The organism is Delftia sp. WSY_16, assembly GCF_043104415.1.
In the GTDB taxonomy this organism is placed as follows: domain Bacteria; phylum Pseudomonadota; class Gammaproteobacteria; order Burkholderiales; family Burkholderiaceae_C; genus Comamonas; species Comamonas tsuruhatensis.
The window spans coordinates 57,028-112,358 of record NZ_JBICKS010000023.1 but is presented as its reverse complement, the minus strand read 5'-3'; the positions used below and the strand labels follow the sequence as shown (position 1 = coordinate 112,358).

The 55,331-nt window shown below is 65.8% G+C and carries 54 protein-coding genes (2 of these 54 only partly in view); 28 read left to right on the top strand and 26 right to left on the bottom strand.

Annotated elements, in window-relative coordinates:
• Positions 1-174, top strand: partial view of a lyase family protein gene (locus ACF8O7_RS14160; RefSeq protein ID WP_126311127.1) — the 3' end only. The gene continues 1,203 nt to the left of window position 1, outside the view; 174 of the gene's 1,377 nt are visible here — the last part of the coding sequence; its start codon lies beyond the left edge, outside the window; the stop codon is at positions 172-174.
• Positions 175-189: 15 nt separating this feature from the next.
• The gene (locus ACF8O7_RS14155) at positions 190-642 is read left to right on the top strand and encodes a carboxymuconolactone decarboxylase family protein (RefSeq protein WP_088165816.1); all 453 of its coding nucleotides are present in this window, start codon (positions 190-192) and stop codon (positions 640-642) included.
• Positions 643-668: 26 nt separating this feature from the next.
• Here the strand turns inward: ACF8O7_RS14155 and ACF8O7_RS14150 are convergent, their stop codons facing one another.
• The 3 genes from ACF8O7_RS14150 to ACF8O7_RS14140 form a co-directional block, all read right to left on the bottom strand.
• Complete coding sequence (locus ACF8O7_RS14150; RefSeq protein ID WP_012202840.1) at positions 669-1,715, bottom strand: pirin family protein; 1,047 nt, start codon at positions 1,713-1,715, stop codon at positions 669-671.
• Between the two features lie 132 nt (positions 1,716-1,847).
• Entirely contained in the window at positions 1,848-2,570 is a 723-nt protein-coding gene (locus ACF8O7_RS14145; protein WP_013804547.1) for a glutathione S-transferase C-terminal domain-containing protein, read from the bottom strand.
• A 236-nt stretch (positions 2,571-2,806) separates the two neighbouring features.
• Positions 2,807-3,256, bottom strand: a complete 450-nt coding sequence (locus ACF8O7_RS14140; RefSeq protein ID WP_223275342.1) for a DUF1439 domain-containing protein — start codon at positions 3,254-3,256, stop codon at positions 2,807-2,809.
• 497 nt (positions 3,257-3,753) lie between these two features.
• Here ACF8O7_RS14140 and yjjJ point away from each other — a divergent pair, with 497 nt between their 5' ends.
• Together yjjJ and ACF8O7_RS14130 are read left to right on the top strand one after the other, a co-directional pair.
• The gene (gene yjjJ / locus ACF8O7_RS14135) at positions 3,754-5,106 is read left to right on the top strand and encodes a type II toxin-antitoxin system HipA family toxin YjjJ (protein ID WP_126311126.1); all 1,353 of its coding nucleotides are present in this window, start codon (positions 3,754-3,756) and stop codon (positions 5,104-5,106) included.
• 200 nt (positions 5,107-5,306) lie between these two features.
• Positions 5,307-5,954, top strand: a complete 648-nt coding sequence (locus ACF8O7_RS14130; protein WP_392443571.1) for a DUF924 family protein — start codon at positions 5,307-5,309, stop codon at positions 5,952-5,954.
• 80 nt (positions 5,955-6,034) lie between these two features.
• On the opposite strand, the gene ACF8O7_RS14125 is transcribed toward ACF8O7_RS14130, so the two are convergent.
• The 3 genes from ACF8O7_RS14125 to ACF8O7_RS14115 all read right to left on the bottom strand — a co-directional run bounded on the left by ACF8O7_RS14125 (position 6,035) and on the right by ACF8O7_RS14115 (position 9,134).
• Positions 6,035-7,183 (bottom strand): acyltransferase, encoded by a 1,149-nt coding sequence (locus tag ACF8O7_RS14125; protein WP_016449864.1) that lies wholly within the window; start codon positions 7,181-7,183, stop codon positions 6,035-6,037.
• 485 nt (positions 7,184-7,668) lie between these two features.
• The gene (locus tag ACF8O7_RS14120) at positions 7,669-8,526 is read right to left on the bottom strand and encodes a tRNA-uridine aminocarboxypropyltransferase (RefSeq protein ID WP_126311125.1); all 858 of its coding nucleotides are present in this window, start codon (positions 8,524-8,526) and stop codon (positions 7,669-7,671) included.
• The gene (locus tag ACF8O7_RS14115) at positions 8,523-9,134 is read right to left on the bottom strand and encodes a class I SAM-dependent methyltransferase (protein ID WP_016449866.1); all 612 of its coding nucleotides are present in this window, start codon (positions 9,132-9,134) and stop codon (positions 8,523-8,525) included. Before ACF8O7_RS14115 ends, ACF8O7_RS14120 begins: the two co-directional genes overlap by 4 nt.
• A 368-nt stretch (positions 9,135-9,502) precedes the next feature.
• Here ACF8O7_RS14115 and ACF8O7_RS14110 point away from each other — a divergent pair, with 368 nt between their 5' ends.
• Both ACF8O7_RS14110 and ACF8O7_RS14105 read left to right on the top strand, forming a co-directional pair.
• A complete protein-coding gene (locus tag ACF8O7_RS14110; RefSeq protein WP_126311124.1) occupies positions 9,503-10,144 on the top strand; it encodes a peptidoglycan recognition family protein in 642 nt (213 codons plus the stop codon).
• Positions 10,145-10,176: 32 nt separating this feature from the next.
• The gene (locus ACF8O7_RS14105) at positions 10,177-10,578 is read left to right on the top strand and encodes a hypothetical protein (protein WP_016449868.1); all 402 of its coding nucleotides are present in this window, start codon (positions 10,177-10,179) and stop codon (positions 10,576-10,578) included.
• 139 nt (positions 10,579-10,717) lie between these two features.
• On the opposite strand, the gene ACF8O7_RS14100 is transcribed toward ACF8O7_RS14105, so the two are convergent.
• Positions 10,718-11,104, bottom strand: a complete 387-nt coding sequence (locus ACF8O7_RS14100) for a VOC family protein (RefSeq protein ID WP_012202828.1) — start codon at positions 11,102-11,104, stop codon at positions 10,718-10,720.
• A 139-nt stretch (positions 11,105-11,243) separates the two neighbouring features.
• Between ACF8O7_RS14100 and sbcD the strand changes: the two genes are divergently transcribed.
• From sbcD to ACF8O7_RS14085, 3 genes are all read left to right on the top strand, one after another.
• Positions 11,244-12,521, top strand: a complete 1,278-nt coding sequence (gene sbcD, locus ACF8O7_RS14095; RefSeq protein WP_126311123.1) for an exonuclease subunit SbcD — start codon at positions 11,244-11,246, stop codon at positions 12,519-12,521.
• Positions 12,518-16,015, top strand: a complete 3,498-nt coding sequence (locus tag ACF8O7_RS14090; RefSeq protein ID WP_392443566.1) for an AAA family ATPase — start codon at positions 12,518-12,520, stop codon at positions 16,013-16,015. The genes sbcD and ACF8O7_RS14090 overlap by 4 nt, the downstream gene beginning before the upstream one ends.
• Before the next feature lie 94 nt (positions 16,016-16,109).
• Complete coding sequence (locus ACF8O7_RS14085; protein WP_126311121.1) at positions 16,110-16,718, top strand: hypothetical protein; 609 nt, start codon at positions 16,110-16,112, stop codon at positions 16,716-16,718.
• 102 nt (positions 16,719-16,820) lie between these two features.
• On the opposite strand, the gene ACF8O7_RS14080 is transcribed toward ACF8O7_RS14085, so the two are convergent.
• The 3 genes from ACF8O7_RS14080 to ACF8O7_RS14070 all read right to left on the bottom strand — a co-directional run bounded on the left by ACF8O7_RS14080 (position 16,821) and on the right by ACF8O7_RS14070 (position 19,073).
• A complete protein-coding gene (locus ACF8O7_RS14080; protein WP_016452085.1) occupies positions 16,821-17,279 on the bottom strand; it encodes an RDD family protein in 459 nt (152 codons plus the stop codon).
• 113 nt (positions 17,280-17,392) lie between these two features.
• Entirely contained in the window at positions 17,393-18,457 is a 1,065-nt protein-coding gene (locus tag ACF8O7_RS14075) for an asparaginase (protein WP_016452086.1), read from the bottom strand.
• A 109-nt stretch (positions 18,458-18,566) separates the two neighbouring features.
• Positions 18,567-19,073, bottom strand: coding sequence for a glutathione peroxidase (locus ACF8O7_RS14070; RefSeq protein ID WP_013804566.1), 507 nt, complete (start codon positions 19,071-19,073; stop codon positions 18,567-18,569).
• A gap of 233 nt (positions 19,074-19,306) precedes the next feature.
• Between ACF8O7_RS14070 and ACF8O7_RS14065 the strand changes: the two genes are divergently transcribed.
• Both ACF8O7_RS14065 and ACF8O7_RS14060 read left to right on the top strand, forming a co-directional pair.
• Entirely contained in the window at positions 19,307-19,876 is a 570-nt protein-coding gene (locus tag ACF8O7_RS14065) for a bacterioferritin (RefSeq protein WP_016449875.1), read from the top strand.
• Positions 19,877-20,039: 163 nt separating this feature from the next.
• Entirely contained in the window at positions 20,040-22,565 is a 2,526-nt protein-coding gene (locus ACF8O7_RS14060) for a penicillin-binding protein 1A (protein WP_280047975.1), read from the top strand.
• 507 nt (positions 22,566-23,072) lie between these two features.
• Here the strand turns inward: ACF8O7_RS14060 and ACF8O7_RS14055 are convergent.
• Both ACF8O7_RS14055 and ACF8O7_RS14050 read right to left on the bottom strand, forming a co-directional pair.
• Entirely contained in the window at positions 23,073-23,852 is a 780-nt protein-coding gene (locus ACF8O7_RS14055) for a tyrosine-protein phosphatase (RefSeq protein ID WP_016449410.1), read from the bottom strand.
• A 218-nt stretch (positions 23,853-24,070) separates the two neighbouring features.
• Positions 24,071-26,986, bottom strand: coding sequence for a DNA topoisomerase III (locus ACF8O7_RS14050; protein WP_016449409.1), 2,916 nt, complete (start codon positions 26,984-26,986; stop codon positions 24,071-24,073).
• A 128-nt stretch (positions 26,987-27,114) separates the two neighbouring features.
• On the opposite strand from ACF8O7_RS14050, the gene ACF8O7_RS14045 reads away from it, so the two are divergent.
• The 3 genes from ACF8O7_RS14045 to ACF8O7_RS14035 are packed head-to-tail and all read left to right on the top strand — an operon-like array spanning position 27,115 to position 29,358.
• Complete coding sequence (locus ACF8O7_RS14045) at positions 27,115-27,765, top strand: SET domain-containing protein (protein WP_016449408.1); 651 nt, start codon at positions 27,115-27,117, stop codon at positions 27,763-27,765.
• Positions 27,762-28,592, top strand: coding sequence for a biotin--[acetyl-CoA-carboxylase] ligase (locus ACF8O7_RS14040; RefSeq protein ID WP_016449407.1), 831 nt, complete (start codon positions 27,762-27,764; stop codon positions 28,590-28,592). The genes ACF8O7_RS14045 and ACF8O7_RS14040 overlap by 4 nt, the downstream gene beginning before the upstream one ends.
• A 34-nt stretch (positions 28,593-28,626) precedes the next feature.
• Positions 28,627-29,358, top strand: coding sequence for a hypothetical protein (locus tag ACF8O7_RS14035; RefSeq protein WP_047218929.1), 732 nt, complete (start codon positions 28,627-28,629; stop codon positions 29,356-29,358).
• Between the two features lie 74 nt (positions 29,359-29,432).
• Here ACF8O7_RS14035 and ACF8O7_RS14030 read toward each other — a convergent pair whose 3' ends face one another.
• Positions 29,433-30,365: an N-formylglutamate amidohydrolase gene (locus tag ACF8O7_RS14030; RefSeq protein ID WP_047218928.1), complete on the bottom strand. Its 933-nt coding sequence runs from the start codon at positions 30,363-30,365 to the stop codon at positions 29,433-29,435.
• Between the two features lie 175 nt (positions 30,366-30,540).
• Positions 30,541-31,509: a tripartite tricarboxylate transporter substrate binding protein gene (locus tag ACF8O7_RS14025; RefSeq protein WP_026062916.1), complete on the bottom strand. Its 969-nt coding sequence runs from the start codon at positions 31,507-31,509 to the stop codon at positions 30,541-30,543.
• 109 nt (positions 31,510-31,618) lie between these two features.
• On the opposite strand from ACF8O7_RS14025, the gene ACF8O7_RS14020 reads away from it, so the two are divergent.
• Positions 31,619-32,599 (top strand): LysR substrate-binding domain-containing protein, encoded by a 981-nt coding sequence (locus tag ACF8O7_RS14020; RefSeq protein ID WP_277849279.1) that lies wholly within the window; start codon positions 31,619-31,621, stop codon positions 32,597-32,599.
• Here ACF8O7_RS14020 and ACF8O7_RS14015 read toward each other — a convergent pair.
• The 3 genes from ACF8O7_RS14015 to ACF8O7_RS14005 all read right to left on the bottom strand — a co-directional run bounded on the left by ACF8O7_RS14015 (position 32,583) and on the right by ACF8O7_RS14005 (position 35,453).
• Entirely contained in the window at positions 32,583-34,082 is a 1,500-nt protein-coding gene (locus tag ACF8O7_RS14015) for a sensor histidine kinase (protein WP_277849278.1), read from the bottom strand. The genes ACF8O7_RS14020 and ACF8O7_RS14015 overlap by 17 nt on opposite strands.
• A gap of 95 nt (positions 34,083-34,177) precedes the next feature.
• Positions 34,178-34,852, bottom strand: a complete 675-nt coding sequence (locus tag ACF8O7_RS14010; RefSeq protein WP_012202808.1) for a response regulator transcription factor — start codon at positions 34,850-34,852, stop codon at positions 34,178-34,180.
• Positions 34,853-34,952: 100 nt separating this feature from the next.
• Positions 34,953-35,453, bottom strand: a complete 501-nt coding sequence (locus tag ACF8O7_RS14005) for a MarR family winged helix-turn-helix transcriptional regulator (RefSeq protein WP_016449401.1) — start codon at positions 35,451-35,453, stop codon at positions 34,953-34,955.
• Between the two features lie 147 nt (positions 35,454-35,600).
• On the opposite strand from ACF8O7_RS14005, the gene recA reads away from it, so the two are divergent.
• Both recA and recX read left to right on the top strand, forming a co-directional pair.
• Entirely contained in the window at positions 35,601-36,704 is a 1,104-nt protein-coding gene (recA, locus tag ACF8O7_RS14000; RefSeq protein WP_016449400.1) for a recombinase RecA, read from the top strand.
• A 202-nt stretch (positions 36,705-36,906) separates the two neighbouring features.
• Positions 36,907-37,386 (top strand): recombination regulator RecX, encoded by a 480-nt coding sequence (recX, locus tag ACF8O7_RS13995; protein ID WP_016449399.1) that lies wholly within the window; start codon positions 36,907-36,909, stop codon positions 37,384-37,386.
• Here the strand turns inward: recX and yddG are convergent.
• The 3 genes from yddG to argC are packed head-to-tail and all read right to left on the bottom strand — an operon-like array spanning position 37,383 to position 41,138.
• Positions 37,383-38,303 carry an aromatic amino acid DMT transporter YddG gene (gene yddG / locus ACF8O7_RS13990; protein WP_392443561.1) on the bottom strand — a complete coding sequence of 307 codons (921 nt, stop codon included), beginning with the start codon at positions 38,301-38,303 and terminating at the stop codon, positions 37,383-37,385. The genes recX and yddG overlap by 4 nt on opposite strands.
• Positions 38,304-38,325: 22 nt before the next feature.
• The gene (locus tag ACF8O7_RS13985) at positions 38,326-40,209 is read right to left on the bottom strand and encodes a hypothetical protein (protein ID WP_392443558.1); all 1,884 of its coding nucleotides are present in this window, start codon (positions 40,207-40,209) and stop codon (positions 38,326-38,328) included.
• The gene (gene argC, locus ACF8O7_RS13980) at positions 40,206-41,138 is read right to left on the bottom strand and encodes an N-acetyl-gamma-glutamyl-phosphate reductase (RefSeq protein WP_016454237.1); all 933 of its coding nucleotides are present in this window, start codon (positions 41,136-41,138) and stop codon (positions 40,206-40,208) included. The genes ACF8O7_RS13985 and argC overlap by 4 nt, the downstream gene beginning before the upstream one ends.
• Positions 41,139-41,574: 436 nt before the next feature.
• Between argC and sucC the strand changes: the two genes are divergently transcribed.
• From sucC to tfpZ, 7 genes are all read left to right on the top strand, one after another.
• Positions 41,575-42,735: an ADP-forming succinate--CoA ligase subunit beta gene (gene sucC, locus ACF8O7_RS13975; protein ID WP_016449395.1), complete on the top strand. Its 1,161-nt coding sequence runs from the start codon at positions 41,575-41,577 to the stop codon at positions 42,733-42,735.
• A gap of 20 nt (positions 42,736-42,755) precedes the next feature.
• Positions 42,756-43,649, top strand: coding sequence for a succinate--CoA ligase subunit alpha (sucD, locus tag ACF8O7_RS13970; protein WP_016449394.1), 894 nt, complete (start codon positions 42,756-42,758; stop codon positions 43,647-43,649).
• 165 nt (positions 43,650-43,814) lie between these two features.
• The gene (locus ACF8O7_RS13965) at positions 43,815-44,507 is read left to right on the top strand and encodes a TerC family protein (protein ID WP_016449393.1); all 693 of its coding nucleotides are present in this window, start codon (positions 43,815-43,817) and stop codon (positions 44,505-44,507) included.
• Between the two features lie 294 nt (positions 44,508-44,801).
• On the top strand, positions 44,802-45,584 hold the full coding sequence (locus ACF8O7_RS13960) for a PP2C family serine/threonine-protein phosphatase (protein WP_047474588.1): 783 nt from the start codon (positions 44,802-44,804) through the stop codon (positions 45,582-45,584).
• Between the two features lie 248 nt (positions 45,585-45,832).
• Positions 45,833-46,543: an FHA domain-containing protein gene (locus ACF8O7_RS13955; protein ID WP_016449391.1), complete on the top strand. Its 711-nt coding sequence runs from the start codon at positions 45,833-45,835 to the stop codon at positions 46,541-46,543.
• Between the two features lie 224 nt (positions 46,544-46,767).
• Positions 46,768-47,373 (top strand): prepilin-type N-terminal cleavage/methylation domain-containing protein, encoded by a 606-nt coding sequence (locus ACF8O7_RS13950; RefSeq protein ID WP_193615939.1) that lies wholly within the window; start codon positions 46,768-46,770, stop codon positions 47,371-47,373.
• A 102-nt stretch (positions 47,374-47,475) separates the two neighbouring features.
• Positions 47,476-48,246: a TfpX/TfpZ family type IV pilin accessory protein gene (gene tfpZ, locus ACF8O7_RS13945; protein ID WP_126311114.1), complete on the top strand. Its 771-nt coding sequence runs from the start codon at positions 47,476-47,478 to the stop codon at positions 48,244-48,246.
• A gap of 27 nt (positions 48,247-48,273) precedes the next feature.
• Here the strand turns inward: tfpZ and moaC are convergent, their stop codons facing one another.
• Entirely contained in the window at positions 48,274-48,747 is a 474-nt protein-coding gene (gene moaC / locus ACF8O7_RS13940) for a cyclic pyranopterin monophosphate synthase MoaC (RefSeq protein WP_126311113.1), read from the bottom strand.
• A 152-nt stretch (positions 48,748-48,899) separates the two neighbouring features.
• On the opposite strand from moaC, the gene ACF8O7_RS13935 reads away from it, so the two are divergent.
• On the top strand, positions 48,900-50,525 hold the full coding sequence (locus tag ACF8O7_RS13935) for a M48 family metalloprotease (RefSeq protein WP_126311112.1): 1,626 nt from the start codon (positions 48,900-48,902) through the stop codon (positions 50,523-50,525).
• On the opposite strand, the gene ACF8O7_RS13930 is transcribed toward ACF8O7_RS13935, so the two are convergent.
• The 3 genes from ACF8O7_RS13930 to ACF8O7_RS13920 all read right to left on the bottom strand — a co-directional run bounded on the left by ACF8O7_RS13930 (position 50,499) and on the right by ACF8O7_RS13920 (position 52,332).
• Positions 50,499-50,846, bottom strand: coding sequence for a phage holin family protein (locus ACF8O7_RS13930; RefSeq protein ID WP_012202791.1), 348 nt, complete (start codon positions 50,844-50,846; stop codon positions 50,499-50,501). The two genes, ACF8O7_RS13935 and ACF8O7_RS13930, sit on opposite strands and share 27 nt — an antisense overlap.
• Before the next feature lie 152 nt (positions 50,847-50,998).
• A complete protein-coding gene (locus ACF8O7_RS13925) occupies positions 50,999-51,457 on the bottom strand; it encodes a hypothetical protein (protein ID WP_016449386.1) in 459 nt (152 codons plus the stop codon).
• Positions 51,458-51,591: 134 nt separating this feature from the next.
• Positions 51,592-52,332: a TerC family protein gene (locus ACF8O7_RS13920; RefSeq protein WP_016449385.1), complete on the bottom strand. Its 741-nt coding sequence runs from the start codon at positions 52,330-52,332 to the stop codon at positions 51,592-51,594.
• A gap of 508 nt (positions 52,333-52,840) precedes the next feature.
• Here ACF8O7_RS13920 and ACF8O7_RS13915 point away from each other — a divergent pair.
• The 3 genes from ACF8O7_RS13915 to ACF8O7_RS13905 all read left to right on the top strand — a co-directional run bounded on the left by ACF8O7_RS13915 (position 52,841) and on the right by ACF8O7_RS13905 (position 54,339).
• Positions 52,841-53,272, top strand: a complete 432-nt coding sequence (locus ACF8O7_RS13915) for a DUF3717 domain-containing protein (RefSeq protein ID WP_034348260.1) — start codon at positions 52,841-52,843, stop codon at positions 53,270-53,272.
• Positions 53,273-53,329: 57 nt separating this feature from the next.
• On the top strand, positions 53,330-53,509 hold the full coding sequence (locus ACF8O7_RS13910) for a hypothetical protein (RefSeq protein WP_016449383.1): 180 nt from the start codon (positions 53,330-53,332) through the stop codon (positions 53,507-53,509).
• A 140-nt stretch (positions 53,510-53,649) separates the two neighbouring features.
• Positions 53,650-54,339, top strand: coding sequence for an N-acetyltransferase (locus ACF8O7_RS13905; RefSeq protein ID WP_126311111.1), 690 nt, complete (start codon positions 53,650-53,652; stop codon positions 54,337-54,339).
• Positions 54,340-54,368: 29 nt separating this feature from the next.
• Here ACF8O7_RS13905 and ACF8O7_RS13900 read toward each other — a convergent pair whose 3' ends face one another.
• Positions 54,369-54,929 carry a YaeQ family protein gene (locus ACF8O7_RS13900; protein ID WP_017404069.1) on the bottom strand — a complete coding sequence of 187 codons (561 nt, stop codon included), beginning with the start codon at positions 54,927-54,929 and terminating at the stop codon, positions 54,369-54,371.
• 104 nt (positions 54,930-55,033) lie between these two features.
• Positions 55,034-55,331, bottom strand: partial view of an adenylosuccinate lyase gene (gene purB, locus ACF8O7_RS13895; protein ID WP_016449379.1) — the final stretch only. 1,082 nt of this gene lie beyond the right edge of the window; 298 of the gene's 1,380 nt are visible here — the last part of the coding sequence; its start codon lies beyond the right edge, outside the window; its stop codon occupies positions 55,034-55,036.

Here is a 55,331-nt window from a genome sequence, read left to right as displayed (position 1 = left end):
CTGGCCGAATGGGCTGCGCCCCGGCTGGACGCAGCGGCCCTGCAGGCGCTGCAAGATGCGCTGGCCCGTGCCTGCGACCCGGCCCGCGCCGTGCAGGCATCGCATGATGCATGCCTGGCGCTGCTGGCAGCGCCGCAGACCCACGCCCACGCCAATGCCCATTCCCATGCTTGACACAGGAACCCCGCCATGACCGAATCTTCCGCCGACGCCCTGCAGCGCGGCCTTGCCAACCGCCGCCGCGTGCTGGGCGATGAATGGGTGGACCAATCCGTGGCGCGCGCCAACGAACTGAATGTGGAGTTCCAGCGCATGATCACGGCCTATGCCTGGGACGGCATCTGGAGCCGCCCCGGCCTGGAGCGCCGCACGCGCCGCATCATGGTGCTGGCCATCACGGCCTCCATGGGCCGCTGGGAAGAGTTCGAGCTGCACATCCGCACCGGCCTGCTGGCCGACCCGGCCGATGCCGAGGCCGCGCCGCTGGACCTGGACACCATCCGCGAAGTGCTGCTGCAGACCGCCGTCTATGCCGGCGTGCCCGCAGGCAACACCGGCATGGCCATCACGCTGAAGATCCTCAAGGAGCTGGGGCGCACGCCCGCGCCGGCCAGCTTTCATCCACCCGCAGACACGGCCTGACACGACCTGACGCGGCCTGACCGGACTCAGGCGGCCGGCGGCTGTTCCTCGGCCGCAGCGCCCGGGTAGCGCGCAAAGCGCCGGTTCTCTGCGCCATGCACCGGGTCCTGCTCGGCCCAGGGCCACCCGCCGAACTGGGTACGCCGGTAGTCCTGCATGGCCTGCATGATTTCCTGCTGCGTGTTCATCACGAAGGGGCCGTACTGCGCCACGCTCTCGCCAATGGGGCGGCCTTGCAGCACCAGACATTCCACGGCGTCGGCGCCGCTGTTGTGCAGCTCCCAGTCCTGCGTGGCATCCACATGCAGGGCCGCATGCTGTGCCAGCGCCGTGGGCCCGACCTGCAGTGCCTGGCCTGCAAAGAAATACAGCATGCGCTGCGTGTCCGCACCGGCCGCGCGCGGCAGCGTCCAGCGCGCGCCGGGCTCCAGGCGCAGCGTCCAGATGGCCACGTCGCCCTCGGGTTGCGAGGCCCAGGATTCGGGCGGCGGAGGCAGGGCGGCCGCCGTGCCGGGCAGGCTGCCTGCCACCACGGTGACCACGGTCCTTCGGCCTGCGGCATCCGCATGCTCCAGGCGGGGGATGCGTTCGTTCCAGAACATGGTGAAGTGCGGCTCCACCATCTTGGAGCGCGCAGGCAGGTTCAGCCAGATCTGGAACAGTTCCAGCGGATTGGGCGCGTCGCTGTTGAGCAGCGGGAACATCTCCGAATGCTGGATTCCCTTGCCGGCCGTGAGCCACTGCACGTCGCCGCCGCCAAAGCGCGCGGCCGCGCCCAGCGAATCGGAATGGTCGATCAGGCCCTTGCGCACCAGGGTCACGGTCTCGAAGCCACGGTGCGGATGGCCGGGAAAGCCCGGCACGCCATCGCCGTGGTACATGGAAAAGCCGTCCTTGCGGCTGAAGTCGCTGCCCATCTGGCGGCCTTCCAGGTCCACGGCCTGCACGCCCAGGCGGCCATCGCTGGGCGGATAGGCATCGTCATGGTGGGCACAGAACAGGAAGGGGTCCATGGTGGGCCACAGCGGGCCCAGCGGCTGGCTCTGGAGGACGGGGGTGGTGGCTGCGGTCATCGTGGCTCCTGTGAGGCTGCGCCCGCAAGAAAAAAGGGGGCGCTGCATTCTCGGACAGATGCGGCCCCCGCGCCCGTTTTGAAAGCCACCATGGCTGGGACAGTGCGGCCCAGGAATGCAACGCCCGCCGGGTCAGTTGCGCGGCGGCGTCACCAGGCCCTTTTGCACGGCCGGGCGCGCCACGAAGGCGGCCAGCACGCGCTGCAGCTCGGGAAAGCGCTCCCAGCCCAGCAGTTCGGCCGCGTTGTAGCCCTGCTCCACCACCATGTTGCGCACCCAGGGCCACAGGGCGATGTCGGCAATGGTGAACTGCTCGCCCATCACCCAGGCGCGGCCTGCGAGGCGGCGCTCCAGCACACCCAGCAGGCGCACGGACTCGTTCACGTAGCGGTCGCGCGGGCGCTTGTCCTCGAAGTCCTTGCCCGCGAATTTGTGGAAGAACCCCAGCTGGCCGAACATGGGGCCGACGCCACCCATCTGGAACATCAGCCACTGCAGCGTTTCATAGCGCGCGGCCGGGTCGGCGGGCAGCAGCGGACTGCCGGACTTCTCGGCCAGGTAGACCAGGATGGCGCCCGACTCGAACAGCGCCAGCGGCTTTCCGCCCGGACCCTGCGGGTCCAGGATGGCCGGGATCTTGTTGTTGGGAAAGGTGTCCACGAACTCGGGCGAGAGCTGGTCATTGCTCTCGAAGCCCACGCGGTGCGCCTCATACGGCAGGCCCATCTCCTCCAGAGCGATCGACACCTTGACGCCGTTGGGCGTGGGCAGGGAATACAGCTGGATGCGGTCCGGCTGCGTGGCCGGCCACTTGCGCGTGACGGAAAAGGCGGAAAGCGGATTCTGTGGAGTCATGGGGCACCTTGAAGGCTGGACGGGTTCGCCAAGAAATCGATGGCCGCTGCATCGTAGCGTTCGGCGCCCAGCCATGCTTGGCACGCCAAATAATGGCGGCCCGACCCTGCCGCCGGGTCATGACAACCCACGCAGATTGCATGGCCAGTCTCCCCGCTCGCCGCCATGCACCGGCTACCGAGGCGCTCGGATGGAGGCGCACGGCTGAACCGAGCACCGCCCGCACGGCGCAGCTCTCAGCGCGGCGCGACGGGCTTCTGGACCAGGGCCACGCTCAGGCCGTCCGGCGTCACCGTGATGGCGCCGGGCTCCATGTTCAGAGAGTCCATCAGGGCCAGGTCCTTGTCCTGCAGCTGGTAGAGCACGAGCTGGCCCAGCGCCTGCTCGGCCAGGGCGCTGGCGTAGGTGGTGATCATGTCGCTCATGGCGGGGGCCAGGTCGTTGATGACCAGGCTGTTGACCTTGATCTGGTGGGCGCGCAGCGTGCGGTCCGTGGGCTCGTAGCGCAGCGCGAAGTCCAGGTTCAGATGGCCGCCATAGGCTTGCTTGAGCACGGGTCCCGACAGATCGGCCTGCAACACCGCATTGAGCGCGTTGCGCTCGGGCAGCAATCCCAGCACCGGCGAATGCAGCTTGAGCTGCAGCATGCCGGCCACGGGGAATTGCCGTGGAAAGCGCTGGGCCACCACCTCCTGCAGCCTTTGCCGCGAAATCGAGACATTTCCAGGCCCGGACTTTCCCGAACATCCGGTCGCAGCCAAGCTGCAGCCCGCGGCCAGGACCATCAACAAAAAGCGGCGATTCATCACGACAGCACAAGCCCCAGAAAGCCCGACACGAAACCCTGAAGCGCCATGCATGCCATACGCATGGCGCTATGTTTTTTGAGATCGGCATTGTCCCGCCAGGGGCTATTCCCTGTCCCTGCAGTGGGTGTTGCCCGGCACCTGCGCGAAGGCGCTTCACAGCGAGCGCCCATCAGACATAGGCAGTACCGCCACCCGTACGGAAACATCACCCAATCCTTCTGGCCGGCCCTCCCGCCCGCCCAGCTTTGCCGCGGCCTTGGGCACGGCCCTCCACCGGCGCATGAATCTATTCATATATTCATTCATTGATTTGCATAAATCATTGATTTTCAATAAATTACCCCCTATTTTTATTAATTCATCAATTGATTCCCATGGCCTTGGAAGACCTCTCCACCCAGGTACTGGCGGCACTGCGCCGCCAGGGCGGTGCGCTGGCGGCGCGCGAGCTGCAGCAGATGCTGGGCGTGAGCCAGCCCACCGTGTCGCGCGCGCTGGCGCCGCTGATCCGGTCGGGCCAGGTGCGCAAGGTGGGTGCGGCGCGCACGCAGCGCTATGTGCTGCCGCGCCAGGTGACGGGCGTGGGCGCCGAGGTGGCCATCATGCGCGTGGATACCGAAGGCCACGCATCGCCCTTCGGCCGCATGATCGCGCTGCACGGCGGCGGCTTCTGGGTGGACGAGGCCGATGGCCTCAGCGAGCAGCACGACGGCCTGCCCTGGTTCCTGGACGACATGCGGCCCCAGGGCTTCATCGGCCGCACGTTTGCGCACAGCCATCCCGAACTGCAGTTGGGCGGCGACCCGCGCCAATGGGGCGAGGACGACGTGCTGCGCGCCCTGGCCCGCTTCGGCGAGGACCTGCCGGGCAACCTCATCGTGGGCGAAGCCGCGTTCGAGCGCTTCCACACCCTGCCCGCCCGCGCGCTGCGCGCCGAGTCGCCGGCCGAGTATCCGCGCCTGGCCATGCAGGCCATGCAGGGCACGCATCCGGGCTCGTCGGCGGGCGGCGAGCAGCCCAAGTTCTGCTGCACCACGGCCGGGCGCAGCGTCATCGTCAAATTCTCCCCGGCAGGCGACGCGCCGGCCGAGCAGCGCATACGCGACCTGCTGGTCTGCGAGCATCTGGCGCTGCAGACCCTGGCCGAAGACGGCCTGCCCGCCGCGCGCACGCGGCTGTTCATTGATGGCGGCCGGGCCTTTCTCGAATCGGAGCGCTTCGATCGCAGCCAGCCCGAGCCGGGCTGCGCACCGCCGCCGGACCGCAACCCCGGACGCATAGGCATGGTCTCCCTGCAGGTGCTCAATGCCCAGTACGTGGGCGAGGTGGACAACTGGGCCGCCACGGCCAGCCGCCTGGCGGCGCGTGGCCTCATCACCGAGACCGATGCGCGCAGCCTGCGCCTGCTCGAGGCCTACGGCCAACTCATCGCCAACACCGACCGGCACTACGGCAACATCTCCTTCGTGCTGCCGCAGCCGCAGGGCGACTGGGCGCTGTCGCCCACCTACGACATGCTGCCCATGCTCTACATGCCCATCAATGGCGAGATCGTGGAGCGCGACTTCAGCGCCCAGCCCCCGCGCCCCACGGCCGCCACGCTGGCCGAATGGCCGCGCGCCCAGGCACTGGCGCGGCGCTTCTGGCGGGCCGTGGCGCAGGATGCGCGCATCTCCGGGGAATTCCGCAGTATTGCCGAAAGCAATCTTGATGCCCTTGCCGCTTGATTTTCAAGCACCTCCAATGGAATCAATGACACCACCTGTTGATAACCAATAGAAATCCTCTTGAAAAATCTGTGCATATTGGCTGGAAAAACCTCTGCACAAACTGTTATCCATCTGCGGAGAACCGGCCATCCACAGCCTCGGCCCGCCACCGCCTGCACAATCGAAGCTTTCCTCATCCGACCAGACACGGGCCCCCGATGACCAGCATTGCACCCTCCTCCGCCGCAGACCCCCGCATTGCCGACGTGCTCGGCTACTGGCTGGGCTCCACCCGCCCCGACAATGCAAGCGCCCTGGCCTGCAAGAACCTGTGGTTCATCAAGTCCGAGGCCACCGACAACCAGATCCGCGAGCGCTTCGGTGCCCTGGTCGAAGACGCGCTGGCCGGCCGACTCGACGCCTGGGCCGGCACGGCGCTGGGCAGGCTGGCGCTGATCGTGCTGCTGGACCAGTTCACGCGCAACCTGTTCCGGGGCACGGCGCGCAGCTTTGCGGGCGACCCGCAGGCGCTGCAGCTGGCGCTGGACGGCATCGCCCAGGTCCATGACCGGCATGCCGACCTGCCCGCCGTGGCCCGCATCTTCTGCTACCTGCCGCTGGAGCATGCCGAGGACCTGGCCCTGCAGGACCGCAGCGTGGCCGCCTTCCAGGCACTGGCCGACCAGGCCGGTGACACTGGCGGCGAGGGCGTGCGCGAGTTCCTGGCCGGCACGCTGGACTACGCCCACCGGCACCGCGACGTCATCGTGCGCTATGGCCGCTTTCCGCACCGCAATGCCATCCTGGGCCGCACCAGCACGCCCGAGGAACTGCAGTACCTGTCCCAGCCCGGCGCAGGGTTCTGAGAGCGCAGCAGATCTCCTTCACCCACAAAAAAAGGGAACGTGCCAACGTTCCCTTTTTGCTTTCGGCGCCCTGCCGGCATTCAGGCCGGCTGCGCCTGCGGCTGGCGCTCGCCGCCCTTGCGCTCGCCATCACGCATGCGCAGCGCCCAGCGCTCGATGGTGTAGAAGGACAGCGCCGACAGCACCACCGAGATCGCCAGGCCCAGCACCACGACCACGGGCCACGAGAAGTCGGCGCGCAGATAGCGCACCACCGGGTAGTGCCAGAGATAGACGCCATAGGACAGGCGTCCCAGCTTCACCAGCATGGGCGACGACAGCATGTCGTAGACCAGGCCCGAGCCCTGGCTCACCGCCACCAGCAGCACAACGGCCGCGCACTCCACCACGGTGATGCCCCAGACCATGGCGTCCTGGTTGTCCCATTGCAGCGCCATCAACAGCGGCACGGCCAGCGGCACCCACATGGCGTGGTGCATGCGCGCCTTCAGCGCAGCGATGAAGTCCGGGCGCTCGATCATCAGCGCCGCCAGCAGCGCACCGGCGAACAGGCCCGAGGCGCGGGTGTCGAAGCGGAAGAAGATCTCATAGAAGTGCTGACCCTGGTCCACCCAGTACACGCGCCACAGCCAGCTCAGCGCCCACAGCAGGGCAATCGGGCGCCACAGGCGGCCCGGCTTGGAAAAGCGCAGCAGCAGCACCAGCAGCGGCGGCCAGATCAGGTAGAAGTGCTCCTCCACCGACAGCGACCACATGTGCAGCAGCGTGTCCGGGCTGTCGAAGAAGGCGATACCGTAGTCGGCCAGATAGAGGATGGAGACCAGCGCATCGGAGTAGATGTCGTTCAGGTCCGGCCACAGCATGGGCGCGAAGATGCAGTACGCGGCCAGAAACAGGGCCAGCGCCGGCATCAGGCGGAAGAAGCGGCGGCGGTAAAAGCGCCAGAAGCCGATGCGGCCCTCGGAATCGTTTTCCATCAGCAGCAGCGAAGTGATCAGATAGCCGCTGAGCACGAAAAACAGGTCGACCCCGAAGAACGCGCCATCAAACAGAGGCGCATGGGAGTGCGACAAGATCACCAACAGGATCGCCACGCCCCGCAGCCCGTCAAGGGCGGGGTTGTAGCGCAGTTTGAAATCCTTGACCACCAAAACCGGACACCTTTCCAACGCCGGAGCAATGGGCCCCGAGCCATGAACAAACCCCAAGAAAATGGAGCACGCGGCCATGGCGCAGCCGGCCCCGAAGGGTGCAACGCATGGTCCAGCGCGATAAGAGAGACGGCACGTCCCAAGGTTCCCGGCGGATGCGGTGAACAGCAATCCGCGTGCCGCGGTGCGGCGCGCCCTGAGGATGCGGGCCACCTCGACGGGCAGCCCTGCGTGCACGAACAAGCCCCGCTTGAGCGGGGCCAGGCCGATGAATTTCAGCGAAATCCAATTCTAGCCATCACCGCCCGGGGACGAGGTTCGATGGACATTCAGCCCGGGATCCGATGCCCCCGCCCTGCAGTCCACCCGCCTTTCTTCGCACGCCGCGAGTATGGGAGGCGCCCTGCAGCCAGAACGTAACAGGAGGTTTGTGCTGGCGCCGCTGCACCCTGGCCCATTCCACCCCGTGAAGCCACCGGCGCACACCGGGCCGGTGCGATGGATGTGCCGTCAACAATTTGGAACAAAACGACGCCAATCCCAATGAACACAAGCGTTTACCGCTATCGTTTTTTTTCTTCAGGCGTACAGCGGGATGAGACGGCGTCCTGCAGACCCCGGTGCGCGGCACTGTCTGCCTGCACCGGCTGCTGGTTCTTGGCGCGCAGATAGTGCTCGGTGAACAGCGCCAGGTAGCTCTCCAGCGCGCGGCCCGCGCGCCGGTCGCCCGCATCGCCCGTCAGCTCCAGGCACAGGGCGGCCACCTCGCTGGTGCAGAAGTGGTCTTCGCGCTGGGAGCGGCGCAGGCGGTACTGCGAGACCTGATCCGGGTGCAGGCTCAGCACCGGAAAGCGGTCCAGGTAAGGGCTCTTGCGGAACATCTTGCGCGCCTCGGGCCAGGTCGCGTCCAGCAGGATGAACAGCGGGCGCCGCTCCTGGCCCGGCATGACCGCGGCCTGGGGCACCGGCAGCGTGTGCACCACGCGATGCGGCGGCTGTACGAACTCGCCCGGAAACACCACATAGGGCTGCCACTGCGGATCGGCCAGCAGCGCCAGCAGGCCCGCATCGGCCTCGGTGCGCGCCCAGCCGAAGGCGTGCGTCTGCTCCACCACATCGGCGATCAGCCAGCCCGTGTTGCTGGGCTTGAGCGGCTCTGCATCGTGCATCAGCAGGCAAAAGCCTGCCCGCGTCGGCAGCATGGGCCGCAGCGCGCAGATGCAGTGCGAAGGCCGCAGCCGGCAACCCTCGCAGCGCTCGCCGCGCGGCCCGCCGCGCGACAGGAACGGCCGCGTGCTGCGCGCCAGCCGCTGCGTGCGCAGGCGCGACACCGCATGCGGCGCCACGCCCGAATCCACGCCACGCAAATAGGACAGGGGCACCGGAGACGCCGGAGCCTGGTCAGGCAGCTCCATGCTCATCCCACGCTTTCCAGCTCGAACAGCGGCAGCTCGGCGCGGCGGCTCAGCCACACGCCGCCACCCAGTTCCTTGAAATGCTCGGCCAGCCCGCGACGGTACAGATCGGCCCGGTGGCGGAACAGGCGCGGATCGGTCAGATCCTCATCGATCACGCCGCGTTCGTAATCCTCGCGCGCCACCGCCTCCACATACAGACCGCCTCGGCTCAACCGCCCCAGATTGGCCAGCGCGCGCTTGAGATCCGGCGGGCTCAGATAGGGCAGCACGCCCTGGCAGATCACCAGATCGAAGGGCTCTGCAGGATCATGCGCCGCATAGTCCACCACCGAGCCGCGCTCCCAGCCGAAGCGCCCGCACAGGTACTCGCTGAACTCCACGCCGTGGTAGCTGGCACCCGGGAAATGGCGCTGCACCGCCTCGCGCCACAGACCGATACCACAGCCCACATCCAGCACGCGGCGCACCGGCACCCGCACATAGTTCAGATAGGAACACACGAAAGCGCCCAGCCGGTTCACATGCTCGGTGTCGACCACGCTGGTCTTCTTGTCGAAGTAGTAGCGCTGGTAGTACGCCTCGTCGAACCACTGGTCACTTGCTGATTGCACGCATTCTCCTTGGGGGTGAGCGCCCGGTGGGCGCGTTCGGGCGGGAGTATGGCGCAGAGGGCAGTGGGTATGGGAACGCGTGTTTTTTGCCCCTGCCGGGTGATGCTTTTTTCCGAGGCCGGGCCTGGCCGGTTGTCGACCAATTTCTTGTTCGCCCGCATAAGCCAAGACAGTTGCTACTCCGCAAGACAGACTGATTTGCATATCAGATCACAACAACAGCCGCCCAAACATCTAAAAAACTGCGAGATATGACAAAAAGATCAGGATTGCATAATTTTACAAATTCAACCCAACCACTCAATACCCATCATGGCTAACATATCAACGGCAATTACGATATCCAGCAAAATACCAAATTAACACCCATGGGCCATCGGCAGGCCTACATCATTGGTACTAAAATGCTAATAATTGATAGAAATGGAATAGCAATCCACTCCCTTATAAAGCGAGCCATCGCACCCACCATTGAACGTGGTGAAATGAAGGAAATTCATGGCATCATTGTTCATCAAACTGGAGGATCGACAGCACAGTCTTCAATTGATAGTTACAAAAACCCATCAGCAAATGGAGCACATTTCCTGATAGAGAAAGATGGAACAATATATCGAACCGCTTCCCTTTACAAACAAACATGGCACATTGGCAAAATAAAAGCGCGTTGTTTACTGGAAAAGCGATGCACGCCAGTTGAATTAAAATCGTTACAACGCTTCAATCCAACCCAAGAGAACAAGCGCGAGATGCTGAAAAAGGTTCCAGCACGATTTCCGGCCAACCAAGACAGCATTGGCATTGAATTGGTAGGTGAAGCACTTCCTCGTGGCGGGAACATACCAGACGAAAAGAAAACTTATCAGGCCGTTACAAGCGAGCAGAACAATGCACTACAGTGGCTTATCGCGGAATTAACGCTGACACTAAGAATATCTATGAGCGAAGTTTTCAGGCACCCAGAAGTCTCTAGAAAAAATCCTACGGAAGCGATTTCAGCAAAATGGTGAGATCACTATTAACCTTACCCCTGCTAGTTGTTATGGCTAGCACCGCCTCCGCCGCCAATCAATGCACAAAAGGCTCAGAGTTCGAGCCGCCACTGTGCCCACTGATACTTCCCAAGATCAGCCAGATCACCATCCAGGAAAACGCGGCCAAATCGCCCGTCGAAAAAGACCCAGCGGTGAGTTGCGCCAACTTTGTCCTGACCATCTCCCAGGTGCGCCGTTATTTTCAACAGGCAAAAACCACCAACGAAAACGACGCACACTACACGCTAGACTGGTCGCCCTGCTATGCAAGCGGCGAAATCGCATTCAGCGATGGCAGCCGTGGAAGTTGGAGCATCAACCAGTTCCGGGGCGGTGCGCTGTTCCTGGAGGGCAGGGACAAGACGGTATTGCACTGCCCAAAATGCAAGTTCAAGCCATTTCAATGGTGATTGTTCTGGCGCGGCACCACGTTGGCCAATCGCAATAAAAACAGCCGAGTGCAGCTATGGCACATCGGCTATTTGCATTTTGGCGTTTCGACGTCAGGGCTCCAGCCCCGAAAAAACACCGTCCGGCACGGTCAGAAACTTAGGCCTTCGGCGGCCGATGCAACAGGCACAGCTTGTTGCCATCCAGATCCCGCACATAGGCCAGGTACAGCCGGCCACCGGGCGAAGCCTCGCGCCAGCCGGGCGGATCCTCGCAGGTCACGCCCCCGGCTGCCACGGCGGCGGCATGGGCCGCGTCGGCCTGCTCGGGCGACTGCGTCGCAAAGCCGATGGTCGCGCCATTGCCGTGGCAGGCGGCCTCGCCGTTGATCGGTGTGGAAATGGCAAACGTGCCGCCCGCGCTGCGGTAGAAATAGCGGTTCTTGTTGGCCATGCCCGGCGCAATGCCGAGCGCGCCCAGGAATGCGTCGTAGAACTGCTTGGATTTTTCGAGGTCGTTGACCCCGACCATGACGTGGCTGAACATGCCTGTGTCTCCTTGGTTGATGCGAACCGGGATGTTAGCTGCGGCAAGCCGTCCTGCTGTCACCCATGCGCGCCAGCGACCATACTGTCGCCCCCGCCAGAGCCGGCGGACATTGGACCGATACCGCGATACCGAAACCATGCGCCTTCTTCACACTTCCGACTGGCATCTGGGCCAGCACTTCATGGGCAAGAGCCGCCAGGCAGAGCATGCCGCGCTCATCGACTGGCTGCTGGAGCAGGTCGATGCCCAGGCGGTGGATGCCGTGCTCATCGCGGGCGATATCTTCGACACCGGCGCGCCGCCCAGCTATGCGCGCGAGCTGTACAGCCAGCTCGTGGTGCGCCTGCACGCGGCGGGCGTGGCCCTGCTGCTGCTGGGCGGCAACCATGACTCCGTGGCCACGCTGGCCGAAAGCCGCGCGCTGCTGGCCTGCCTGGACACCACCGTGGTGGCCGCCGTGGGCGAGGCGGCCAGCCACGTGGTGGAGTTGCCGCTGCGGCGCCGGCCGGGCCAGCCTGCCATGCCTGGCTGCATCGTCTGCGCCCTGCCCTTCATGCGCCCGCGCGACGTGATGCTGAGCCAGGCGGGCCAAAGCGCCGAGCAAAAACAGCAGGCGCTGCAGGCCGCCATCGAGGCCTGCTACCGCAACGTGCACGACGCCGCCATCGCTCGCCGTGATGCGCTGGCCGCCACACGCGGCGAGCGCCTGCCCATCGTCGCCACGGGCCACCTCACCACCGTGGGCGCCAGCAGCAGCGAGTCCGTGCGCGAAATCTATGTGGGCTCGCTGGACGCCTTCCCCACCTCGGCCTTTCCGCCCGCCGACTACGTGGCCCTGGGCCACATCCACCAGCCGCAGAAAGTGGGCGGCCTGGAGCACATCCGCTACAGCGGCTCGCCCATTGCGCTGAGCTTTGACGAGGTCCGCCAGTCCAAGCAGATGCTGCTGGTGGACCTGGGCCCCGAAGGGCTGCAGGCCGTCACGCCGCTGCCCGTTCCCTGCTTTCAGCCCATGGCCTCGGTGGCAGGCAGCCTGACCGCCTTGCCGGATCTGATGCGCGCCGCCGCCCAGGCCGGCAGCCCTGCACGGCCCGTGTGGTTGGAGGTGGTGGTGGAGCAGGACGACTACCTGCTCCAGCTCACCGACCGCGTGCAGGCCCTGGCCGACGAGCTGCCGGTGGAACTGCTGCGCGTGCGGCGCCAGCGCGGCCGGGCGGTGGCCGGCATGGCCGCCGCCGCTGGCGAGTCGCTGCACGAGATCAGCCCCGCCGACGTCTTCGAGCGCCGCCTGGCGCTGGAAACACTGGAGCCTGGCCTGGCCCAGGCCCTCACCCGGCGCTACCAGGAGGTGGTGGCCGGGCTTGATGCGCCCCACCCAGGCGCCGGCGAACACGGCGAGGAGGCCCGCGCATGAAGATCCTCACGCTGCGGCTCAAGAATCTCAACTCGCTCAAGGGCGAATGGCGCATCGACTTCACGCAGGCACCGTTCGCGGGCAACGGCCTGTTCGCCATCACCGGGGCCACGGGCGCGGGCAAGTCCACCCTGCTCGATGCCATCTGCCTGGCGCTGTACCACGAGACACCGCGCCTGAAGACCATCTCGGCATCCGCCAACGACCTCATGACGCGCCACACGGCCGACTGTCTGGCCGAGGTCGAATTCGAGGTCAAGGGACAGGTCTACCGCGCCTTCTGGAGCCAGCGCCGCGCACGCGACAGGGTGGATGGCGCACTGCAGGCGCCCAAGGTGGAACTGGCCCGGGGCGACGGCAGCATCCTCAGCAGCCAGACGCGCGACAAGCTCGAGCAGACCGCCGCCATCACCGGGCTGGACTTTCAGCGTTTCACCAAATCCATGCTGCTGGCCCAGGGCGGCTTTGCGGCCTTTCTCGAAGCCAATGCCAACGACCGCGCAGCCCTGCTCGAGGAGCTGACCGGCACGGAAATCTACGGCCTGATCTCGCAGAAAGTCTTCGAACGCGCCCGCGACGCCCGCCAGCGCCTGGACCAGCTCAAGGCCCAGGCCGATGGCGTGGAGCTGCTGACACCCGAAGCGCGCGATGCCCTGCAGGCCCAGGCCGACAGCCTGGTGACGGAGCAGGCCACGCTGCAGGCCGACTACCTGCGCACCCAGGCCCAGCACCAATGGCATCAGCAACTGGCCCAGGCCACCCAGACACTGCAGGCCGCCCGCACCGGCTGCGCAGACGCCGCACAGGCACTGGAGCAGGCCGCGCCAGAACTGGAAAGCCTGGCCCATGACGAGCCCGCGCAGGCGCTGCAGCCGCTGCACCAGGCCTGGCAGCGCAGCACCGCCGCCTGCGATGACAGCCGCCAGCAACTGCAGCAACTGCGCGAGCACGAACAGCAGACCCAGGCCCGCCTGCTGCTGCAGCACCGCCATGCCCAGGCCCTGTCCGCCCGCCTGGCCCAGGCTGCGCAAGACACCCTGGCCCGCCAGCAGGCCGAGTACCAAACGCTGGAACAGTTCTGCACCCACCATGCAGCCCATGCCCTGCTGGGCGAGCGCCTGGGCAGCTGGCGCCAGCAGTTCAAGCTGCGCGCCAGCCAGCAACAGCAGGCGGCCCACCAGCAGCAGGCCCTGCGCAAGCTGGATGCCGAACAGGCCCGCATGGCGCAAAGCGTCGAAGCCGGCGCGGCCCAGGTCCAAGCCGCCACCGACGCCCAGGCCCGCGCCAGCGCCGCACTCCAGCACGCGCAGGACGAACAGGCGCAGCGCCTTCAAGGCAGCGGCGGCATGGCCGAGCTGCGCGCGCGCGAGCAGGCAGAGCAGGACCGCCTGCACCTGTGGCGCCAGGCAGAAACCCAGGCCGCGCAGCGCCGCGAACTTGCGCGCCAGCAACAGACACTGGCCCGGGAATTGCGCGAAGGAACAGCACTGGCGCAGCAGCAGACGGACACCTGGCAAGCCCTGCGCACGCGCTACATAGACGTGCGAGAACAGGTCCGCGACAAGCAAAAACTGCTGGCCCAGGAGCAGCGCATCCAAAGCCTGTCCGAGCACCGCCACGCCCTGCAGCCCGGCCAGCCCTGCCCGCTGTGCGGCGCGCAAGAGCACCCGGCCGTGGCCGCCTACGAAGCGCTGGACGCCTCGGCCACCGAAGCCGCGCTGCGCCGCAAGCAGGATGAACTCGACGCCCTGCAAACCCAGGGCGAAACCGCCCGCGCCACGCTGGCCGCCACCACGGCCGCGCAGGCTGCGCGCCAGCGCCAGGCCGACGAACTGGAACAGGACATCGCACGCTGGCACGACACATGGAACGACACATGGCAGGGCCTCGCGCAACCCCTGCAACTCGCGCCAGACAGTTGGCAACAGGCCGACACCCTCGCCGCATCGGCCCAGGCCTGCGCCCGCCAGCTGGACACGCTCAAGCGCGCCGTGCAGGCCGCCGAGCAAGGCGAGCAGGCCGTGCAACAGGCCAAGGACGCCGCCCAGCACAGCCGCCAGTCACTGCAGACCGCGCAAGGCCAGCTTGCGCTGCAGCAGCAGGCCCTGGCCGACCACAGCGCACGCCGCGAAGAACTGCAGCAATCCATCGCCGGCCTGCAGGCCGAAGCCCAGGCGCTGAACGCGCAGTTGCAGGCTTCACTCGGCGAGGCCGGCCACACGGTGCCCGACGACGCCCAGCCCTGGCTTGAAGCGCGCGAAGCCGAATGGCAGCACTGGCAACAGGCGCGGCACGACCTGCAGCAACTGGCCCAATCCATGGCCTTGCAGCGCAAGGAATGCGAGGCTGCCGAGGCCGATGCGCAGCGCTGGAAAAAACAGTGGGAAACACAGTGGAAAACACAGTGGCAGGCGCAGAGAACGGCGCAGCACCATCCCGCCGATACGGCTGTGGCAGAGCCGCCTTCCCTGCCCTTGCCGCCCGTGGAACAGCTGCCGCAGGCCCTGGCCGAATGCGCCAGCGACATCGCCGCTCTCACGCGGCAACAGGATGCCCTGCAAGGCCAGCAGCAACAGGCCCAGGCCACGCTGGCCCGCCAGCGCGAGGAAGCGGCCCAGGCCGAATCCGCATGGCAGGCCGCCCTGGCCGCCAGCCCCTTTGCCGACGAACCCACCTACCTGCAGGCCCTGCTGCCCGCACCCGAACGCCAGCGCTTGGTCGCGCTGCGCCAGCAACTGCAGGCGGCACAACAGCGCGCTGCCACCCTGCTCGAAGCCGCACAGCGCGAGCACGCGCAACTGCAGGCCCAGGCCCTGACCGAGGCGGCGCCCGAAGAAATCCAGGCCCGCCTGCAAACGCTGGAGGAACGCCGCAACGCACTCAGCGAACAACTGGGCGGCGTCCGCACCCAGCTGGCCGACGACCAGCGCCGCCGCCAGGGCCAGCAGGCCCTGTTCGAGCGCATTGCGGCCCAGGCCAGCGACAGCGAGCTGTGGCAGCACCTGGACGGCCTCATCGGCTCGGCCAAGGGGGACAAATACCGGCGCTTTGCCCAAGGCCTCACGCTGGACCACCTGCTGCACCTGGCCAACCTCCACCTGTCGCGCCTGCACGGCCGCTACCTGCTGCGCCGCAAGCCCGAGGGCGAGCTGGAACTGGACATCGTCGACAGCTGGCAGGGCGACACCCCGCGCGACACGCGCACGCTATCGGGCGGCGAGGCCTTCCTCGTCAGTCTGGCCCTGGCCCTGGCGCTGTCCGACCTGGTCAGCCACAAGACCTCCATCGACTCCCTGTTCCTCGACGAAGGCTTCGGCACGCTCGATGCCGACACGCTGGAGATCGCACTCACCGCGCTGGACCGGCTCAACGACAGCGGCAAGATGATCGGCATCATCAGCCACGTGGAGGCGCTCAAGGAACGCATCGCCGTGCAGGTGCGGGTGGAGAAAGGCGGTGGCGTGGGGCATTCGAGGCTGGTGGTTTCTTCGTGATGCGGAACTGTCACCAAACTGCCTCCCAACGCCTGCACCATCCTGCGGGCACGGCCTGCGTGGCCGCCGTTCACTCCTTTTCAAGGACCGTTCCATGCAAGTGCGCTTTCCCAATCCCTTCGGCCTGGCCCTGCCCGACGCCCAGGCGGTGCGCGAATACCAGGCCGAGCAAGGCTTCTCCGACGCCTACGCGCAGTTCCTGATCACGCAGAACGGCCTGGACTTCGACCGGCTCGAAGCGGCGCCCGACCGCGAGGACTACCTGCAGGCCGACGACGAGACCGGCGACAACCACGCCTGGCTGCGCACCCTGCACCACTTCCGCGCAGGCTCGGAGCACTGCGACGTGGAGGACCACCAGCGCGAGAACCTGTTTGCCGCGCACTTCATGGTCATTGGCCATGACCCCGGCGGCAACCCCTTCGTGGAAGTGCTGCACGGCGCCTTCAAGGGCCGCATCGGCAGCCTGGACCATGAGCTGTTTGCGGGCTGCGAGGACCTGGAGCAGTTCCTCGAAGAAATGGAACTGAGCGGCTTTGCCGCCGCCAGCGTGGACGAGCAGACCGACATGCTTTGCGACGAAGACCAGGGCCTGATCTGGTTCCATGCCAGCAGCATGGACAGCTTCGTGCAGCAATGCGTGTTCTGCGACGAGGACGGCTCGGGCTTCGTGGTGGACGAGCCGGGGTTGGAAGAGGATTGAGCCACGGGGCGGGCCTTGCCCGCAGCCTGGCAGACAGCCAGAAGGCGTTGAAGCAGGCCGAGGCACAAACGGCCAGCGCGCTGGAGCAGTGCGATATGGATATCAGTGAAACTTCACCGGCTGCACGCCCCGGTGCTTGGGCCTGACCACCACGGTGCCCGCAATCTTGTCGTGCCAGCCTTGCTTGCGCGGGTCAAAGGCCACCCAGATCAGCCCCAGGCACAGCGGGATGATGGACACGAAATAGGCCAGGTAGCGAATGACGGCCTGCCGTGTGCTCATGTCCGCGCCAGTCTGCGCGTCCGCGATCCTGGCGGAGATGATCATCTTGCCCGGCGTCGCCTGTTTCTTGATCCAGAAGATGACGACGGCAATGGCAGGCAGCACCCAGGAGATGACGAAATCGGCCGGGCCGTGCAACAGTTTTTCGGACTCCAGGTATTCCCATCCGTAGATGGAGATCAGGGCCGGCAGCATGAGCACGAGCAGGATCACGGTGTCGATCAGCGCGGCGCCGGTGCGGGCCCAGAAGCCCACGTATTCGAGATCGTCATCCTGCATGGTGCGCCCTGGTTGGCATATGGGGCTGCCAGTGTGCCACCTCGGTGCCCCGCCAGAAATGCCGCGCAAGACCAGGGCCTGTGCGGCAGGGTTGCGGCGGCCTGTCGGTCGAACTAGCGATCGAATACTGCCTGCAGGTCCTTCTGCCCCGTCACGCCGGACTGCAGCGCCAGCATCAGCAGGATCCGCGCCTTGGGCGCGCGCAGGTCGTCGGCCATGACGGCACCGGCCTCGAACGAGGTCTTGCCGCCGCCCTCGAAGCCGTAGCTGGGCATGACGCGGCCGTTGTGCACGCGCGTGCTGACGACCACGGGCACGTTCTTGCCGATGGCGTACTTGGCGGCATCGAGCATGGCGACGTTCATGTTGCCCATGCCCAGGGCGTCGATGACGATGCCCTTGACGCCACGGTCCACCGCCTGGCGCACGGCCTGGCCGTTGGCACCGCCGTACATGGGGAAGATTTCCACCTCGGGCATGGTCTGCGCCTGGATGGGCAGGTGCTGGCGGCGCGCGGGGGCGGAGGCGAAGCTGACGCGGTCCGGGTAGACCTCGCCCAGGAAGCCGAATTCACCCGAGCGGAAGGTCTCCACGTTGGCCGTGTGTGTCTTGGTGACGTAGCGCGCGGCGTTGATCTGGTTGTTCATGGCCAGCATGGCGCCCTTGTCGCGCGCCTTGGGGTCCACGGCGATGCGCACGGCGTTGAGCAGGTTGCGCGGGCCGTCGAAGTCGGACACCGAGGCATTGCGCTGCGCGCCGATGAGCACGACGGGCTTGGACGACTGCACGGTCAGGTCCAGCCAGAAGGCGGTTTCCTCCAGCGTGTCCGTGCCGTGCGAGACGATGGCGCCAGCCACCTCAGGGCGGGCCAGCGCGGCCTGTACGGCCTGGGTGAGCTGCACCCAGCGGGCCGGGTCCATGTAGTCGGAGGGCACGTTGGACAGGTTGTTGACCTGGATACGCGCGTACTTGCCCACGTCGGGCACGGTGGCCAGCAGGTCGTCGCCCGAGATCGCGGGCACGGGCGCGTTCTTGACCGGGTCGATCTTCATGGCGATGGTGCCGCCCGTGGCGATGAACTGGACCACGGGCTTGTCCTGGGCGGCGGCGCTGGTAGCAATCATGGGCAGGGTGCAGGCAGTGAGCAGGGCGAGGGCGGTGCGGCGAAAGGCTTTCACGGGTGTTGTCTCCTTGTTGTGATGTCAAGGAGCATGCTAACCATGGCGTGCGGCCGGCCCGCGCTGCCGGCCCTGCGTGAAACCCTGATGGACAGGCGCGGTCAGCGCATCAAAGCGCCAGCGCGGCCTCGATGTCCGTGGACAGCTTGGCCGGCGCATCCTGCGGCGCATAGCGGCGGATGACCTGGCCGTCGCGGCCGACGAGGAATTTGGTGAAGTTCCACTTGATGGCCTTGGTGCCCAGCACGCCCGGCGCCTCGGCCGTGAGCCAGCGGTACAGCGGGTGGGCGTTGGCGCCGTTGACGTCGATCTTGCCCATGAGCGGGAAGCGCACGCCAAAGTTCAGGTCGCAGAAACTGGCGATTTCCGATTCGCTGCCCTTTTCCTGGGAACCGAACTGGTTGCACGGAAAGCCCAGCACCACCAGGCCGCGCTCGCCGTACTGCTCATGCAGCGCCTGCAGTCCCGCGTACTGCGGAGTGAAGCCGCAGGCGCTGGCGGTGTTGACGATGAGCAGCACCTTGCCGCGGTAGTCCGACAGGGGGACGGCCTGGCCCGTGATGGAGGTGGCCTCGAAGTCGTAGGCCGAGCGGGGCGCGGCGGCGGTGTCATTCATGCGGGTGCTCCTGGAGTGGAGCACCCATGGTAGCGCCGGGACACCCGGGGGCGCGCTGGCCGGGCATGGGGATGCGGACTTGTCTCACAGACAGCAGGCGGCCAAAAACTTACCTTGGAAGGCAACAGGCGGGCACAGCGGCCCGCCTGGTCCCGTTTCGCTGGCAGGTGTTTACAAGCCGCATAGGCGCATGCCTGCCGTAGTTTCCGTCCCACGATGAAGAGACCACCTGTATGAACACCAACAGCACCCCCACGAAGCAAGCCAAATCCAACCCCGGCAACGGCCACCTGGCGCTGGACCCCAAGGCCCTGGAGGCTGCCAAGCGCAGCCTGGACGATGGCGCCGTGACCCCGCATTTCGGGCCCTGGCGCGAGGACATCATCAAGCTGCTCAATGACTCGCTGGCCACCGAGCTGGTGTGCGTGATGCGCTACAAGCGCCATCACTTCACCGCCGTCGGTCTGGCCTCGCCGGCCATCGCCGACGAGTTCCTGGTCCATGCCAACGAGGAAATGGCCCACGCCGACAAGCTGGCCCAGCGCATCGTGCAGCTGGGCGGCGAGCCCGACTTCAACCCCCAGACGCTGACCCAGCGCAGCCATGCCGACTACAACGGCGAGACGGACCTGAAGGCCATGATCCGCACCAACCTGATCGCCGAGCGCGTGGCCATCGAGGCCTACAGCCAGATGATCGACCTGATCGGCGACAAGGACCCCACCACGCGCCGGCTGATCGAATCCATCCTGGAGCAGGAGCAGGAGCATGCGGACGAGCTGTCCGACTGGCTGGAGAAATAAGCACTTCCCGCCAGTACACGCCAGCCCGACAATACCGGGGCTTGGCCCATAGGCAAGGCACCCCGCGCGAGCGGGGTGCCGCTTTTTTGGGCATTCTCTAGCCTTCGCGGAATGGTCCCGCCCTATCGGCCCTGATGTCCTGTCATCAGGGCCGTCTTGCAATATGCGCTTTTCTTTCAATGACTTGAAGCTGCCCGACGCTGTGCTCGCAGCCTGGCAAAGGCTGCTGGCCAGCCGCATCGGCCAGCGCGTGGCGGCCCTGCCCTGGTGGCACCGCCGGCCCACCCGGCGCGAATGGCTGCTGTTCGCCGCTGCGCTGCCGCTGCTGTTCGCGCTGTATGTGCTGGCCCTGATCCCGTTCACGCCCGGCATCCGCGACATACGCAAGGCCAAGCTGGAGCAGCCAGCCCAGATCATGAGCGCGGATGGCAAGCAGCTCGCGCAGTTCAAGCGCAGCAACCGGCAGTGGGTGAAGCTCGACGAGATGTCGCCCTCGGTGATCAAGGCGCTGATCGCCACCGAGGACCACCGCTTCTACGAGCACCACGGCATGGACTGGCGCCGCACGCTGGGCTCGGTGGTGCACACGCTGCGCGGCGATCCGCAGGGCGGCTCCACCCTCACCCAGCAGCTCGCACGCAACCTGTACCCGACCGAAATCGGCCGCGCGCCCACGCTCAACCGCAAGCTCAAGGAGGCGATCACGGCCTTCAAGATCGAGGCGCTCTACACCAAGGACGAGATCCTCGAGACCTATCTGAACACCGTGCCCTTCCTCTACAACGCCTTCGGCATAGAGATGGCGGCGCGCACCTATTTCGACAAGCCGGCCGCGCGGCTGACGGTGCTGGAAAGCGCCACGCTGGTGGGCATGCTCAAGGGCACGAGCTACTACAACCCCGTGCTCAACCCCGACCGCGCGCTGTACCGCCGCAACACGGTGCTGTCGCAAATGGTCAAGCGCGGCGTGCTGCAGGAGGCCGAGTTCGCCCAGCTCAAGAAGCGTCCCATGCGCATCAACTTCGAGCGCCAGGAAGAGCCCCTGGGAATGGCGCCGCACTTCGCGCAGCATCTGCGCAAGTGGCTGATCGACTGGGCCGACCGCAACGACTACAACATCTACACCGATGGCTTGGTGGTGCACACCACCATCGACTCGCGCCTGCAGAACTGGGCCAACCAGGCCGTGGCGCGCCAGACGCGCACGCTGCAGGGCGTGGCCAATGGCGCCTGGAGCCAGCGCGACGGCTGGAACGCCTCCAACCCGCTGGTGCAGCAACTCGTGCGAGAGACCCCCGCCTGGCGTGCCGCGCGCAAACGCGCGGACAGCCAAGGCAAGGACAAGGCAACGGACAAGGACAGCGAGGAAGACACCCTCAAGGCCCTGCTGGCCGACAAGGCCTTCATGAAGCAGCTGCGCGAGGACAAGACCCGCGTGCAGGCAGGCTTCGTAGCGCTGAACCCGGCCACCTCCGAAGTGCTGGCATGGGTAGGCAGCCGCGACTTCACGCAGGACGCCTACGACCACGTGCAGCAGGCACGGCGCCAGCCCGGCTCCACCTTCAAGCCCTTTGTCTATGGCGCCGCGCTGCAGCAGGGCGCCACCCCCGACGACAAGCGCGTGGACAGCCCCGTGGAAATCCAGCTGGCCGGCGGCGAAGTCTGGCGCCCCACCGACGCCACGCCCCCCACGGGCCGCGAGATGACGCTGCGCGACGCCCTGGCCTACTCCAAGAACACCATCACCGCCGAAGTCATGCAGTCCGTGGGCCCCGCCCGCGTGGCACGCCTGGCGCGCGCCCTGGGCGTGCGCCAGAGCCCGCTGGACGAGGTTCCCGCCCTGGCCCTGGGCAGCAGCCCGGTGTCACTGCTGGAGATGGTCAACGCCTATGCCAGCCTGGCCCACGGTGGCCGCTGGCTGCCGCCCATGATGGTCACGCGCATCGAGGACGCCGACGGCAAGGTCATCGCCGAATTCAGCCCGCCCAAGCCCGAGCGCGCGCTGGACGAAGACCACGCCTACGCCCTGGTGGACATGCTGCGCGCCGTGGTGGACAAAGGCACGGCCGTGGCCGTGCGCCAGCGCTACGGCATCCACGCCGACGTGGCCGGCAAGACCGGCACCACCCAGGGCAATGCCGATGGCTGGTTCATCCTCATGCACCCGGAAATCGTCACCGGCGCCTGGGCCGGCTTCAACGACGCGCGCATCACCCTGCGCAGCGACCGCTGGGGCCAGGGCTCGCGCAGCGCCCTGCCCATGGTGGGAGACTTCATGTCCCGCGCCCTGCGCAGCCCCGTCATCGACGCCAAGGCCCGCTTCGAGCCACCCGAACAAAGCCACTGGTGGTCCGACATGGTCGGCCGCCTGCGCGAACGCATGCAGGGCTGGTGGCCCGACCAGCAGCCGCCCGCACAGCCCGGCCAACCCGCCACCCCGGAGCCGGCGCCGACCCCTGAACCCGCACCCGAGCCCACGGAGCCACCCGGCCCGGGCCTGTCGCCCGGCGAGGAAATCATAGAAAGCACCCCCGCCCTGCCCGCCCCCAGCATCCCCCTCACCCAGGGCACGCTGGGCCCCACGGACCAGCGCGCATTGCAGGAAGCCACCCCCGCCACACCCGCCCTGCCCGGCGGCGAAGACGCCCCCGCAGGCACCGGCGTGATGATCACGCCGATCCGGCCCTGACCCGGCTGGCTGTTGGCTGTTCCCCAGCCTCCCCCCTTCTGCCAACGCAGGTCGCCCGTAGCGAAGCGAAGGGTCGTGGGCAGTGCGGGGCGCGCTTCTTTGCTTCCTTTCTTATGGCCGGCACTCCGGTCGCGCGATAAGAAAGGGAGTCGGCCGCCGGGCCGAAACCCGGCTCCTGCCCGCCGCAAAGGCACGCAGCAAAAATCAGTCCAGAAGAACAGCCCAGATCAGGCAAGAAACCAAGTCACCGCGAAGTCCGCGTATGACTCACATTGGCATCCACAGTCCCAAACACCGTCACCCCACTGGCACTGGACGCCTGGCTCCCCGAAACATCCCCAGGCACCCCACCCGCACAGCCAGCCAGCCCCACACTCAGGGCCACCAGCACCATCGCGGCCAGCTCACGCATGCCGTATTTCATCGCAATCTCCTTGAACTCCGGCGCAACCGACCGGCACAGCCCATGTTAGCCGCGCCATCCTGCCGCCCCGTGAGCGAAGGTAATCACCCTTCGAGGTAAAGCGCGGCCAGCCGCTCGCGTGCCGCACTGTCGATGCCCAGCGCATCCCGCAGATACCCTTCCATCCCCCCGAAGTCGGCCCGCACCATGTCGGTGGCGGCCGCAAGGTAGGAGGCCTGCACGCGCCACAGCACATCCATCACTTCGGCTGGCATGGGGGCGAAGGTGGTAGCGGGCCGCTGGTAGAGCTGGTTGGTCAGCAGGTAGTCCTGCATCACGGTGTCCTCGTCCACGCCCAGCGCGGTGAGCAGCAAGGCGGCAGCCCAGCCCGTGCGGTCCTTGCCGGCCGTGCAGTGGAAGACCAGCGGATCCTGGCTGTCCAGCAGCAGCTGGAACAACTGTGCAAAGCGCGGTGCGTAGGCGTGCACGAAGCTGCGGTAGGTGTCCTGCATCAGCTCCTCGGCATGGGCGGCCGTGAGGTCGTTGCCTGCGGCGATCAGGGCACTGGCGCGCTGCACCACGGTGGGCTCGACGATGAGCGCATGGCGGGCAATGCCCGGCCATTCGTAGGCCAGGTGGGCGCTTTCCATCTTGCCCCGGAAGTCCGCGCTGCGCGCGAGCTTCAGGCCCTGCAGCACGTCCAGGTCCGCTGCGCTGAGGCCGGCCAGGTGGTCGGCACGGAACAGCGTGCGCCAGCGCACGCGCCGGCCATCCAGGCCCGCGTAGCCACCGAGGTCTCGGAAGTTGGAGGCGCCGTCCAGGCGGATGGAGCGCGAGGGCGCCGGGGAGGAAGCAGCGGCGGCAGCCGCTGCCGGGGTGAGCATTTCGGTATCCATGCCCGCTAGATTAGCCCAAGCATGTGTTGCCCCCATGTCAGGCCGGCGACCCGCTGGTGTAGAGCTCAAACACTGCCCTCAAAACTGGCGCGCCCCAAAGCCAGGGACACCGAGGAAGGGCCTAAGCCGGCCGCGCCGCCCCGCACCGAGGGTGTCGTCCCCCTCCCTCGCGGAGCGAGTAGAGAGGGGGAAGGCGCGTAAGCGCCTCAGGGGGTGAGATGTTTCCCCACGATGCCGGCCAGCTCGAACATGTTCACGCTGTCCTTGCCGAAGACGGGCCGCAGCTTGTCGTCGGCGCGGATGACGCGCTTGTCCTTGGGGTCCTGCAGGTTCTGGGCCTTGACGTATTCCCACAGCTTCTTGACCACTTCGGTACGCGCCACCGTGCCTTCGCCGATGACGGCGGCCAGGGCCGCGCTGGGCTGCAGCGTGCCGGCAGCCGGCTTGCGCGCAGTCTTGGTGGCGGTCTTTGCCGTGGTCTTGGCCGCGGCCTTCTTGGCAGGTGCCTTCTTGGCCGGCGCGCTCTTGGCGGCCGCCGTCTTGCGCGGCGGGTATTTGCTGTCGCGCTGCTCGAACTCGAAGTTCACCTTGCCGGCCGCGCCATCCCAGACCAGGAAGGCCTTGAAGCTGCGCCGCGTGCGGTTGGAAACGAACTTGTCCAGCAGGTCGGTCTTGCCGGTCTGCAGCAGCTTTTGCATCTGCTCGCGCTCTATGGGCTGCTGCAGGATGATCTGCCCGCTCTTGAAGTCGCAGCTGGGCGTGGCCTGGGCCAGCGTGGGCACGGCCTTGGCGCAGACGTAGTTGCTGCCGTGCTCGAAGACGGGCGCGCCGCACTTGGGGCAGGGGCCCAGCGATTGCTGGCTGGCGAAGTCCACCAGCTCGCCCGTGTCTTCGGAAGCGGCGTCGTCGCCAAAGTCGAACTCGAGCTTGTAGTTGCCGCCTTCCTCGTCGCGCACGATGGTGACTTCGGCCACGAAGGGCCAGCCTGCCTTGGAGCGAAAGCCGTCCAGCGGGCCCAGGCGGCGGTCGCGCAGCAGTTGCTCGGCCTCGGCCGTCTCGAAGGTGCGGCCTGCAGGCGACTTGGTGAACGAGAAGCCGCAGCCCGCGCCCTGGCCGTCGCTGCCCGTGCAGCCGTAGCGGCGGTAGTTCTCCTTGACCACGCCGCCGCAGTTGGGGCAAGGCGTGGACAGGGTGGCGTAGTCGCCGGGCACGGTGTCTCGGTCGTATTCCTTGGCCTTCTTGACCAGCTTTTCCGTCATGGACTGGATCTGCTGCATGAAGGCATCGCGCGAGAGCTGGCCCTTTTCCATCTGGGCCAGCTTGTATTCCCATTCACCGGTGAGGTCGGCGCGCGAGAGCTCTTCCACGCCCAGGCCGCGCAGCAGCGTCATGAGCTGGAAGGCCTTGGCCGTGGGAATCAGCTCGCGGCCTTCGCGCAGCATGTACTTTTCGGTCAGCAGGCCTTCGATGATGGCCGCGCGCGTGGCAGGCGTGCCCAGGCCCTTTTCCTGCATGGCCTCGCGCAGCTCGTCGTCCTCCACCTGCTTGCCCGCGCTTTCCATGGCGCCCAGCAGCGTGGCTTCGGAGTAGCGCGCGGGCGGCTTGGTCTTGAGGCCCTTGGGATCGACCTGGCCGGCGCGCGGCTGCTCGCCGGGCTGCACCGCGACCAGGGGCTGGCCCTTGTCGCCGTCCTTGCCGCCTTCGACCTCGTTGGCGGCCTCCTTGCCGTAGATGGCCAGCCAACCGGGCTTGACCAGGATCTTGCCTTCGGTCTTGAAGCTGTGCTGCTCGACCTTGCTGATGCGCGTGGTCACCTGGTGCTCGGCACTCGGGAAGAACACGGCCATGAAGCGGCGCACGACGAGGTCATAGAGCTTTTGCTCGGCCTCGGACAGGCCGCTGGGCGCCTGCGTGGTCGGGATGATGGCAAAGTGATCCGACACCTTGCTGTTGTCGAAGATGCGCTTGGTCGGGCGCACATAGTTCTCGTCCAGCGCCTGCTGGGCAAAGGGCGCCAGGTGGCGCATGCCGCTGCCGGCCAGCATGGCGAAGGTCTGGTGCGCCACGGGCACGTAGTCCTCGGGCAGGGCGCGCGAATCGGTACGCGGGTAGGTCAGGGCCTTGTGGCGCTCGTACAGGCTTTGCGCCAGCGCCAGCGTGGTCTTGGCCGAGAAGCCGAACTTGCCGTTGGCCTCGCGCTGCAGGCTGGTCAGGTCGAACAGCAGCGGGCTGGCCTGGGACGTGGGCTTGGACTCCTCGGTGACCTGGGCCGGCTTGCCGCGCACGGCGTCGGCGATGGCCTGGGCGTCGCGCTGGTTCCAGATGCGGTCGGCGCGGGCTTCCGCATCCTCGCTCTTCTTCCATTGGGGATCGAACCACTTGCCCAGGTACTGGCCGGCCTGCGCGTCGAAGGCGGCATGCACTTCCCAGTAGTCGCGGCTGACGAACTTGCGGATCTTTTCCTCGCGCTCCACCACCAGGGACAGCGTGGGCGTCTGCACGCGGCCCACGGTGGTCAGGAAGAAGCCGCCGTCGCGCGAATTGAAGGCCGTCATGGCGCGCGTGCCGTTGATGCCCACCAGCCAGTCGGCCTCGGAGCGGCTGCGCGCCGCGCTGGCAAGGCCCTGCATCTGGCTGTCGCTGCGCAGGTTCTGGAAGCCGTCGCGGATGGCCTGCGGCGTCATGGACTGCAGCCACAGACGCTTGACCGGCTTGCCCAGGCCCTTGCCGTCCGGCTTGGCACCTGCAGCGTACTGCTCGATCAGGCGGAAGATCAGCTCACCCTCGCGGCCCGCGTCGCAGGCGTTGATGAGTTCGGTGACGTCCTTGCGCTTGGCCAGCTTGACCACGGCATTGAGCCGGCTCTTGGTCTTGTCCACGGGCTTGAGGTCGAAATACGGCGGAATCACCGGCAGGTTGGCAAAACTCCATTTGCCGCGCTTGACGTCGAATTCCTCGGGCGCCTGGATTTCCACCAGGTGGCCCACGGCGCTGGTCACGACGTAGTGCTCGCTCTCGAAGTATTCATCGTGCTTGTCGAATTTGCCCGCCACCGGAGTCAACGCGCGGACGATGTCCTGCGCGACCGAAGGCTTCTCAGCAATCACCAGGGTCTTTGTCATTGTGTGTACTCGTCATTCCCCGCAGGAGCTGCATGTCGCATGCCTGCGCTTCTACAATCCATGGCTCACGCGTGTACGTACGTGTACGCGCACGCGCATGTGTGCCTATTCAAGTTATCAGAGAAAACATGCCCCGCACAGCTTTGGCCCCTTCCGGCGGCCGCCGTATCCAGACCCGCCGCTCGGGTGTCCATGGCAAGGGCGTCTTCGCCGTGCAGGATCTTGCCGAAGGCGAGGTCCTTGTCGAGTACGTAGGGGAAATCGTCAGCTGGCAGGAAGCCCAGGACAGGCACCCGCACGACCCCAGCCAGCCCAACCATACCTTCTACTTCCACATCGACGAAGACCGCGTGATCGATGCCAACTACGGCGGCAATTCCTCGCGCTGGATCAACCACAGCTGCGCGCCCAACTGCTACACCGACGAGCGCGATGGCCGCATCTTCATCGTCGCACTGCGCAACATCGCCGCCGGCGAGGAGCTGAGCTACGACTACGGCCTGATCATCGACGAACCCTACACCAGGAAGCTGAAGGCCGAGTATCCCTGCTGGTGCGGTGCGGCCACCTGCCGCGGCACGCTGCTGGCGCCCAAGCGCGGCTGGCGCCCGCCCATGCCCGGCGATGCGTTGCCGGCCGGCGCAAAGCCGAAATCGGAAAAGTCTGAAAAGGCAAAGCGGCCCCAAAAACAGCAGGCCCAAGCGCCAAAGCCTTTGGGCAAACCCACGCAAGAGCCGAAGAAGAAATCCGGCACATCCTCGACAAAGGCGGGCGCATGATGGCTTCGTCCCCCATCCACTGGCCTGCGGAGTCGCTGTGGCAGGCCATCGAGCCGCAACTGCCGGGCTTTTCCGTGGAGATCGTGCCCAGCATCGGCTCGACCAACACCGAGCTGATGGCACGCGCCCGCGATGGCCGCAACGAACCCGTGCTGCTGGTGACCGAAGTGCAGACCGCCGGCCGGGGCCGGCTGGGCCGCCAGTGGACCAGCGGCGTGGGCGATTCGCTGACCTTCTCGCTGGGCATGCCGCTGGCGCCTGCCGACTGGTCCGGCCTGTCGCTGGCCGTGGGCCTGAGCGTGGCGCAAAGCCTGCAGCCGCAATTGCCCGCCCCGGGCTCGCAGCGCCCGCGCATCGGCCTCAAATGGCCCAACGACCTGTGGATCGACGGCGACCGCAAGCTCGGCGGCATCCTGATCGAGACCGCCAGCTTTGTCGGCAGCGCCGCGCATGAGCCCGGCACGCCGCGCTACGTGGTCGTGGGCATCGGCCTGAATGTGCGCCCCCGCCCCGGCGACGGCATGCGCACGCCGCCGGCCAGCCTGCTGGAACTGGACGAGCGCCTGGACGCGCCCACCGCCCTGGCCTGCGTGCTGCCGGGACTGGTGTCCGACATCCAGGCCTTTGCCGCCCAGGGCTTTGCGCCGCTGGTGGACCGCTTTGCACAGCGCGACCTGCTGCGCGGGCGCGCCGTCAATCTCAGCGACGGCGAAAGCGGCATGGCCGAAGGCGTGGGCCGCGATGGCGCGCTGCTGGTGCGCACGGCGCGCGGCCTGCAGGCCATCACCAGCTCGGAAATCAGCGTGCGGCCGGCTGCTGTAGGCTAGAGCGATTGATGCACTAGGCCCGCCGAGAAACGACATGCTGCGAATTGCCTTTCTGCTGCTGGTGCTGGCCAATGCCGGCTACTACCTCTGGAGCCACGGCCAGCTCCAGGCCCTGGGCCTGGCCCCCCCGTCCACGACCGAGCCCGAGCGCCTGGCCCAGCAGGTGCGCCCCGAGGCGCTGAGCCTGCTGAGCGTGGACAACGCATCCACCACGCCCTCGCCGGCCGCCGCCCCGTCCACGCCAGCGCCGGCCCCCACCCCGGCAGGCGGCGAGGAGCCCGCCCCTGCACCCAGGCCCGCCCAGGCTGCAGGCCAGCCCACCAGCTGCCTGGTGGCCACGGGCATCGAAGACCGCCATGCCGAGGCGCTGCGCCGCGGCCTCATCGCCCAGGTCGCCAGCGACCAATGGGACCTGAGCAGCACGCACCAGCCGGGCCGCTGGATGGTTTACATGGGCAAGTTCCCCGACGCCGAATTCCTGGAACGCAAACGCGCCGAACTGCGCGCCCGCAAGATCGATTTCGACCGTGCGGGCGGCGCGCTGGAGCCGGGCCTGTCGCTGGGCCGCTTTTCCACCGAGGAAGCGGCCACGCGCGAGCTGACCAACTTCGCGCGCCAGGGCGTGCGCACGGCCCGCGTGGTGCAGGAGCGCCCCGACATCACGCTCTACACCCTGCGCCTGCCCCAGGCCACGGCCGCACTGCGCAGCCAGGTCGAGGCCATGGGCGGCAAGGCCTTCGAGGGCAAGCCGTTCAAACCCTGCTGAACCCGTTGGGCACGCCATGCGAAAAGGCCCGCGATCACAGGATCGCGGGCCTTTTTCATTTCAGCCGCCGCGGGTCAGAGCGCGCGCGGGTCGGTGGCCATGAGCTGCTCGACCAAGACCTTCAGATCGGTGGTCAGGCGCAGGTAGCCGGCCTGGTCCAGTTCCAGGGTCTGCTCGTTCATGTAGAGCTTGCGGTTGATCTCGATCTGGATGCTGTGGCGGTGCTCGGCAGGCTTGCCGTAGCGGCGCACCAGCTCCACGCCCTTGTAGGGATGGTTGTAGTCCACGCTGTAGCCGCGCTCGCGCAGGAAGGCGCAGATGCGCTCGGACAGCGCGGGGCTGGCCGTGCTGCCGTCGCGGTCGCCGATGACGAAGTCGGCATGCACCAGGCCCGGGTGCAGCGTGGCATGGCTGGCGGCGACGGAAGGCATGGAATGGCAGTTGATGTGGATGCTGTAGCCATGGCGCGCATGGGCGGCGTCAATGGCGCGCTCCACGGCGGCGTGGTAGGGCTTCCAGCAGCGCTCGATGCGCTGCAGCAGCTCGGAGGCCGGCAACTGGCGGTCGTAGATGGGCACGCCCTCGTCGGTGAACTTCCAGATCAGGCCCTTGCCCAGGCGGACCTTCTGCAGCACGACCTGGTCGGTGGTGACGGGCAGCGGCCAGTCGCCTTCGATCATGGTGGTGTCGATCTCGGTGGTGTCGCGGTTGGCATCCAGGTAGATGCGCGGGAAATGCGCCTCCACCCAGCCCACGCCCATGCCTGGCGCAAAGGCATAGATCTTCTCCACATGCGTGTCCTCGGCCTGGCGCAGCGTGGCCAGCGGCAGGCAGGAGCCGAAGTCCTGCGGGTAGACCGTGCCGCTGTGCGGCGAGTCCAGCACCACGGCGCTGGTGCCGGCCACGCTGGTCACCATGGGCTGCGCGGCATCGGCCGCGCCGGAGCCTGCCGCACCGGGCAGGGATTGCAGGAAGTTCTGACTGATCAGTCGCAGGACGGGATGCATGAGGAAGTGGTCTATCTCGGTTACGCATTGCACCGCTGCGCTGCGGCCAGCCCGCCATGAAACTGGCGCGTCCCAGGCCAGGGACGCCGAGCAAGGGCCGCCCCGCAGCGAGGGCGTCGTCCCCCTCCCGCGAAGCGAGAGAGGGGGAAGGCGCGAAGCGCCTCAGGGGGAGCCTTTAATCCAGCTGGATCTGGGCCGTGGCGGCAATCTTCTTCATCTTGGCCACTTCGCTGGCGATCTGCTTGGTGAAAGCATCGCTGCTGGTGCCGGAGATGTACAGGCCCTGGGCAGCCATGCGCTTTTGCACGGCCGGGTCCTTGAGCGCGGCCGCGATGGCCTTTTGCACGCGGGCGATCTGCTCGGGCGGCGTGCTCTTGGGGGCCACGAGGCCGAACCAGGAAGGATCGTTCAGGTCGGCGTGGCCGGCTTCGGCGTAGGTCTGCACATCGGGCAGCACGTCCAGGCGCTCATGCCAGGACACGGCCAGGGCCTTGACCTTGCCGCCCTTGATGTGGGGCAGCGAGGACGCGACCTGGTCGAAGTACACGGGCACCTGGCCGCCGAGCACGTCGTTGATGGCCGGGCCTGCACCACGGTAGGGAATGTGCTGCATCTCTGTGCCCGTGCTCTTCATGAACTGGGCGCCCCACATGTGGCCGATGGTGCCGTTGCCGGGCGTGGCGAAGCTGACCTTGCCGGGGTTGGCCTTCAGGTACTTCACGAACTCGGCAAAGTTGTTGGCAGGCACCAGCTTGGGGTTGATCACGATCACGCCGGGCGCCTTGACGATCTCGGTCACGCCGACAAAGTCGTTGATGGCGTCGTAGGGCAGCTTCTTGAACACGGCGGGGTTCACGCCATGGGTGGACAGCGTGGCAATCCCGAAGGTCACGCCGTCGGTGGCACGTGCCACTTCGGCCATGCCGATGGAGCCGCCGGCGCCGGCCTTGTTCTCGATCACCACCGCCTGGCCGCCCAGCAACTTGGGCAGCACGTCCTGCATGTTGCGCGGGACCATGTCGGTGGAGCCACCAGCAGGGAACGGAACGACGATGCGCAGGGGACGGGTGGTTTCCTGGGCGAAGGACATTCCAGGAACGACAGAAGAAGCGGCGATGGAAGCAAGGAAATGGCGTCGTTGCATAGGATCTTTCTTACAAACAAGGTCAGATTAAAAGAAATCTGCTCACAAAAAAAGCAAATACTGTGCCTGTTAATATTCCGAACAGGAATAGTTTCATCATATCCCTGTCATGAGTTTGCGCCGCCTCAACCCGCCCATACATCTGCTGCGCGCCTTCTCCACCGTGGTGCGCTTCGGAGGTGTCTCGCGCGCGGCCGAAGCCTTGCACTTGACGCAAAGCGCAGTCAGCAAGCAGATCCAGGAGCTGGAGAAGTGGGTGGGCGTGCCGCTGTTCGAACGCGAGCGCAAGCGCTTGAGCCTGACGCCTGCGGGCGAACGCTACGAGCGCGCCGTGCGCGCCCTGCTGGGCCAGCTGGAGGCGGCCACCCTCGAACTCATCACCAGCGATGACAGCCGAGGCGCGCTGCACCTGTCATCGCTGCCGACTTTCGCGGCCAAGTGGCTGATCCCCAGGCTGCCCCAGTTTCAGCAGCGCTATCCACAGATCACGCTGCACTTTGTACCCTACGTACACAGCTACCAATTTGACAGTCCGGGTCTGGACTGCGCGATTTTGTTCGGGGACGGGCATTGGAGCGGCGCGCACGCCCACTATCTGGTGGGCCGCCAGGTGGCGCTGATCGCACCGCCACATGGCACGGGCCCCGAGGCGCGCATCACCACGCCCCAGGACGTGGCGCGCTGCACGCGGCTGCGCCACGTGACCATTGCCGACGCCTGGGCGCGCTGGAGCGAGGCCCACGGCATCCACGGCATCAGCCCGCTGGCGGGCCCGCAGTTCGACCAGTTCCAGACCATCATCCGCGCCGTGATGGCGGGCATGGGCATCGCACTGGTGCCACGCTGCCTGGTGCTTGACGAGCTTGCCGCCGGCCTGGTGAACGAGCCCCTGCCCCAGCACGGCTACCAGAGCGCCCTGGGCTACTGGCTGTGCTATCCGGCCGACCGTGCCAACCATGGCACGCTGGGCATCTTCCGCAACTGGTTGGTGGACCATGCGGCGCAGACACCGGGACGGGTGGCGATGGCCCCTGCAGCCCCCGATGCCCCTGCGGCAGCCGGTCAGGCGCCACCTATGCCGCAGGCTTAGGCGGCGGCGGCGAGCGCAGTGCTGTGAAGCGCACGCTGAAGCGTGCGCCCGGTGGCTGCTGGCCCGGATGCGCATCCTCCAGCACCACCTGCCCGCCATGCTGGCGCGCAATCTCCAGCACGATGGGCAGGCCCAGGCCCGAGCCATCGGCCTCCGAGCCCAGCACGCGGTAGAACGGCTGGAACACCAGCTCGCGCTCGGCCTCGGGCACGCCCGGCCCCGAATCCTCCACCTGCAGCAGCAGGACCTGACCAAAAGGATCGGCCAGCACACGCACGGTGACCATGCCCGGCCGGCTGCTGGTGGAAGGCGTGTAGTTGATGGCGTTGTCCACGAGGTTGCGCACCAGCTCGGTCAGCAGCGTGGCATTGCCCTGCAGCCAGACGCCGGCGGCCGAGGACTCGGCGCCGTCATAGCCCAGGTCCACATGCTTGTCCATGGCGCGCGGCAGGCAGTCGCGCACCACGTCGGTGACGATGCGCACCAGGTTGCACGGCTGCATGGCCAGGCCCCGCCCCAGGCCCGCGCTCTCGGCACGCGCCAGCGCCAGCAACTGGTTCACCGTGTGCGTGGCGCGGATGCTGGAGCGCGCAATCTGTGCCAGGGACTGCCGCAACTCCTCCGTGCTCACGCCCTCGCGCTGGGCCAGTTCGGCCTGCATGCGCAGCCCGGCCAGCGGCGTCTTGAGCTGGTGGGCCGCGTCGGCCAGGAAGCGCTTTTGCGTGGCCAGCGAGTCGCCCAGGCGGCCCAGCAGGTCATTGACCGAATCCACCAGCGGCACGACTTCCAGCGGCACGTCCTTGTGGTTGATGGGCGAAAGGTCCTCGGGCCGGCGCGCGCGGATGCGCTCCTCCAGCCGGTGCAGCGGCTTGATGCCGCGCGCCAGCGCCAGCCACACCAGCAGCGCGGCCAGCGGCAGGATGACGAACTGCGGCAGCATCACGCCCTTGATGATTTCCGTGGCCAGCACGCTGCGCTTTTCGCGCGTCTCGGCCACCTGGACCAGGGCCTGCGGTTCGCCCGGCAGGGGCATGCGCACCCAGACATGGGCCACGCGCAGATCGATGCCGCGAAATTCCGCATCGCGCAGCTGCACGGTGCCGCCGGACGGCAAGCCTGGAGGCGCCGCGCCAGTCAGAGCCTCGTCGGGCTCGGGCGGCGGCGGCAGGTCGCGCTCGCCGGCCAGGTATTCGCCCTTCACGCCCAGCACCTGGAAATACACGGTGTCCGATTCGTCGGCACGCAGGATCTCGCTGGCCGACTGCGGCAGGTTGAACAGCACCTTGCCGTGCTGCACCATCACCAGCTGGGCCAGCGCCTGGGCGTTGTATTCCAGCGCGCGGTCGAAGGGTTTGTTGGCCAGGCCCTGGGCCACCAGCCAGGTCAGCGCCAGGCTCACGGGCCACAGCAGCAGCAGCGGCGTGAGCATCCAGTCAAGGATCTCGCCGAACAGGGAGCGCTGTTCACGCTGGAAGATTTTCATCGGCGGGCAGCCCCTTACGACGGGTTCACGGCCCCGCGGCAACCACCACTATGCGCAGGCAAGCCAACCCGGGCCTGACAGCCACGGCAGCGGCCTCAGGACGCGATCTTCTCAAGGCAGTAGCCCAGGCCGCGCACGGTGGCGATGCGGATGGGGCCGCGCTCTATCTTCTTGCGCAGCCGGTGGATGTAGACCTCGATGGCGTTGTTGCTGACTTCGTCGCCCCACTCGCACAGGCGCTCGACCAACTGGTCCTTGCTGACCAGCCGGCCGGCCCGCTGCAGCAGCACTTCCAGCAGGCCCAGCTCGCGCGCCGACAGCTCGACCATCTTGCCGTCGATGGTGGCCACGCGGCCGGCCTGGTCGTAGACCAGCGGGCCGTGCTTGATGGTGCTGCTGGCGCCGCCCATACCGCGCCGCGTGAGGGCGCGCACGCGCGCCTCCAGCTCGGACAGCGCAAACGGCTTGGCCATGTAGTCGTCGGCACCATAGTCCAGCCCCTGCACGCGCTCTTCCACGCTGTCGGCCGCCGTGAGGATGAGCACCGGCAGCGCATCGCCGCGGCCGCGCAGCTTCTTGAGCACTTCGAGCCCGTGCATCTTGGGCAGGCCCAGGTCCAGGATGAGCAGGTCGAATTCGCTGCTGGTCATCAGCGCGGTGTCGGCCTCGCTGCCATTGGCCACATGGCTGACCACGGCGCCCGAGCCGCGCAGGCTGCGCAGCAGGCCATCGGCCAGGACCTGGTCGTCTTCGGCAATCAGAATGCGCATGGGGGATGTCTCCTGTAATGCAGGCGCGCTCTGGGAGTTGGAAATGCGCGCCTTTAGTTCCCAGGATTCTAGGATGCGCCCCGCAGTGCGGGCAGGGACCTTACCCGAGTGAGCCGCCGCCCGCGTAGGCCTCCAGCCCCAGCGCCACCACGGTGGCGATGTCGTCGCCGACTTCCTCGCGGAATTCGGCCTCGGCCTGGGAGACGGCGTCATGGAAAGCCTGCAGCCAGGCCAGGCCCGCTGGCGTGAAGCGGATGCGGCGCGCGCGCGCATCGCGCTCGTCGCTCTCGCGCGTGACCAGGCCCCAGGCCTCGCACTGGGCCACCAGGTCGCCCATGGACTGCTTGGTCATGCCTGCGCGCTCTGCCAGGTCCGTCAGCCGGTCGCCAGCCAGCGACAGATGCCGCGTGATGTGGATATGGGCCGCCCCCACCTTGTCGCGCGCAGCGAGGTTGGACAGTGCCAGCGGCACCTCCACATCGCGCGCCATGAGCTGCAGCACACGCGCGTCGAACCGCCGCATGGCATGGCCGAGCAGGCGGCCCAGGTGGGTCTGGCGCCAGGCGTCGGCGGGCGGCGTGACGGGGGAAAGCTCACTCATGGATGCATTGTGGAGGCAAATCCAACAAGTCAGGAAAACTGACTAAAAACACCAACAAATCAAGACAGCAAGCCCATAAACTACTGTTCAAGCATCCAGCCTGAATGCAAATACAGAGCTGAATCCATACCCAACCCAGGAGTCCGCATGAACACCGCCGTCACCACCGCCAACAGTGAAAAAGCCAAGGCCCTGCAGGCCGCACTCGCCCAGATCGAAAAGCAGTTCGGCAAGGGCACGATTATGCGCCTGGGTGAAGGCGAAGCCATCCAGGACATCCAGGTCGTCTCCACCGGCTCGCTGGGCCTGGACATCGCCCTGGGTGTGGGCGGCCTGCCCCGTGGCCGCGTGATCGAGATCTACGGCCCTGAATCCTCGGGCAAGACCACGCTGACGCTGCAGGTCATCGCCGAAATGCAAAAGCAGGGCGGCACCTGCGCCTTCATCGACGCAGAACACGCGCTGGACACCAGCTATGCCCAGAAGCTGGGCGTGAACCTCAACGAAGTGCTGATCAGCCAGCCCGACACCGGCGAGCAGGCCCTGGAAATCGTGGACAGCCTGGTGCGCTCGGGCGCCGTGGACATGATCGTCGTGGACTCGGTGGCCGCACTGACACCGCGCGCCGAAATCGAAGGCGAGATGGGCGACCAGCTGCCCGGCCTGCAGGCCCGCCTGATGAGCCAGGCGCTGCGCAAGCTGACCTCCACCATCAAGAAGACCAATTGCATGGTCATCTTCATCAACCAGATCCGCATGAAGATCGGCGTGATGTTCGGCAGCCCCGAAACCACCACGGGCGGCAATGCGCTGAAGTTCTACGCCTCGGTCCGCCTGGACATCCGCCGCACCGGCACCATCAAGAAGGGCGACGAAGCCATCGGCAACGAAACCAAGGTCAAGGTCGTCAAGAACAAGGTCTCGCCCCCGTTCAAGACCGCCGAGTTCGACATCCTCTTCGGCGAAGGCATCTCGCGCGAAGGTGAAATCCTGGACATGGGCGTCAACGCCAAGATCCTCGACAAGTCGGGGGCCTGGTACGCCTACAACGGCGAAAAGATCGGCCAGGGTCGCGACAACGCCCGCGAATTCCTGCGCGAGAACAGCGGCCTGGCCGTGGAGATCGAGAACAAGGTGCGCGACAGCCTGGGCATCGCCCTGCTGCCCACGGCCGGCGGCGATGCGCCCGAAGCCAAGGCCGCCAAGGGCGCCAAGGCCAAGGCCGACAAGGACGGCGTGATCGAAGCCTGAGCGCCCAGACCCCTCACAGCAGGCGCCGCAGCGCCTGCGCACACTGTGTTTGCCATCTTGGCGCAGGCTCACGTCTGCGCCTTTTTTATCGCCGGGACGCCCCAAGGCAAAAAAGCGGCCCCCTTGGGGGGCAGCGGACCTTGCGCAGCAAGGGGAGCGTGGGCGCCTTTTTTATTCGGGATGATTCAGGAGACATTGCCGCATGGGATTCGCCAAGCTGTCGCTCAAGGGCCGGGCGCTCAAGCTGCTGGGCCAGCGCGAACATTCACGGCTGGAGCTGGAACGCAAGCTCGCCCCCCATGTGGAGGAAGGCGAGGACCTGGGCGCCATGCTCGACGCGCTGGAGCAGCGCGGCTTCATCAGCGCCGAGCGCGTGGCCGAGTCCGTGCTGCATCGCAAGGCCGCGCGCTTTGGCACATCGCGCGTGGTGCAGGAGCTGCGCAGCAAGGGGCTGGACGATGGCCTGGTGCGCGCCGCCGCAGAACAATTGCGCGCCACCGAACTGCAGCGCGCCCATGCCGTATGGCGCCAGCGCTTCGGCACACCGCCGGCCACCCCGCAGGAACGCCTCAAGCAGATGCGCTTTCTGGCCGCGCGCGGCTTTGGCGGAGAAATAGCGAGCAAGGTGCTGCGCGGGCGCAGCGAAGACTGGGATGACGGAGCTGCAGACGAAGGCAACTAATCCACGCGCCGGGTTGCGCCCCAGCACACCAGCGACCCCACGGTCACCAGCGCCACGCCCTGCCAGAAGCCCCAGCCCGGCTGCACCTGCAGCCAGGCACTGGCCAGCAAGGCAGAGAACACGGGCGTGAAGTACGAGGCCGCCGCCATCACGGCCAGATGCCCGTGCTGTATGCCGTGCTCCCAGCAGCTGTAGCCCATGGCCGTGAGCCCGCCCACGGCCAGCAGCTGCAGCACCACGGTGCCTGACCAGTGCATGCCGCCTTCGCCACCCAGCCACAGCCACTTGATCCACAGCGCCAGCGCAGTCCAGATCAGGAACAACCCCACGGCATTGTGCCCCCCACCCCAGCGCCGAGCAGCCAGCGAATAGCAGGGCCACAGCAGGGCCGCGCCAAAGGCGAGTCCATAGGCCAGCGGATTGGCCAGCATGTGGTCCGCAATGCCCCGCAGTTGCAGCGAGTCGCCGCCCAGCACGCACGTCAGCCCCCACAGGCACAGCAGCACGCCGGGCCACAGCCACCAGCGCGCATGCTGCTGGCGCAGCAGCACGGCCAAAACGATGGTCAGGCTGGGCCACAGGTAGTTGATCAGCCCCAGCTCCAGTGCCTGAGCACGGTCCTGCGCCAGACCGATCGCCAGCGACAGACAGATTTCATAGACCGCAAACAGCAGCCCGCAGCCCCAGAAATAGGCCGGGTGCATGGTTCGCCATTGCGAAGGCCTGGGCAGGCCGCGCACGGCGGCCACGCACAGGGCGCTGACCGTATAGAGCATGGCAGCGCCGCCCACGGCGCCCAGCGGCTCGGCCACTGAGCGCATCAGGCCCACGGTGCAGCTCCAGCACACCACGGCCAGCAGGCCGATGGCGGTGGCCCGGCCTGCGGCTGCAGGGGAACTGCTGTGCGCTGAAGACATGGAAAAGGCAGCGCGCGGCAGGTCAGTGCGGCTGCAGCACCTGGCGCAGCGAGCGGTAAAGCGCGTCCGAGCCGTGCGCGCGGTTGTCCGCATCGAAGGAGAACTCGTTGCTGGACTGCGTGCCGGTCGCGTCCTCGGGACGCGCCTCCATGAAGAAGGACAGGAAGCGCGCGCCCTGGCGGCGGTGCATGGTCAGCACTTTCTCCAGCCGCTGCGGCGACAGTGCCACCAGCGGATGGAACTCCGTCACGCCATAGGCGGTGTGGCCATAGCGGCGCAGCATCTGGCCGACCAGCGGCCCATAGGTGTCTTCGCCATACAGGCTGACACCCAGGGACAGCCCCGGCATGCGCTGCAGGCTGCGCTCCACGGCGTAGCGGCTGGCGTCCCAGCTCGGATTCGCATGGGGGTTGAGCTGGTGGGCAAAGCGAGGCACCCGGCCCAGGCAGCCGTGCCCGATGTGCTCGGAAAAGCCCTGGATGTAATCGGCCACCTGCTGCTCGCGAAAATCGTTCCAGTCCGTCACCAGCGGGTTGTAGAACAGCGCCAGCCGGTCCTGCGGGCTGTCCACCCAGAACTCCACACCATCGGGCAGCTTGCCGAAGTCAGGCAAGGCCTCGGCGGTATGGGGCCTGGGCTCTCCCTGGTGGCGGTCCATCACGGCGATCTGGCGCGTGGCCAGCAGGCCCAGGCTGCGCCCGCCGGCCTGCAGCACCACGTCGATGCGGTGCAGGCCCTCGCCCAGCGCCGGATAGCGGATGTCGGCACGCCAGCCCACATCGGGCGTGAGGAAATCAGGCTTGGCCTGGGCCACATCCTGGCGGTGCATGTGCACGGGGGCGTGCGAGTAGGGGCGCCCGTCCACGAAGACGGCCACGGCCAGTTGCTTTTGCAGCTTCGCGTCGGGCGAGTGGACCCAGCCGGACACCGGGACCGTGCCAGCCGCATAGCTGTCGATGTGCTGGAAGAAGTTCTGCAGCGGCTCGCTGCGGATGTTGCGCGACGGAGGCTCCACCGCATCGAAGCTGGCGAACTCCGACTTCAGATGGGCATTGAGCCGCGCAATGTCGCCATAGCGCTGGCGCAGGAATGCATGGAAGCCCGCCACGGATGCAGGGCTGTAGTCGGTGACCGCATAGCCTTCGGCCGCGAACCCCATGCCGGCCTCGAAACCCGGGAACAGCTGGTGCGTCTCGCCCAGCACGGTGAGCGCACGCAGCGGATGCATGGCGGCATCGCCCGCAGCGCACATGCGCTCGGCCAGGGCATCGACCACCAGCTTGCGCACGCGCGTGATTTCATTGTCCTGCCGCGCAACCGACCACGGGAAGATGCGCGCGCCCAGATAGGTGTCCAGCGGCAGCGGTCCCTTGGGCGTCCAGGCCAGATTGGCGGGATCGGCGGCCAGGCGCTCCTCGGCCTGGGAGTGGACCTCGAAATGCGTGGCGAACAGGTAGAGCACCACGGGCCGCTGCGCCTGCGCCACCGTGCGCACCACGCGGTCCAGCGCCTCGCCCCGGACTTCCCAGGCCCGGCCGTTCCACTGCACATAGCGCAGCAGAGGCACGCTGAGCGTATAGCCCAGCTCCAGCCCTTCGCCCTGCGGCCGGCCCAGGCGCTGCAGCGTGGCTTTCACCATTTCCGCGGCCGAGCCCTGAGGGCCCAGGCAACTGGCAGGCACCTGCTGGAATTCCTTGGGAAAATCCTCGCGCAGCCCGTCCTGCACCAGGCAGGCTTCCATATTGCCCAGCAGCGGACTCAGCAGCAGGCGCGATGAGGAAGGCAATGCCGGCCGCAGCTTCCAGGCGAACACAACTATCAGCAGACACAGCACGGCCAGGGCCAGGACATGGCCCCAGACCGGACCGCGCCGGCCCGGCAAGGACGGGGGCGCGGGGGGCCTCACAGGCCCAGCATGATCTGCAGGTTCTGCACGGCGGCGCCGCTGGCGCCCTTGCCCAGGTTGTCCAGACGGGCGATCAGCACGGCCTGGCGGTACTGCTCATTGGCGAATACACGCAACTCCAGCTTGTTCGTGTCGGTCAGCGTATCGGCAGCCAGCTTCATGTCTTCGGTGGGCGGCAGCACCGACACCCATTGCTCGGGCGTGTTGGTCGCCGCGTAGTGGGCGGCCAGCGCATCGTGCAGATCGGCGGCCTTGGGCGCGCCCGGCAGCAGGTCCAGATGCAGGGGCAGTTGCACCAGCATGCCCTGGCGGAAATTGCCCACGGCAGGAATGAAGACCGGGCGGCGCGTCATGCCCGTGTAGTGCAGGATTTCGGGAATGTGCTTGTGCGACAGGCCCAGCGCATAGGCCTCGTAAGGCGCGGCCGTGCCGGCCTCGTAGGCTTCGATCATGCTGCGGCCGCCGCCCGAGTAGCCGGACACCGAGGGCAGGCTCAGCGGGTAGTCGGCTGGAATGAGGCCTGCCGCCACCAGCGGGTGCAGCAGTGCGATGGCGCCCGTGGCATAGCAGCCGGGGTTGGCCACGCGCGTGGCAGCCTTGACGGCGTCCAGCTGGCCCTTGCGCAGCTCGGGAAAGCCGTAGACCCAGCCCGGCGCCACGCGGTGGGCGGTGGAGGCATCGATGATCTTGATGGCACGGCCGGTCTCGGCCTCGATGGCGTCGACCATGGCCACGGTTTCGCGCGCAGCGTCGTCATGCAGGCACAGGATGACCAGGTCCACGCCGGCGATCAGCGCACGCTTGGCAGCAGGATCCTTTCGCAGCTCGGGCGCAATGCTGACCAGCTCCACGCCGGACAGATCGACCAGACGCTCACGGATCTGCAGCCCTGTCGTGCCTGCTTCGCCATCGATAAAGACTTTTGCCATCGCTGTATTTCTCCTGCTGCGCGGCCCTCCTGGAGCCGCTGCGGCACCATTGCCGCGTTCCAGCTGCGGATTCTCACCGAAACCGGGTCCCCCTGCGCCCGTTGTCGCAAAACGGTTGGCAGTGGCGATCAAGGGCGTGCTGACATGCGCCTGTTACAAACGGCGGGCAGGGCCGCCTGCAGATCCTCTATAAGACAAAAGAGCTGTGGCGCCTGAAAGAAATGTCGGGAAACCGGCTTTTCCCTGACATATCAATGCATTGCACAGTTCCTGGCATGCTGCTTGGCCCGCAGGAAATTGTGGATTCTGCGCATGGGGGCGTGTCGGATGGCGCAGTGCAGCATGGTACATTCGGCGATTGCCAGGTCACTCCGCCTTGAGGCAGCACCCCAGGGCTACCGGGTCAATCCCCCCCTATTTGTTTGAGAGAGACATCATGAAGATTCATGAATACCAAGGCAAGGACATCTTGCGTCAGTTTGGTGTGCCTGTACCTCGCGGTATCCCTGCGTTCACAGTGCAAGAGGCCGTCGAGGCCGCCCAAAAGCTCGGCGGCCCCGTGTGGGTCGTGAAGGCCCAGATCCACGCTGGTGGTCGCGGCAAGGGCGGCGGCGTGAAGGTTGCCAAGAGCATCGACGACGTCAAGGCACTGGCTGGCCAGATCCTGGGCATGCAGCTGGTAACGCACCAGACCGGCCCCGAAGGCCAGAAGGTCCGCCGCCTGTACATCGAAGACGGCGCCGACATCCAGAAGGAATACTACCTGTCGTGTGTGACCGACCGCGCCACGCAGAAGGTGGCCTTCATCGCTTCGAGCGAAGGCGGCATGGACATCGAGGAAGTGGCCCACTCCACGCCCGAGAAGATCATCACCATCTTCGTCGATCCCCTGGTCGGTCTGACCCAGGCCCAGGGCGAAGAGCTGGCCAAGGGCATCGGCATGCCTGCCGACTCCACTGCCCAGTTCATCGACATCTGCCAGAAGCTCTACAAGTGCTACATGGACACGGATGCCTCGCTGGTCGAGATCAACCCCCTGAACCGTGACAGCAAGGGCAATGTCATTGCCCTGGACGCCAAGTTCAACTTCGACGCCAACGCCCTGTTCCGCCTGCCCGAAATCGTGGCACTGCGCGACCTGGACGAAGAAGATCCCGCCGAAGTCGAAGCCTCCAAGTTCGATCTGGCCTACATCTCGCTGGACGGCAACATCGGCTGCCTGGTCAACGGTGCCGGCCTGGCCATGGCCACCATGGACACCATCAAGCTGTTCGGCGGCGAGCCGGCCAACTTCCTGGACGTGGGCGGCGGCGCCACCCCCGAGAAGGTCACCGAAGCCTTCAAGATCATGCTGAAGAACCCCAAGGTCGAAGGCATTCTGGTCAACATCTTCGGCGGCATCATGAAGTGCGACACCATCGCCACCGGCGTGATCACTGCCTGCAAGGCCGTGAACCTGCAAGTGCCCCTGGTCGTGCGCATGAAGGGCACGAACGAAGAACTGGGCAAGAAGATGCTGGCCGAGTCCGGCCTGCCCATCATCAGCGCCGACACCATGGCCGAAGCGGCCACGAAGATCGTCGAAGCCGTCAAGTAAGCAGGCCCGGAGAACACACCATGTCTATCTACATCAATAAAGACACCAAGGTCATCACCCAAGGCATCACGGGCAAGACGGGCCAGTTCCACACGGAAAAATGCATCGAGTACGCGAACGGCAAGAACTGCTTCGTGGCCGGTGTGAACCCCAAGAAGGCCGGCGAAAAGATCTTCGACGTGCCAATCTACGCCTCCGTCAAGGAAGCCGCACAAGGCACGGGCGCCACGGTCTCCGTGATCTACGTTCCCCCCGCAGGCGCTGCCGCCGCGATCTGGGAAGCCGTGGAAGCCGACCTGGACCTGGCCATCTGCATCACCGAAGGCATCCCCGTCCGTGACATGCTGGAAGTGCGCAACAAGATGCGCGCCAAGGAAGCTGCAGGCGGCAAGCGCACCCTGCTGCTGGGCCCCAACTGCCCCGGCCTGATCACGCCCGACGAGATCAAGATCGGCATCATGCCCGGCCACATCCACAAGAAGGGCCGCGTCGGCGTGGTCAGCCGCTCCGGCACGCTGACCTACGAAGCCGTGGCTCAGCTGACCGAACTGGGCATTGGCCAGTCGTCGGCCGTGGGCATCGGCGGTGACCCGATCAACGGCCTCAAGCACATCGACGTGATGAAGGCCTTCAACGACGATCCCGACACCGACGCCGTCATCATGATCGGCGAAATCGGCGGTCCCGACGAAGCCGAAGCTGCCCGCTGGTGCAAGGACAACATGAAGAAGCCGATCGTCGGCTTCATCGCTGGTGTCACCGCCCCTCCCGGCAAGCGCATGGGCCACGCCGGCGCGCTGATCTCCGGCGGTGCCGACACGGCCGACGCCAAGCTGGCCATCATGGAAGAGTGCGGTTTCGTCATCACCCGCAATCCCTCCGAAATGGGCCGCCTGCTCAAGGGCCTGATCTAAGCGGCACCGGTTCTGCGTGACATCCAGGGTTCGCTCCAGGAAGAAATTACGCAGAATTACGAATCGGTAAGGCGGCAAGTCCGCCCTACACTGACGACTCCAAAAAAGAAAAAGCGCCAGAGGCTACCGCCCTGGCGCTTTTCAACTCATAACAGCGGAGAAACCATGGAATACCTGCAAAGCGCCGATTTCTGGATCGGCCTGTTGAAGATCGTCTGGATCAACATCATCCTGTCTGGCGACAACGCCGTCGTCATCGCCCTCGCAGCACGCTCGCTGCCTCCCGCACAGCAAAAGAAAGCCGTCATGTTCGGCTCCGGCGCCGCCGTGGTGCTGCGGATCATCCTGACCGTGGTCGCGGCAAAGCTGCTGGAGCTGTCGTTCCTGCAGATCGTGGGCGGCTGCCTGCTGCTGTGGATCGGCCTGCAGCTGCTGACCGGCGAAGAAGATGATGAAGGCGAATCCAAGGGCCATGGCAGCATGATGGTCGCCATCCGCACCATCCTGATCGCCGACCTGGTGATGAGCCTGGACAACGTGATCGCCGTGGCCGCCACTGCGCAGGGCAACATGGTCCTGCTGATCCTGGGCCTGGCCATCAGCATCCCGCTGGTGATCTTCGGCTCCACGCTGATGATCAAGCTCATGGAGCGCTTCCCCGTCATCATCACGCTGGGCGCCGCCCTGATCGGCTGGGTCGGCGGAGAAACCATCGTCAACGACCGCCTGCTGCACGGCTACGCCATCAGCCACCCCTGGCTGCACTATGTGGCGGCCGCAGCCGGCGCCGTGCTGGTCGTGGGCATTGGCAAGTTCCTGCAGGCGCGCTCAGGCGCAAAGCACGCAGCCCAGGCCTGACGCTGCCGCAGGCAGCACCTTCGCCGCATCACGAACGCACTGCCCCGGCAGTGCGTTTTTGCTTTGTGAGGACCCATCTTGATGTGGCGTCAAGCTGACGAGCCGTTGCGCCCGCGCATTCCGGGCACTTGCGCGCACTGTTTTCATTTACGCTGTGCACCGGTCTTCACCATTGCATCTGCACACCAGGGACTGATGGCACCACCGCCGAATCCGTCCTTTGCCACCATGCCCAGCGCCCCCAAAATCCCGGACCAACCCACCCGGCAGCAAGCTCCTGCCCAGTACTGCGCCATGGTTGCACGCACCGATGTGGGCCGGCGCCGTGACAACAACGAGGACGCCGTCACCATCCACCCCAGCGCCCAGCCCTGGCCCATTGCCGTGCTGGCCGATGGCATGGGCGGCTACAACGCCGGCGAAGTCGCCAGCGCCATGGCCATCAGCCTGGTATCCGTGGCGCTGCAAAGCACCACCACCGAGGCGCCCGTGGCCAACACGCCGCAGGCCCGCCAGGAATTGCAGCAGTCACTTGCCAATGCCCTGAACCTGGCCAACGCCGCCATCCTCACCGCCGCCCAGGAAACACCCGGCTGCCGCGGCATGGGCACCACCGTCATCGCAGCCGCTTTGCTGCCCGGCCTGCTGATGCTGGCCCACCTCGGCGACTCGCGGGCCTATGGATGGCGCGATGGCCAACTGCTGCGCCTGACCCGGGACCACACCTGGCTCCAGGAAGAAATCGATGCAGGCCGCATCCAGGACCACGAAGCCCGGCAGTCCGGCCTGGGCCACCTGCTCACCCAGGCCCTGGGCGTGACCCAGGACGTCACACCCGACTTCAATGAATGGCCGCTGCAGCCTGGCGACCGCATCCTGCTGTGCTCCGACGGCCTTACCGACATGCTCGATGACGACGCCATTGCCGCCCTGTTCAAGCAGTCCAGCCCGCTGCCCGTGCTGCTGACCTCGCTGCTCACGGCCGCCAATGAAGCAGGCGGAAACGACAACATCAGCGCAGCGCTCATCGAACTCCAGGCCAACCCGCCCTCTGCCGCCTGCGCTGCCATCGATTGAGCCCAGACAGAGCGCAGGGATCGACGGCAGAACCCATCCGATGGACGCGCTTGCGTGCACAAAAACCCCAGGTTCCAATTGTCAAAAATGATTGCGCACCCAACAATCGGTCAAAGACAAGCCATAGCCTGTATCAAATACGATGACGGACTCCGGCGTGCCCGGGCCGCAGACATAATAGTTGGATAGACCCCAGCTCCGGATCACCCAGTGCAGTGCAAGCCGGGCATAACAAAGGAATTTTGAGCATGCCGACCCTGGTCATCTCCATCGACGGCGCCGTCATCAAGGAAGTGCAGCTGACCAAGGAGCGCACCACGCTGGGACGCCGCCCCTACAACGACATCGTAATCGACAACCTCGCGGTCAGCGGGGAGCATGCCGTGCTCAGCATCGTCGACGGTGCCGTCATCATCGAAGACCTGCGCAGCACCAATGGCACCTATGTCAACGGCCAGCCCATACTGCGCCAGACCCTGAACCACGGCGACCTGCTGGACATCGGCAAGTACAAGATCCGCTTCGTGCAGCAGCAGGTCAGCGCCTCCTCGCGCTCGGCACTGGCGGCCATTGCCGCAGCAGTGGAGGCAACCCGCCCAGCCCCCTTGGCGGAAGACCTGCCATCGCAGTTCAGCACCCAGACCCCCTCAGGCTTCGACCACACCCTGCCGCCTTCGATGGCCGGCCTGGCCACACGCCAGGCTGCCATCCGCATGCTCAACGGCAACGCCGCTGGCCGCGAAGTCCCGCTGGTCAAAGTCGTCACTACCCTGGGCAAGCCCGGCGTGGCCGTCGCCTCCATCACCCAGAAGCACCACGGCTTCGTGCTCGCCCAGCTGGAAGGTGACGCCCTCAGCCTCAAGCTCAACGGCCAGGAAATCGGCCGCCGCGCCGCGCCGCTCCAGCATGGCGACATGCTGGAACTGGCAGGCACCCAGATGCAGTTCCTGGTGGCCTGAAGGACCGGCTTGATCTACTGACAAGCTACGCCAATGCATTTTTAGCAAGCTCACCATCCTTGACAAAAATGTCATGCAACTTGGATCAATTTGTCAGAGAATGCGCAACAACCGTGTAAGTTGCAACCAAACCCTACATTGCAAGGACCCTCCGTCCATCCAGCACAGCTGGCACGGCTCTTGCTCCATAGAGCATGCAAATCAACCCCTATGAGGAGAGTTTCATGAAGCGTTCCATCCAGCAAGGTTTTACCTTGATCGAATTGATGATCGTCGTGGCGATCATCGGCATCCTGGCAGCAGTTGCGCTGCCAGCTTATCAGGATTACACGGTGCGTTCGCGTATCACTGAAGGCTTCAACCTGGCACAGCCTGCACGTCAAATGCTGGCGACTGATGGCGCAATCGGCGTGGCTGACTACAAGACGGTCGTTCAAACTTGGAATGATCAAGCAGGCAAGTCTGGCGCCAATTCCAAATTTGTGACCTCGGTCTGGTTCAGCAACGATGGCGCGAAAGCTCTTGATGCAGCTACTGCCACGGGCGCTGAAACAGAACATCTTCTTATCACCTATAACGCAACCACCGTTGGTAGCTTGGGCTCTCGGAATGTGATCCAACTGTTTCCCCGTATGCGTACAAAGAAGGCTGGCGAGGATGCTGTGTCCCTGGCTGCCGCTTGGACCGCTGGTGAGACAGGCTCCATTGATTGGGCTTGTGTGAGTGAAACCGCAACTACTGCTAACAATGCCGACCGGAAAATGGGCTATACATTCGCTGGCCTCAAGACGTCCGTTCTGGCAAAATATTCTCCTGCAGAATGCCGCTAATACTTGCTTAGGCTAATATCTAAAAAGGAGCGCTAAGCGCTCCTTTTTTCATCACCGCATTAATATTATGCCACCCAGCATTTAAGCCACCTAGAGATAATTATGACTCAGCATTACAGAAGCCAGGCTGCTTTTCGCGCCGCTTCTTTTCATTTGCTGGCCTGCCTCCTAATAGCGACTTTTGTAGCTACCCTGATTTTCTCTCTATGGTTTCCTTACCCATACCGCGATCTGGCGGGTGGCCGCGAACTGTTCTGGCTGATTATTGGTGTGGATGTAATTTGCGGTCCATTGTTGACGGCCGTACTATTCAACCCTCAAAAGTCGCGGCGCGAGTTGATGCTGGACCTAGCTATGGTTGCACTCATCCAATTGGCTGCATTGGGTTTTGGACTACATACCCTTAGTAAAGCCCGCCCCGTGTACCTTGTATTTGAGGTGGACCGTTTCCGGGTGGTCACCGTTGCTGATGTAGACAGCAAAAGCCTGCGCCCGGAACAAGGTGGCCTGCATGTTCTGCCCTGGACGGGCCCACGCATCATCGGCACACGTGCGCCCCATGACAACAAGGAGTACATCGACAGCCTGGACATGTCTCTGGGCGGCCTTGATCCGTCAATGCGCCCGGACTGGTGGCAGCCTTACGAAAAAAACAAACCAGACGCGCTGAAAAGAGCGCAGAAACTGGAGGCGCTACGCAACAAGCGCCCCAGTCAAAAGGCACTGATCGAAAAAGCCGTGCGTGACAGTGGCCTTTCTGAAGCGTCACTCGCTTGGCTTCCTGTCACCAGCTTCCTCAGCACTGGCTGGGTGGCCCTGATCGACAATAAGACCGCCGAAGTGAAAGCATTCGCATCTATCGACGGATTTTGATAATGCTTGAGAGCATCAGCCGGTAAGTCAAGCCATAAAATCCCCGGACTTGCCCCCCCGCTTCTCCACCACCCTCACCCCCTCCATCACCATTGACTTGTCCACCGCCTTGCACATGTCATAGACCGTGAGCAGCGCCACCTGTACAGCGGTGAGTGCTTCCATCTCGACTCCAGTAGGCCCCACTGTCTCCACGGTAGCCACACAACGAACGGAAGATACATCTGGCAATATCTCAAACTCCACAGCCACCCGCGTCAACGCCAGCGGATGGCACAGCGGAATCAGGTCACTGGTCTTCTTCGCTGCCATGATGCCAGCAATGCGCGCGATGCCCAGCACGTCGCCCTTCTTGGCCGTGCCGCTCTGGATGATGGCCAGGGTTTCGGGCTGCATGGTGATGCGGCCCTCGGCGACCGCGATGCGGTGGGTTGCGGGCTTGGCGCCGACGTCGACCATGTGGGCCTGGCCCTGGGCATCGAAGTGGGTGAGGGAAGACATGGAAACTCCTGAAAATGCACTGGCCGGCCCACGGCTGTCCTGACACGCTGGTCGAACCCGCCATGAACGTTCGGCGAACCGAGGCATCATAGTGGGGTGTTCCACCGCCCCGTGACTATGCACGGGCCCGGCCCCTTGGTTCTTACCTGCCCATGCGCCCATCACGCCTGAAGACACGTATCGCCGTCGGCCTGCAGTTGCTGGCGGCCTCTCTCGCCATCGCAACGCATGCACCCGCACAGGCCCAGTTGCGCCTGCCCACGCTGGGCGACGGCGCGGCCACGACGACCAGTGACGAGCGGCGCCTGGGTGACCGCATCATCCGCTCTCTCTACCGCGATCCGGACTACATCGACGATGCGGTACTGCAGGAGTATGTAGAAGGCATCTGGCAGCACCTGGTTGATGCGGCGCGCACGCGTGGCGAGCTGTCGGACGAGTTGGAAGAGCGCTTTGCCTGGGAGATCCTGCTGGGGCGGGACCGCTCGGTCAACGCCTTTGCGCTGCCCGGCGGTTATCTGGGAGTGCACCTGGGACTGATCGGCGTGGTCAGCACGCGCGACGAACTGGCTTCGGTGCTGGCGCATGAATTGAGCCACGTCACGCAGCGCCACATTGCGCGTCTCATTGCCCAGCAGGGCAAGCAGACGCCGCTGATGATCGGCTCGATGATCCTGGGCGCCCTGGCCGCCAGCCGCAGCCCGGATGCCGCCATGGCGATGATGATGGGCGGCCAGGCGCTGGCCGTGCAGAACCAGCTGAACTTCTCTCGCGACATGGAGCGCGAGGCCGACCGCATGGGTTATGGCTTGATGGCGCCTGCGGGCTTTGCGCCGCAGGGCTTTGTCACCATGTTCGACAAGCTGCAGCAGGCCAATAGGCTCAATGACAACGGCAGCTGGCCCTATCTGCGCAGCCATCCGCTGACCACGGAGCGCATGGCCGACATGCATTCACGCCTGCCGCGCGGCGTTGCGCCCGCGCCCGCCCCTTCCCTGGAACACGTGATGATGGCCGCACGGGCCCGCGTGCTGTCGCGCCCGGGCGTGGACGTGCTGCGCCAGTGGGCCGAGCTGCCGCGCTCCACCAGCTTTGGCAGCCAAACCCCGACCCAGCAGGTGGCACAGTTGTATGCCGCCACGCTGAGCGCCGTGCAATTGCGCGATTGGGCCGAGGCGCGGGAGATGTCCGGGCGCCTTCAAGCGGCCACGGCCGCCGATCCCGGCGCCCAGCGGCAGGCCAGGCTGCTGCAGGCCGAACTGGAGCTGACGGCCGGCAAGCCCGGCGCCGCGTTGCAGGCGTTGCCACCGCTCTACCTGCCTGCAGCCGCACCTGCCCAGGCCAGTCCCACGGAATCCGTCCCCGCCAAGACAACGGAAAGCGGCCCCAGTCTGGCCACCGTCAATGTGGTCGAAAGCCGTGCGGTGCGCCGGCCCGAGCTGCTGATGCGCACACAGATCCTGCTGCGCGAGCAGGGCGCCGCCAGCATGGCAGGCCCGCTGCAGACCTGGGTGACGGACCACCCGCGCGATGCCAGCGCCTGGCAACTGCTGGCCCAGGTTCAGCGCTCTCAGGGCCAGGAGCTGCGCGCGCTGCGCGCCGAGGCCGAGGCCCAGGTCGCGCACTACGACTATGCGGCCGCGGTGGATCGCTTCAAGGCAGCGCAGGAACTGGCCCGCAAGGGCGGGCCCAAGGTGGATTTCATTGAAGCCTCCATCGTGGACACGCGGCTGCGTGCCGTGGAGGAGCTGCTAAGGGAACAGGCGCGCGAGAAGTGACTCGATGGCCAGGCCCAGCAGCGAGTAGATGAGCGCGCCCAGCATGGCCGCCCAAAAGCCCGCGACATGAAAGCCGCTGAGCAGGCCCGAGGCTGCCCAGAACATCAGTCCGTTGACCACGAAGAGAAACAGCCCGACCGTCACGATGGTCACGGGCAGCGTCAACACCACGAGGATGGGCCGCAGCACCGCGTTGAGCAGGCCGATGACCAGCGCCGCGATCATGGCCGAGCTGAAGCTGTTGACCTGCACGCCACCATAGAGATAGGCCACGACCAGCAGGGCACCGGCGCTGAGCAGCCATTTGATCAGGATTTTCATGCGGGCAGCATAGCAGCAGCCAGCAGATCCGGGTTGAGGCGGCGCACTGGGAACCGTGGACCGGAGAACTCCATGAAAAACGGCATCCCGTTTTCCGGGATGCCGTCCTGACAGTGATCGCCTGACCAGAGCAGCCAGGCAGATGCAAGCCTTTAGACCATCGCTTCCTCGAACACCAAGCCCATCAGCGCGCCGATGGCCGCCAGCGTTCCCGGAAGATTCCAGCGCCGGCCCAGCGGGGCTGCAGGCGCCACGGCTGGGGCCGTGGCCTCCTGCTTGGGGCGGCGCGCATCGACGATCTGGGCCGCGCCATGCTCCTGCTGGAGCTGGGCCACCAGTTCGGCCAGCGGCCCCTTGGCCAGCACCGGCGTAATTCGGCCTGCACTGTCACCGAACACCGGCAGCAACTGGGCAAACAGCTTGTCGGCCCACTTGCCGCGCCAGCTTTCGCGTGCGCTGTGGCTCACCCATTTGCTGACACGGTGGGTTATGCGCGGTGCGCAGGCCACCAGCAACCAGTGCGAGGACTGGGCCTGCGGCGAGGCGGCCAGGGCCTGGACCAGAGGCAGAGCGTAGGAAGCGTCATCCACGTAGACGATGATGGGGTTCAAAGCAAGTCCTTGTCGAACTGGGTTTGCGGGGTGGGACAGGCGGGCGGTCAAAGCCGCCCTTGCACTGGATTGTCGCGAATCGGCGCGGGAGGCCAGACAGGCCAACCCGGCGCCAACCTCAACTTTTCAGGAAATCAAGCTCCGTGGGCATCCGCCTTGGGAGCAGGACGGCGCGAAGCGATGTACTTGCCCAGTGCCAGCACCAGCAGGGCTCCGAACACGCTGGCACCGTACTTGAGCATGTCGGTCTGGGGCAGCTTGACCATCCAGTCCCACTTCTCCGTATTGGCGAAGACGGGGTCGGTGACCAGCATGCCGCCGGCAATCCAGCCCAGCAGCATGCCGCCGGCCACGATGATGATGGGGAAGCGCTCCATCAGCTTGATCACGAGCTGCGAGCCCCAGACGATGATGGGGATGGAGATCAACAGACCCAGCACGACCAGCAGCAGCTGGTGTTCGCCCGAGCTCTGTGCGGCGCCGGCGATGGCGATCACGTTGTCCACGCTCATCACCAGGTCGGCGACGATGATGGTCTTGATGGCCGCCAGCAGCTTGTCGCTGCCCTGGATGTTGTCATGGCCATCTTCATCAGGCGCAATCAGCTTGATACCGATCCACACCAGCAGCAGTGCGCCGACAAACTTCAGGAAGGGCAGCGCCAGCAGCGTCATCGCGAAGGCGATCAGGATAACGCGCAGGATGATGGCGCCAGCCGTGCCCCAGATGATGCCCTTCTTGCGCTGCGCGGGCGGCAGCTTGCGGCAGGCCAGCGCGATCACGACCGCGTTGTCCCCGCCCAGCAGGATGTCGATGATGATGATTTGGCCCAGGGCCACCCAGAACGGGGCGTGAGTCAGAAAGTCCAAGTCCATAAGGTCCTCGCTGTTGAGTACGGCCGGCGAGAACTCCTCCCTCCTGGAGAAACACCCACCAGCACAGAAAGACCGATGCGACGACACAGCGCCTACCCGGGCAAGGACATGCCTGGCTCAGGGGAGAACACCTTGATCGACCGTCATCAGGTCCATCAAAGGTCTTGCTCGGCTGCGGTATGCACCGCAGCCCGGAAGGCCGGAAGCTTGCGCTTCGTATTGACGACCATTCCGATGCCGGCGCGGTGGCTTTGCAACCACCCCTGCCGGCAGAGAGCTACTCCCCTTCGAACCTGCGGATTGCAACACAAAGCCGCTGCGGCACGCAAGTGAAAAAACCCTTCAATTCCACGGAAAGCACAAGCAACACATCCCGTACTCCTTTTATACATCTGCCCCCAACGCTTCACTATTCATAGCAACCTTGAAGCTGATGGAGTGTTGCAGCAGTGCCCGGCCGAGGACTGGCATGCGCCTTATCATCGCTGTCCCTTCCCCTTGCCCGTCCATGACTGCACTGCACATCACCGATATCGAAGCCGCCATCAACTACTGGCGAGAGCGCCACCCGTCCCCGGATGGTGTGCTGCTGCAGCCCGAAGTACGGGCTCTGGCCGAGGTGTACGCGCTGATGATCTTCTGGCATGAGACCGAAGTGCAGGTTGAGGGCTTTCCCTCGCACGCCATGGCAGCCTGGCTGGCCTGGTACGACACGACCCCCGATACGCCCTGCATCGCCATCTGCTCCACCAGCCAGGGCGACGAGAAATGCAAGGGTTGTGGCCGCAGCTTCGACGAAGTGCAGATGTGGACCGCCATGGAGCCACCACAGAAGCGCGCCGTATGGCGCAGGATCACGAAAGAAGGCGACTCCTGGCGCTTTACCCGCTATGCAGAGCGTGCGGCCGAGCGCGCGGACATATCGCGCAAACCCGGCTGATTGCCGTATATCGCACCGAACCAGTGCGATGTTGCAGGCGGCCTAACATCAGTCCCCATGCTGCAGACCGCCGCTTCCAGCCACCGCCGCCCCCGCCCCTGCATGCGCCTCACGGCAAGTGATGCGGGGAGCACGCGCGTGCCGGCCGGCAAGGCCTGGCCTGCCACGGCCGCTCGCCTGCGCGAGCGCGATGCAGCGCGGCTGAACATCGGCCCCAGACAGGCCGCACGGTCTTGATGCGCTGCCCTGCGCGGAACCGGGCAGCGTCGCTTCACTGAATCCGCTCTTCTTGCGCCGCCTTCACCTTGAAACTGAAGGCGGTTGGGTTTTCACGCGTCTGCCGGGCCACAAGGCCTGCCGACAAAGCGAGCTTTGCCGTGACCTGTCTAGCCTTTACCCCAGCCGGGCCCTCGTTTTCCTCCCTCTGGCGCCATCTGCGTGATGCCGTGGCGCATCGCGCCTCGGCCCGCTTGCGGCCGCACCACGTCACCGAACTGCGCATCGACGTGATGCAGCCGCTGGTGGAGGGCGAGCTCGAAGCCATTCATGAGCGCCTGTACCAGCCCGGCAACAAGCTGCACGGCCTGGAGCGACGTCCGCTTCACGATCCGCAGTTCCAGCTGCACTGGCGGGAGGCCGACGGCGAATGGTTTGCCTACGTGGAGGATATGGAGCGGCGCTGCCTGGCCGGCTACACGGTGTTCAATCGCCTGGTCGAAGTGGACAAGCGCACCGACCGCCGCGTGCGCTCGCCCCATTCGCGCTTTGCGCCGGACTACCAGCGGCGCGGCATCGCCAGCGCCGTCTACCGCAGCGTGCTCGATACGGGCACCTGCCTCGTCAGCGGCGCACGCCAGTCGCCGGGTGCCCACGGCCTGTGGAACCATCTGGCGCGCAGCTATGACGGCCGCTATGTGGGCATCACGGAGAGCAAGTCGCTGATCCATCTGGGCTGCAATGTGCCCGACGATGTCATGGACCGGCTGTCCACTCGCCGCATGCTGCTGGGCGCGGGCTGGACGGTGGAGTCCTTCGCCCAGGCCGTCCGGATGCAGTTGCCTAACTGAGACAGTGGCTTGCTTGGGCCAGTGCCCGGCTACTTCCAGCGCAGCGGCTCGATGAAGACCGTGCCTAGATTGCTGCTGAGCGTCAATGCGCCTTCCTGGATGGTGGCCTGCAGTTGCATGCTGCGCTCGGCCAGCTCCGCCAGCGACTGGGAGGTTTCGGAGGGAATCCGCCAGACCTGCAGCTTGTTCAGTCGTGCCAGCTTGCCTTCCAGGCCTTTCCACCAGACTTCCGCCGCATGGTGGAAGGCGTAGAGCACTACGGCATCGGACTTGTTGCATGCCTTGGCGATGGGCTTTTCCTCGGGCTGGCCGACCTCGATCCACAGGCGCTTGGCTCCCGTGAAGTCGGTCAGCGAGACATCGGGATCCTCGGGATCGGACAGGCCCGCGCCAAAGGCCAGCGTGCCGTCGCCGTTGCACATGTCGCTGAGCTGGTGGGCATTGAGGGCCAGGGCCACAAGGCGCACCATCATGCGTTCGTCCGTTTCGCTGGGATGGCGAGCCAGGGTCAGCGCATGGTCGGCGTAGTAGCCGTGGTCAATGTCGGCGATGGACAGGTTCGCCTTGAAGATGGTGGATTTGAGGGCCATGAGACAGAACCTATCAAAAACAAGAGCTGCCGCAGCAAGCCTGTGCTTGCATCGGCAGCCCTGAATGGTTGAAGCGCGCCCTTCATGGCGCGGCAAAGGATGGATTAAACGCGGCGCGCCAGCTCGGCCGCCTTGCCCACATAGGAGGCAGGCGTCATGGCCAGCAGGCGGTCCTTGTCGGCCTGGGGGATTTCCAGGCCGTTGATCAGGCGGTGCAGGTCTTCGGCCTGCACGGTCTTGCCGCGCGTGACTTCCTTGAGCTTTTCGTAGGCGCCCTGCACGCCGTAGCGGCGCATCACGGTCTGGATGGGCTCGGCCAGGACTTCCCAGGCGTTGTCCAGGTCTTCCTGCAGGCGCTCTTCGTTGAGTTCGAGCTTGTTCAGGCCGGTCATCAGCGAGCTG

Bases quoted from the DNA above. Each gene is read 5' to 3' on its own strand.
- sucC (WP_016449395.1), top strand. From the start codon at position 41,575: ATGAAGATTCATGAATACCAAGGCAAGGACATCTTGCGTCAGTTTGGT.
- ACF8O7_RS14040 (WP_016449407.1), top strand. From the start codon at position 27,762: ATGATGGCTTCGTCCCCCATCCACTGGCCTGCGGAGTCGCTGTGGCAG.
- ACF8O7_RS14065 (WP_016449875.1), top strand. From the start codon at position 19,307: ATGAACACCAACAGCACCCCCACGAAGCAAGCCAAATCCAACCCCGGC.
- ACF8O7_RS14125 (WP_016449864.1), bottom strand. From the start codon at position 7,183: ATGGCCGCGTGCTCCATTTTCTTGGGGTTTGTTCATGGCTCGGGGCCC.
- ACF8O7_RS14045 (WP_016449408.1), top strand. From the start codon at position 27,115: ATGCCCCGCACAGCTTTGGCCCCTTCCGGCGGCCGCCGTATCCAGACC.
- ACF8O7_RS14155 (WP_088165816.1), top strand. From the start codon at position 190: ATGACCGAATCTTCCGCCGACGCCCTGCAGCGCGGCCTTGCCAACCGC.
- ACF8O7_RS14100 (WP_012202828.1), bottom strand. From the start codon at position 11,104: ATGTTCAGCCACGTCATGGTCGGGGTCAACGACCTCGAAAAATCCAAG.
- ACF8O7_RS14105 (WP_016449868.1), top strand. From the start codon at position 10,177: ATGGCTAGCACCGCCTCCGCCGCCAATCAATGCACAAAAGGCTCAGAG.
- argC (WP_016454237.1), bottom strand. From the start codon at position 41,138: ATGGCAAAAGTCTTTATCGATGGCGAAGCAGGCACGACAGGGCTGCAG.
- ACF8O7_RS14120 (WP_126311125.1), bottom strand. From the start codon at position 8,526: ATGAGCATGGAGCTGCCTGACCAGGCTCCGGCGTCTCCGGTGCCCCTG.
- ACF8O7_RS14015 (WP_277849278.1), bottom strand. From the start codon at position 34,082: ATGAAAATCTTCCAGCGTGAACAGCGCTCCCTGTTCGGCGAGATCCTT.
- ACF8O7_RS14005 (WP_016449401.1), bottom strand. From the start codon at position 35,453: ATGAGTGAGCTTTCCCCCGTCACGCCGCCCGCCGACGCCTGGCGCCAG.
- ACF8O7_RS14085 (WP_126311121.1), top strand. From the start codon at position 16,110: ATGCAAGTGCGCTTTCCCAATCCCTTCGGCCTGGCCCTGCCCGACGCC.
- recA (WP_016449400.1), top strand. From the start codon at position 35,601: ATGAACACCGCCGTCACCACCGCCAACAGTGAAAAAGCCAAGGCCCTG.
- ACF8O7_RS13915 (WP_034348260.1), top strand. From the start codon at position 52,841: ATGACTGCACTGCACATCACCGATATCGAAGCCGCCATCAACTACTGG.
- sbcD (WP_126311123.1), top strand. From the start codon at position 11,244: ATGCGCCTTCTTCACACTTCCGACTGGCATCTGGGCCAGCACTTCATG.
- ACF8O7_RS14145 (WP_013804547.1), bottom strand. From the start codon at position 2,570: ATGACTCCACAGAATCCGCTTTCCGCCTTTTCCGTCACGCGCAAGTGG.
- ACF8O7_RS14055 (WP_016449410.1), bottom strand. From the start codon at position 23,852: ATGCTCACCCCGGCAGCGGCTGCCGCCGCTGCTTCCTCCCCGGCGCCC.
- ACF8O7_RS14025 (WP_026062916.1), bottom strand. From the start codon at position 31,509: ATGCAACGACGCCATTTCCTTGCTTCCATCGCCGCTTCTTCTGTCGTT.
- moaC (WP_126311113.1), bottom strand. From the start codon at position 48,747: ATGTCTTCCCTCACCCACTTCGATGCCCAGGGCCAGGCCCACATGGTC.
- ACF8O7_RS13900 (WP_017404069.1), bottom strand. From the start codon at position 54,929: ATGGCCCTCAAATCCACCATCTTCAAGGCGAACCTGTCCATCGCCGAC.
- recX (WP_016449399.1), top strand. From the start codon at position 36,907: ATGGGATTCGCCAAGCTGTCGCTCAAGGGCCGGGCGCTCAAGCTGCTG.
- ACF8O7_RS14030 (WP_047218928.1), bottom strand. From the start codon at position 30,365: ATGCATCCCGTCCTGCGACTGATCAGTCAGAACTTCCTGCAATCCCTG.
- ACF8O7_RS14130 (WP_392443571.1), top strand. From the start codon at position 5,307: ATGACCAGCATTGCACCCTCCTCCGCCGCAGACCCCCGCATTGCCGAC.
- ACF8O7_RS14050 (WP_016449409.1), bottom strand. From the start codon at position 26,986: ATGACAAAGACCCTGGTGATTGCTGAGAAGCCTTCGGTCGCGCAGGAC.
- ACF8O7_RS14070 (WP_013804566.1), bottom strand. From the start codon at position 19,073: ATGAATGACACCGCCGCCGCGCCCCGCTCGGCCTACGACTTCGAGGCC.
- ACF8O7_RS14035 (WP_047218929.1), top strand. From the start codon at position 28,627: ATGCTGCGAATTGCCTTTCTGCTGCTGGTGCTGGCCAATGCCGGCTAC.
- ACF8O7_RS13965 (WP_016449393.1), top strand. From the start codon at position 43,815: ATGGAATACCTGCAAAGCGCCGATTTCTGGATCGGCCTGTTGAAGATC.
- ACF8O7_RS13910 (WP_016449383.1), top strand. From the start codon at position 53,330: ATGCTGCAGACCGCCGCTTCCAGCCACCGCCGCCCCCGCCCCTGCATG.
- ACF8O7_RS14060 (WP_280047975.1), top strand. From the start codon at position 20,040: ATGCGCTTTTCTTTCAATGACTTGAAGCTGCCCGACGCTGTGCTCGCA.
- ACF8O7_RS14080 (WP_016452085.1), bottom strand. From the start codon at position 17,279: ATGCAGGATGACGATCTCGAATACGTGGGCTTCTGGGCCCGCACCGGC.
- yjjJ (WP_126311126.1), top strand. From the start codon at position 3,754: ATGGCCTTGGAAGACCTCTCCACCCAGGTACTGGCGGCACTGCGCCGC.
- ACF8O7_RS14010 (WP_012202808.1), bottom strand. From the start codon at position 34,852: ATGCGCATTCTGATTGCCGAAGACGACCAGGTCCTGGCCGATGGCCTG.
- yddG (WP_392443561.1), bottom strand. From the start codon at position 38,303: ATGTCTTCAGCGCACAGCAGTTCCCCTGCAGCCGCAGGCCGGGCCACC.
- tfpZ (WP_126311114.1), top strand. From the start codon at position 47,476: ATGACTCAGCATTACAGAAGCCAGGCTGCTTTTCGCGCCGCTTCTTTT.
- ACF8O7_RS13935 (WP_126311112.1), top strand. From the start codon at position 48,900: ATGCGCCCATCACGCCTGAAGACACGTATCGCCGTCGGCCTGCAGTTG.
- ACF8O7_RS14090 (WP_392443566.1), top strand. From the start codon at position 12,518: ATGAAGATCCTCACGCTGCGGCTCAAGAATCTCAACTCGCTCAAGGGC.
- ACF8O7_RS13920 (WP_016449385.1), bottom strand. From the start codon at position 52,332: ATGGACTTGGACTTTCTGACTCACGCCCCGTTCTGGGTGGCCCTGGGC.
- ACF8O7_RS13955 (WP_016449391.1), top strand. From the start codon at position 45,833: ATGCCGACCCTGGTCATCTCCATCGACGGCGCCGTCATCAAGGAAGTG.
- ACF8O7_RS14110 (WP_126311124.1), top strand. From the start codon at position 9,503: ATGGGCCATCGGCAGGCCTACATCATTGGTACTAAAATGCTAATAATT.
- ACF8O7_RS14020 (WP_277849279.1), top strand. From the start codon at position 31,619: ATGAGTTTGCGCCGCCTCAACCCGCCCATACATCTGCTGCGCGCCTTC.
- ACF8O7_RS13950 (WP_193615939.1), top strand. From the start codon at position 46,768: ATGAAGCGTTCCATCCAGCAAGGTTTTACCTTGATCGAATTGATGATC.
- ACF8O7_RS13960 (WP_047474588.1), top strand. From the start codon at position 44,802: ATGGTTGCACGCACCGATGTGGGCCGGCGCCGTGACAACAACGAGGAC.
- ACF8O7_RS14150 (WP_012202840.1), bottom strand. From the start codon at position 1,715: ATGACCGCAGCCACCACCCCCGTCCTCCAGAGCCAGCCGCTGGGCCCG.
- sucD (WP_016449394.1), top strand. From the start codon at position 42,756: ATGTCTATCTACATCAATAAAGACACCAAGGTCATCACCCAAGGCATC.
- ACF8O7_RS13930 (WP_012202791.1), bottom strand. From the start codon at position 50,846: ATGAAAATCCTGATCAAATGGCTGCTCAGCGCCGGTGCCCTGCTGGTC.